Source organism: Bacteroidota bacterium (genome assembly GCA_019637975.1).
In the GTDB taxonomy this organism is placed as follows: Bacteria; Bacteroidota; Ignavibacteria; order UBA10030; family UBA6906; genus CAADGV01.
Map to the genome: position 1 here is coordinate 1 of JAHBUR010000010.1, position 57,671 is coordinate 57,671.

Below are 57,671 nucleotides of genomic sequence, written 5' to 3' on the forward strand. Positions count from 1 at the left end.
CGGACGAAACTCTGATTGTGCTGCTGCCTGCTGAGTAGACGGGTCAACAGTTGCCGGTGCAACCTGAGCTATTGCAGCGGAAGTATCCGAGGGTAGATCTCCCTGTTGGGACGTCGTATGTGAGGGGAACCTTCCGAATACGACAAAGCAAAGAATCACGGCAACGGCTATTGAGCCGATTGCAAGCCCCTTGCCCTTTACTTTGTTCAGCTTCACGTCGTAGAATGCAATTATTCCAAGCACAAGAGAGACCAGTAAGAACATGATGGCGCCGACTGCGGTGTTTGTATCCATCGGATCGCCGGAGATGAGGAAGAGAAAGACAAAGAGACTGAGTACCAGTCCTATACTTGCTTTGACGCTGATACCCTTCGGAGCAGGAACGGGCGGGAAAGGTTGTGGGGAAGAAGGCTGGGGACTTGACTTCTTTTTCGATTTTCTGCCCAACGCTTTTTCAAGGAGCTTCACCAATTGTTCGGAATCATACTCCCAACGCGTATCGGAAATTTCATGCGCCTGACGGCGGGCCAGCGGCTTCAGATCATCCGGCAGTTGATCGCTGGAAGGAATTTCTGCGCCGCCTACCAGCACCGGAATCACACGAATATTCCGCTGCAACGCGGCTGCAATCTCCAGATGAATGAAATCCTCCGGATTGTCAAGACGCCGGCGCCCGGTTTGATCCGTAACGGAGAGCCACCGCGGCCCGATGACGGCCAACAACACCTGGCACGAGCCGACTGCCTTGTTGATCGACTCGACGAAATCAACCCCGGCTTCGATCGCCTCGATGTCCATGAAGATCTGATCTTCACCAAAATTCTCCTTCAATGAATCTGTCAGACGGCCGACCCAACCGGCGCTATCCTGCCGACGGTAACTGATGAAGATTCCGGACATGGTGTACCTCTTCCTAAATGCAAAGAACGTTAAACTGCTTAGTAGATGATCCCTTCGGGCAACCCCCATCGGACGTGAAATGCCGTGCGGATGATACCCGGCTCCTTTCCCCTTTTTTCGAAGCCCGCCGAGAATTCCAGCCAAAAACTGCTGATCGGAGTGATCTCACCGCCGATATTGAACAGATACAGGGCGGGCGAATTGTCCAGCGCGGTTATTTGTCCTTCTCCGTATACCTTGATCGAATTCGAGCCGAAGTAGAAACGGGAATTCATGGCGATGCTGGTCGAGTCCATGACGAAACTCTGAGCCCGCTCCACCGAGCCGGTGAGGTTGAAGACAAACTGCCCCCACTCTGATGCGCCAAAGGATGCCGCAATCCAAAGCTGGTATTTGTCGGCAACAGCATTCTTTGCGAGCGAATCCCTCGAACTGAATCTGACGGCTGCGGCTATTTCGGCAATGTTGGCATTCCAGCTTTCATCGCGTTGCTGCGCCCGCAACCGGCTGACTTCCGCCTCCAATGCCTCAAGATCCGGCGATTGAGTTGTAACAACTCCGCTTTCCGTAGGCGGCGCCACCTGAACACTTCTGGAAAGAGTCTGGTTGATGCTCATCGCCATTTTCGACATATCCTGAATGAAGTTCCGGTTAATGCGGGGATCCGCGTCGTCCATCAACGTCATACGAACACCGAGACTCGCCTGAATGCGTCCGGTATTGTCATCGAACGAACGGCTGGCAATAGAGATGCGCGTTCTGTACCAGAACGGATTTGCATTGTATTCGCGGATCGACAACGTGCTTCCTCCCGCGAGCAACCCGGGGGAAAACTCCGCGGCAAACGCTTTCGGCAGTACGCTGCCACCGCGAATGAAATCGGCAACCGCAAGCCCGATTTCCCTCACGGTAGTCGGTCGGATGATCACCGAAGGGGTATAATTAAGGATGGCAAACGCGGGGGCATCGGGCACGGAGAAATTCAACCGCGCATCGGAAGCCCGCAACTCACCGGGGGCCAACTCCTGGGCTGCGAGCGGAATTGTGTACAACAGCAAGAGACTTGCAAAGACAAAAGTTTTCATGGGGAGATCCTGTGTTATGATGCGCTGAGTTGTGCAGCAAGCCTGATTGAAACGGATTTCGTCGAAATCGTTCCTTCATACGATTCACGTCCGCATTCCTCACCATTCTGGAGAACAATCATGTCGACGCGATAGCGGCTCCCTTCATCCGGGTTCGGGCTGATGATGGTAGCAAGGCAGTCGAGGATTTTCCCGACATTGTTCTTTACCGGCTTGGGCAAATCGAACTCATCAGGAACGTTATCTGTGTTTATTCCCTCTCCGAGTTTCTTGTTGCTATTGCCTGTTTTGTTCCACAGCAGCAGTGTGTACGCGCCGACTTGCGCATAACCGAATGATATTTCAACAGTTACCGTTCCCCCTTTTTCATTGATTGGAATCTTGTTCAATGACATATCAACCTCACGTGTTGTTTAACAGAAAAGAAGCGGATTTCCGGGTCAGACACCGCCTTATCCTCGTTTCAGCATTCTATCATCGCCATCAATCAATTTGTGCGTGACACTCCAAGCTCCGGTAAGTCCCACGCGCTTGTCGCGTTCATAGTACTCGTGCCACCATTTTGCCGCCTGCCAGATTGCCTCGGGACAGCTTGCACGACTGGGCAAACCCGGGGTCAACTCATAGCCGAGGGAGCTTATCACAACTTCAATCATCGCCGCGGACGGAATGCCGTTGCCGTCAAGCAATGGATTCCCCGATCTTCCGACGCCCCACGCGAAGGCAAGCCACATCAGCAACAGCTCCACTCCATCCAGCACAGCTCGCTGATTGCGATACCTTCGTAACGCCTCTTTCATGTCCGACAGGTTCACGGGAACATTGATGACGGCTATGTTGGGAAATTCTTCGGGGTCGGCATATGCCTTGAGTTTACCCTGCTGCTCGGCATTCGTCGGCACGGGGTAGTTGAATCCATCCGGCGGATAAAGGGAGATTTCATGAATGGTTGTTGTTTCGAGATTCTTCGATGGCTTAGCAAGAAGTACTGCATGTGACCAACTGCTGGGAGTCAGGTCACTCCGCACATGCGCCTGGGCAAGTCGAAGTCTGAAGTCAATAGGGTTCTTTCCCCCCAACAAGACAAGGGGAACGCTTTCCCCTTCATCAGAAAGATTCCGCTCAAGCCACGCGATGTTATCCTCATTTGCTTTGCGGGGAACTTTGACAAAATCCGGATTCGGAGTTTTGACGTCTGACTGCAAGATGTTAAGCATCGGATATTCTCCACACTATGTGAATGGATGCCGCTACTTCGGACCTAACCTCGGAATGTTGACTTCCGCCGGCGTTTGATACTGTAACTCAGGGTGAATCGGAAAGTAGGTGACGCGAGTATCCAGCCCGAAGCCGACCCGGCGAAACGAGAGTATCGCCACGTGATTTCCTTTCTGGCCATGATACTTTACGCAACCGTATTTCGTACCCAACACTTGGCGCGCAAGAAAGTCCGGTACGTTGTCGGGATCGGCATGACGGGGCCAGGGATCTTTCTTGCCGAACAGACCTTTGATAAACGACGCGATCTTAGAAAATTGATCGGCACCGACGGTTGTGACGAGAGAGGTCGGAGAGGAGATGACTTCGTAGATTTTCCTTCGCGAGTCAGTGCGATTCATCGCTTCGGCAACGCGGCCCCAATGCACATCTCCCGTAATCAGAATAACCTCGCGGCCTGCCTCGGCGAGCCTGTCCAGCGTCTGAACGAGCGGGGCAAATTCATTGTAGTTCGCAAGAGCATAGTCTGCGAATTTTCCTTCGAGATCACTTGCGGGCTTGTCCAGCAGGGATTGCCCCGTTACTAATATGCCGAAACGGCCCCGAGCCGCCACATCGTTCGCCCAATCGACGATTTGTTGAATGCCGCCGGGACGCAGCATATTCATGTTATCCGGATCGCGCAGCGATCGTGTATCGGCTACAAAGATCGAGAGAGGCGGAATCTCCACAACAAGATGATCGCCGATTGCGCCGGGCGCAGAGAGTTGAAATCCGTCATACATCATGCGGCCGGCTTGCGTCCATCGATCTCTTCCTGCTTTTGACCACGAGTTGCCAATCCACAAGCTCATGTGAGGGAAGTTATTCCAGTATTCATGATCGTCGGGGGTTGAAACGGCGGGAGCTGCAGCGAGAAGTTTTGCGAAGCCGTTGGGGCCGCGCCAGTTGCAGACGTAATCGCGCTCAAACTTCCGCGCCAGCCAGCCAACATCGTCCTTGAAATCCTGGAGTGTGGGAAGATCGAGATATACCTGGTCGCCCATGAGCAAAGTCATATGCGGTCGCAGCGGAAGCGGAATCCGTGAGACAACCTCGCCCGCCAACCCCTGCCGGTCCTCGGGCTGATAGAAGCAGGAGATCAACATGATGTTGAACCATTCCCCCATCCTGTCCGTCACAGCATCAGGAAGTGTGTACACGCTCAACGAGGCGGACTCGCCACCTCCCCGTACTTCAATTGTGTAACGTGTGTTCGGCTGCAGGTTGTTGAACTGAAACACGCCGGAGAACACTCGGGGTTCGCTGTATCCGACGAGGTCAAGAGGCCGGATGTTGGTGAATGGCCGGATGATTTGCGGAAACATCAGTTGCCCGTCGAGAAGCCATTGGAGCGTGGGCGTGGTAGTCCGCTCGAACAATCCGAGCCATACCTGAACGCAATTGTCCGGATGGTTTGTAAGTCGTGGGTGAAGAACGAGGGACATGGGGAATTCGAATCAATCTGATAGTGATTCTTTCGCTTGCTGCCTCAGCCAAAACCAGAACGCAATAATCATCACGCCCGCCACCATATCAAACCCTGCAGCTGCAAGCGCCATTGGTGAGAAGATGGCATCCTGAACTGCAAGTCCGACTGTCGACGCGGTTACTACTTTCTGAATTCCCACCCACAGAACAGCGACGTGTTGCGGTTCTGCGGTGATAAGCGCATGAGCCAACAACGCGCCGAACGCCGCCGTCAGAACTCCCGTGATTCTCAGGAAATGCTCGCTCGCTGCTGTGACCTCCGGTGAGAGGGCTTGCAGGAGCAACCGCGGCACGGTACACTGCATGATGCCACTGGCTACCGTTATGACACCGATTGCAAAGAGCGTCCACCAAAATCGATCACGAACCAATGATCTGTCACGATGTGCCGACCCGGGGCTTCCATTCTCACTACGGATGCAAACCTCTTCAAAATGCTGATAAAGAACAATAACACAAAGAAACACAGACAGGTAACGCACTGCCAAATTACCCGACGCGTGAGTGAAAGTCAAGCAGTATTTTCAAATGTCTCAAACACTTGCATGCTATTCAACAATCTCAACCTTGGTTACGAAGTACTCACTCTCCCCGAAAACCCTGCTCGGAATACCGACGTGTTGCTCGTAGTGCAGCTTTACCCGTTTTCCGAGAGACGCATTGATCAACGCGGCAACCTCGTCACTCGGGACGGTAAAATGGAAAATTTCGGGCAACGTTCCGGGTATCGAAACCATGGCAAGCTCGCCCTCCCACGTTTTGGCGATAAAGCCTTTCTTTGAGAGTTTCTGAACATACCCGGCTCGTTCACCCGACGAATAGCTCCAGTTGATGACGAACCACGTGTACGCGACAAAAACCACAACCGGAACAAACAGGATCATGAAAAGCCAGAGTTTCCAGCGAAATCTCCTTTTTTTCGGTATCTGCTCGGAGGGAGACGAGGGAGTGTTCAAGTTGGTCTTTTCCATGGTGTTTTGTAAATAGTTGGACTGCTTCTGCGGCGTAAATCTACTCAACAAGCCGAGGAGAAGCAACCGGGGAGCGAGGCGAAGTTTAATTTGGAAAATCCTTGACTTTCCAGATAGCGGATTTTATATTTCAGATTAATAAGTCTGAATACATTTTATGGGTCTCATCTTCAGCAGGCAATGGAGTACGCACTACACGCTGTGATATGCCTTGCACTCAAGGAACGAGGAGAGATGGTCTCAATAAAAGGAACTGGCACGACGCTGCTGCAGAGGCAGAGAAACGGATTCTTGTTGGCCATATTTCAGATAGTGTTATCGTGATTCACGAATATCGGGTTACATTGATGATTGAGAATGTGAAATCGGAAAGAGAAATATCGAACTTCTATGATGCACTCGCGTCGGGGTACGATACAATGACGGGTTTCGAGAAACGCTTCATTACCGAACGCCCTTTCTTTCGTTTGATAAAGGAACGATACGGCATCAAGACTGCGGTTGATGCCGGTTGCGGTACTGGCTTTCATTCCTTGGTGCTTGCCCAACTGGGGGTGAACGTCACGGCTGTTGACATTTCAGCCGCCATGTTGCAACAACTCGCCGAACATTCCCTTCGGCTCAATCTTCCTGTGCAGGCAGTCCGGGCTGAATTTGAAAGACTTTCGCAATTTCTTGATGGCAGCTTCGATGCAGTCCTCTGTCTCGGCAATTCGCTCGCACATGTGCTCTCGGACGAACACTTACACACGACGTTAGGCAACTTCTACTCTCTACTTAGTCCGGGAGGCAATCTTTTCGTCCAGATCCTGAACTACGACCGGATTCTCGCACAGGGTGAGAGAGTGCAGAACGTGAAGGAAATCGGCGATACGACATTCATTCGCTTCTATGATTATGAGGATCGGTTCGTGCGCTTCAACATTTTGAAACTACAGAAGAAGAACGATGTCATCGAACAATCGTTGAACACAATAACGTTGAGTCCAATCCGAAGAGCTGAACTGGAAACAACTCTGCGCAACGTCGGTTTCGATGAAACATCATTCTTTGGCGGCATTTCGCTCGAACCGTATGTTCCCGAGAAATCAAAGGACCTGGTTGCAGTTGCCCGAAAACCAAAATCCTGAATCTTCCTGCATCTGGATTGACCATGGCAAAGAGGTTCCGCATACAAATCCCCGATATTGAATTCTGGAAGAACCTCGTCCCCTGCCAAATGGGATGCCCGATCCACACCGATGCAGGTCGCTACGTTCAACTCATCGCCGAACAGAACAGCAATCCCGCTCACCCTCACAAATAATGATGATGAAGAGACAAGATATTTAAGGGGGGGGGCGTCTCCAAGGGCAACCAGCGTCAGGCAGTGTGCCTTTGCATCTTCTCGGTTACAACCGCCTGCGTTTCTTCCAGCATCATCCTGCTCGTTTTGAGAATGGAAATCACCTCATCGGTTTTCCAATTCACAAAATCGGAATCCGACAAGCCATTTAGGTTGATGCGAACATTGAGCGCGGCGGCTTCGCATCCTGCGTGAAGCATCAAGGCACTCACTCCCGCATCGCTGACGGAATTCTTGTTTCCGTTCGCCGCAACCTTTTGCGCCAAAGCAAGGCCATCGATGCAATGCTTCATCACTTCGAGAGGAACCATCGTTGCTTCCTTTGTCGCCGCGGTAACCGCCGCATCACGCAGGGCTTTCTGCGCGTCGTTTTCCTTCGGCAAACCGAATGCTTCCATTACTTTGTTGAACGCTTCGGTGTCTTTGTCGATGAGTGTCGTGAATTGGGCGCGCAGGGCTTCAGCATCTTTCAGAATCCTTTTCATCTCCCCCTCCACTTCAACGTACTTCTTCTTGCCAATGGTGAGATTGCAGACCATCGATGTCAGTGCGGCACCAAGCGCACCGGCAAGCGCTGCAACACTTCCTCCGCCGGGAGCAGGCGAGGAAGAGGCGAGGTCATCCAAGAATCCGGTTAGCATTTTCTTTGAAGGCATGTCGTTCGTTCCAATTACAGTTGATATTCAATGATTTTCTTTGCCGGATCGAATCTATCGAGCTGGCTTAATCCTAATTTCTCCTCGGCAATTGCGAGCAGTTCCTTTTCATCCGGTGTGCCAGACGAATAAAATCTACCTGCAATCAGCATCGCTTCGAGCGGCGACAAGCCGACAAGCTCGCTTCCCGTTACTTCAACACCGAGTGTCGCGGCTTGCTTCTTCACTTCTTCAAAGGCAACATGCGGCGGCGTGATGTTGAAGTTGGTGAGATTAATCGAGACTTGCGCGATGTTGTGGGCTTCCAGCAGAACACCCATCGCCTTGACAGCCTTCAGGCTTCCCGGAATGCTCACCTTCTTGCCGTTGGCATCAAGCACGGGATTTCCCTTGTCATCCTTCTTGATTCTTCCACTTTCGCGAATCCTAAGCGCTATTTCGTTGGCGATCTTTGTGTCGTTCGTGTTGAGATTGACATTGTATGCGATAAGAAAGACTCGTGCACCCGTAACTGTCCCGCCCGATCTTGCATTGAACTCTGCCGGGCCGTAGTCAGGTTTCCAATCCGGGTCTTTCAACTTCTCCGCAAGGCCCTCATACTCTCCCTTTCTGATCGTTGAGAGATTGCGCCGCTCCGGGCGTGTTGCTGCCTCTTCATAGAGGTAGACGGGAATGCGCAACTCATCCCCCGCCCGTTTGCCAAACTCGTGCGCGAGCGCGACACAATCCTGCATCGTCACACCCTGCAGCGGGACGAACGGCACAACATCCGTAGCACCTAAACGCGGATGTTCGCCCTTATGCTGCGTCATATCAATCAACTCCGCCGCCTTCTTCGTTGCCTGAAACGCTGCTTCGACTGCAGAAGCGGGTTCACCGATGAATGTCACAACAGTCCTGTTGTAATCCTTGTCCGGCTCGGCGCTGATGAATTTCACATTCGGCACCTCAGTGATGGTTCCGGCAATCGCATTGATGATCTTCATGTTGTGCCCTTCGCTGAAGTTCGGGACACATTCTACCAATCGAGCCATCTATTTTCCTTTTTGTTGAAGAACAATTCTGCCACGAAGAGATAAAGGCTCAAGGGTTTCACAAAGTGTTTTCTTCGTGAACCCTTTGAGTTCTTCAAGCCTTGCGGCAATTCGTTGTCAGAGTTCGAGGATTGTGCCATTCTTGATCGTGGTGACAATATGATTCGTGCCGAAATGATACGCAAGATATTTCCAGTCCGGCACATCTGCAATTATCACGTCAGCGTTCTTCCCTACTTCAATACTGCCGACAGTCGACGACATGTTCAGTGCCGCGGCAGCATTGAGTGTTGAAGCGACCAGCGTTTCTTCCGGCGTCATCTTCATCTGCGTGCAGGCAATCGTCATCATCATGGGCATGGAGTAGGACATGCACGAGCCGGGATTGAAGTCCGATGCAATTGCTACCGCGACACCGCCGTCAATCAGCTTGCGGGCAGGTGCGAAGCCGTGATTCAAGAAGAATGAAACGCCCGGCAGTAATGTACCCACAACTCCCGCTTCACGCAACGCCGTAATTCCTTCATCTGTAACATGTTCCAGATGATCGGCGGAAACGGCTCCAACGCGAGCAGCTAGCACGGCCCCGCCAAGGGGATTCAGCTCTTCGGCATGAACTTTCGGCAACATCCCCCATTTTTTCCCCTCATTCAGAATCCGCTCGGAGTCCTCAATCTCAAAATATCCTCTCTCGCAGAACACGTCGCAAAACATCGCAAGCTTCTTCTTGCCGACGTAGGGAATCATCTTCTCAAGAATAACGTCAGCGTAAGCGCGTTTGTCCTGTTTGTACTCCGGCGGATAGGCGTGTGCTCCGATAAACGTCGACACAACCGTCATCATCTCTTCGTCTTTTAACTCGTTAATGGCTTCGAGCATCTTCACTTCGGAATCGAAGTCGAGGCCGTACCCGGATTTAATCTCGACGGTCGTCGTCCCGTGTTTCATCATGGCGTTCATGTAGGGCAAGGTATGCTTCTTCAACTCTTTCTTCGTTGCAGCACGAACGTGTGTAATAGTATTGAGAATGCCGCCACCTGCCTCCGCAATTTGCTGGTACGTCGCCCCTTGCGAGCGGAGTGCAAACTCGTGAGCACGATTTCCCGCAAACATCATGTGCGTGTGTGAATCCACAAATCCCGGCAGCACGACTTTTCCGCTTGCGTTAATCTCAGCAAAGCCGTCAGGCAACATTCGATTCCAATCCCTCATCTCTCCCACCCAGGAGATTTTCCCACTCTCACAAAGAACGCCTGAGTTATTCAGAATTCCAAGCTCTCGCATCTCCGCACCAGCCTTCGTTCGAGCGCCGCGTGCAGCAACGGTAACAAGCTGGGAGATGTTTTTGATGAAGAGATTCAATGAGTTCTTGCGATTCTGCACAAGGTTGGATTCGATGCCATCTCAAGATATGAAAAGGGCAAAGTACCTGCAAGAATTGAGAATTGGAGTGCTTTGGTATAGAAGGGAGAGCTATCGTTTCTGCTGAAGCTGACGGGAAATTGACGCAGAAAGCCTTGGCAGGTTGTCATCCCGCTCCGCAAGCTGAATGTAGTTCAGATAAAACGCATCCGCTCCATTGGCAACGGTCGCCGTCAACGCGGCCCGCCCGAGCTTCTGGTCAATCGTGCGGGCGATGAACATGCCGGTGATGGCACCATAACTTTGCCAGTATTCGGATGTATTGGATGTGCTGATGAGGTAATGCGCCCGTTGCGGTGAGATGCGGGAAGAGAGCAACTCCTCCGCACTTCTATTGAACTCGGCAAATGAAGCCGCAATCTTCTGATCCCAGTCCTGAGGGAGATACCCTCCGCTGCGCTGCTCGAACGTGAGGTAATGCGCAATCCCCTCGTTGTGTGTCAGGTCGAGGAGGCGGTCAAGGTAGGTTCGCCGGGCTGAGTAATATTCCTGCCACACAGGCGAAGCATCCTTGTACACGCCGAATGCCGCATGGAACACCTCGTGCGCCACAACACTCAACACACCAATGAATCTCTCGTCTGCATTTCTCCCGTACTTGACGCCTTTGGCAAGATTGATAACAATCGTCAACTCCCCTTCTCCCTCACCGACAAAGCGCGGCACATCGCCCTCCCACACAACACGACGAACGTACGCATCAATGTTGTTGTGGCCGAAGGCAACGACAAACATCGGAATTGTTGTACTGACTTTTGCATTTGCCGGAAAGAGTTGTTCAACCGTTGCAGCAACGCGTTGGCTGAAATTACGCCGCTTGATAGTGGTAAGAAGTTCTTTGATGGAGGCAACATTTTCCTTCGCTTCTTTCAGGCGAAAGACGTCGTCCGCTTCGGTCTGTCCGAACTTAATGCCGTCGAGACTCGCTTCAAGCCGTTCGGAGGAAAGGCGCCGTCTCGCAAGATCAGCAGTCGTGGCAAGCGCAATTTGACTCCCCCGAAGCGGGACAATCTCACGTCCGCTTCCCGACAATCCCTCATACAGACCGATACATTTGTCGGCTGATTCGTAATTGATGTTGAGCCTGACGTTGAAATGCGGATTGGTTTGGGCAAACGCAGAAAATGGCAAGAAGAAAACTGAAACGAGAACAATGAATGCGGGCCATGATACAATCCTCCATCTCATCCAATACCCACACACTTCCAAAAACCCTCCAACTCTTTGAACTCTCAACTCGACACCACCTTCACGACAACCATCGTCATGTCATCATGCTGCGCGACGGGACCGGTATGCTGTTCGATGGCAGATTTGATATAATCAAGGATTTGTTGAGACGAGAGGCGTGGTGTATCCATGTTGCGAAGAGTTTTCTCCATACGTTCCGTCCCGAATTGTTCGCCGGGAGCGTTCATTGCTTCCGTAAAACCATCGGTCATAAGAAGAAGCAGATCGCCGGAATTCAATTGCAGTGTTCTCTCGTTGTACTCAGTTTCGGCAACCATGCCGAGCGGGAACTTCACACCGGCAGAATCGAGCCATTCCACCGACCCGTTTGACTTGAGCAGCGGCTTTGTTTGTCCGGCATTGGCAAACGTAACAGTTCGCTTGCTTACATCCATCATGGCAAGAAGGAACGCGACAAAATGTCCACGCTTGCTGTGCGTGTACACGGCTTTGTTGAGGTTGGTAAGAATTCCGGCGGGTGACTCCGTTTGTTTCACCTCGCTGGCAAATGCGCCGCTGGTAAACACCGCGCTCATCGCCGCCTGCATTCCCTTCCCGGAAACATCAAACACGCTGACGCAGAACTGCGACGAGTCTTCGTTCATGCACGCATAGTCAAAATGATCACCGCCGACTTCCTGGGCCGGAATCGAAAGTCCCGCAATATCAAAGCCCTCCACCTTCGGGTGTTCCTTCGGCATCAACGCTACCTGCACGTCGTGCGCAAGTTTGAGCTCTGTTTTGAGAGATTCCTTCTCACCGCGTTCACGCGACATCACCCACGCGAGCAGATTCACCGCGCCAAGAATCAGCGAACCGCACAGAATCAACCCGACAAGTCCCTGCCCGATGCCGAAGAATATTGCCCCGATACTAATGGCAATGAGCGTATAGGAAATAACAACAAGGCGACGCATATCAAGTGGAATGTCCTGATAAATCTCATCACTCCACAATAAAGAAAAAACCAACGCATCGAACAGCTTCGTCGTGTCAACGGGTGCTTCCATTTTGCGACGGTATTCTTCTTTCTTCTGCGCGATGGCCCGCTTGATCCGATCCCACATGAGATAGACGACACCGGCTATAAAGCAATCTGTCCCGAGTCTGCTCCAGTTTTGTGTGTTTGCTCCTTCGGCGATCGCGCCAAGAAATTCAAACACAATCAACAACTTGATAACGACGATGAGGAATTTCTTGAACTTGACGGGATTGATGCCGGACGGCTCGTTGATGCGGCGGGGAACATCCTTGATGGAGCCGTTTCTGAACGAATCCCTCACGGATGTAGCGGTTTCACGCAACGTGGAGCCTATGTCGTTGGCTTCCTTGCGGGCTGCTTCCAGAACGTTATCAATTTCCTGACGAACCATCTGCTGAGAATATTACTTGTGTTCAGTTTGTACGTAGCCGCTGCACTTCAATACCGGCAACCGGGGGTACTTCGGAAATTGCGGATTGGTACGCGAGAGACTGCAACGATAGAACAGGCTGCCCTTGCTGCTTTCGATGATATCGACGTGCGCGCAACTCGCGCACAGACCAATACGGCTAAACGGGTTGTTTGTTTCTTTCGATGTCACAAGCAGGCGATAGTCGCAGCACACTACGCTTTGGGGGCAGATTGCCACAACGCAAGCCGGCAGCCATCAGGGGTTTCGAATACACCATACCATCCCATACCCTCCACCTCCGTCTTCTTTTCTACGATCTTACCTTTCGCCTTCTTGATCTCCTTCAGTTTTGCGGCAACATCGTCCACTTCGATGTAGACGATTGTCTGGGGGCGTTTTGGCATTTTCTTGACTAACTCGAATCCGCCGTTTGGGTGGCCTCCGGTGTGAAAGAGTGTGTACTTCAGTTCGGGATGATCGGTGAACGTCCAGCCGAAGACAGTGCCGAAGAACTTCTTCGCTTTCTTGATGTTGGTGGTCGGAATTTCTACGTGACCGAAACGATGCATGGGGAGCCTCCTGTTGATTAGAATATCTGAACTAATTCAAGCTTATCGGATTCAACCTATTCCATCATGGGCACTTTCACACCAAACTTCTTTGCATTATCCAGCGCCCGTTCATATCCTGCGTCCGCATGGCGCACGATACCCATACCGGGATCGTACGTCAATACGCGTTGCAGCCGCGCTTCCGCTTCCTTCGTCCCGTCGGCAACGACAACCATTCCTGCATGAATCGAAAGTCCCATCCCCACACCGCCGCCGTGATGCACGCTCACCCAGCTTGCACCGCCGGTTGCGTTGAGCAGCGCGTTAAGAACCGGCCAATCAGCAATGGCGTCACTGCCATCTTTCATCTTCTCTGTTTCCCGGTTGGGAGAAGCAACGGAGCCGCAATCAAGATGGTCGCGGCCTATCACGATCGGCGCCTTTACTTCGCCGCGGGCAACAAGATCATTGAAGATTTTTCCCATCTTCGCTCGCTCGCCGTACCCAAGCCAGCATATGCGGGAGGGAAGGCCTTGGAAGTGAACCTGCTTTTGCGCCTTCTCAATCCACCGACACAGCGGCTTATTGTCGGGAAAGGTTTCCATGACTGCCCTATCGGTTCGGTGGATATCTTCGGGGTCGCCGGACAAAGCCGCCCACCGGAACGGCCCTTTGCCATCGCAAAAAAGGGGACGAATGTACTCCGGCACGAAGCCGGGAATGTCAAACGCATTCTTGAGTCCGTTGGCAAACGCTTCACCGCGGATATTGTTGCCGTAGTCGAACGTTACAGCGCCGCGCTTCTGCAAACCAAGCATCGCTTCAACATGCTCGACAATCGATTGTTGCGCGAGCTTCACGTAGCGTTGCGGATTTGATTTTCTGAGATCGAGAGCTTCTTCATACCTCATATGGGCGGGAACGTAGCCGTTCAGCGTGTCATGCGCTGAAGTCTGATCCGTCAAGACATCGATGTCGATTTTTCGTTCATACAACTCACGAAGCACTTCGGCCGCATTGCCTAGCAGCGCGACGGATTTTGCCTGCTTCAGAGCTTTTGCCGTTTGCAGTGTCAGAAGCGCCTCGTCCAGCGATTCCGACATCTCATCAACATACCCCGTCTTGAGACGTTTCTCGATGCGTGAGCGGTCGACTTCGATGGCCAGACACGCTGCGCCGTTCATTGTCGCCGCAAGTGGCTGAGCGCCGCCCATTCCGCCGAGACCCGCTGTCACAAGAAGCTTTCCGGCAAGCGTTCCGTCGAAATACTTGTCCGCACACGCGGCAAACGTTTCGTACGTTCCCTGCAAAATCCCCTGCGTGCCGATGTAAATCCAGCTTCCGGCAGTCATTTGCCCGTACATTGTAAGCCCGAGCGCCTCAAGGCGACGGAACTCATCCCACGTAGCCCATTGGGGAACGAGCATGGAATTGGAGATGAGAACACGCGGCGCATTCTCATGCGTGCGGAAAACGCCAACGGGCTTTCCGGATTGAATGAGCAGCGTTTCGTCATTTTCCAAACTCTTCAGGCTCTTTACGATTGCATCAAAACAATCCCAGTTGCGCGCGGCCTTGCCGACGCCGCCGTACACAATGAGTTGTTCAGGTCTCTCAGCAACGTCGGGATCAAGATTGTTCATCAGCATCCGCAGGGCGGCTTCTTGAATCCAGCCTTTACAGGAAAGCGTAGTGCCACGCGGTGCTCGGATTGTTCTTTTGCTTTCAGTGACGTGTTCTACTTCTGTCATCATAGTATCCACATAGTCATCATTAGTAATAGAAAGATCCATGAATATCAATTGACTGAAATCTTCATCAATACCAATAATCCCTTCTACAACTTGTATCCGATCTTCCTCAGCAGTTCTTTCCTTTTCACGATATCTTCATCCGTCTCAATACCCTTTGTCTTCACGCCATCAATCACGCCGAGAATTCCTCTCCCTTCTTGTGTTTCAGCGATAATAACTTGAGTGGGATTTGCTGTAGCACAATAGATACGGCAGACTTCATGCACGTTCTTGATGGTGTTGAGAATGTTGATAGGAAACCCGCTTTCCAGCATGATGATGAAGGTATGTCCGGCAGCAAGGTTCATTGCGTTCTTCTGCGCAAGCTCGATCAGTTTTTGATCATTCCCTGCAAAACGAACAAGCGCCGGTCCCGACGCTTCACAAAAGGCAATACCGAACTTCATAGCCGGATTTGTTTGCACAATCGCCTCGTAGAGATCTTCCACGGTTTTGATAAAATGGGAATGACCGAGGATGAAATTCATATCCTCCGGTTTTTCCACAGCTACAATGGTCAGTTCCATGGCACATCAGAGAGCAAAGTTTAACAACTTGACAACTTCCGGTGTCACCAGCCAACGCAATTGCCCCTCTCCCGTCAATTGCAGATGAACACATGCAATGGCTGCTGTTTCCATCGCCACGGTGGCTGCTTGGTTCGGCGACACAAGATAGGAGATGAACATACTGACGTCGGGCTGATGCCCGATGAGAACGATACCTGCAGTCCCCGACATCGGTGCGATCTCTTCATACAATGATCGCGGACTGAACCCCGGCTCAAGGTTTGGCGATGTTGCCGCTTCGCGTTTCAGTTCACGCCCGAAGATCTCGCCTGTTTCCACTGCGCGCACGAGGGGGCTTGTTAGTACTGCCTGAATATCAATATCAAGATGCGCGAGCATGCGTGCCATCATCGTGGCGTCGGACCGGCCACGCTCGCTCAGCGTCCGGTCAAAATCGCTGCGAATATCCCCCCCGACCGACACTGCGTCCGCATGGCGTACAATGTAGAGTTTCACGGCGTTCCCCTGTTGAGTGGATTGACGTTACTGAGAAAGAACGATTCAGGCCTTCTTGCGCGTAGCAGATTTGCGCGCCTTCGCGTATCCCGGCTTGATAACATCGTAGATGATCCGGATACGACGATTGTACGGAATGAATGCGCTTTTCATTGAGTTGATCGTAATCTTTTCCAGTTCATTCAGTCCGAGTTTGAACACGCGATGGGCAATACCAAGTTCCTTCGACATCGTGGTGTCACTCATCAGCCGGTCGTCGGTGTTGAGCGTAACACGAAACTTATAGCGGTAGAGTATGCCGAACGGATGCTCTTCAAGTGATTTGACCGCCCCGGTATCAACATTGCTTGTCAGGCAGATTTCCAACGGAATACGCTTGTCGAGAATATATTGTGCAAGATATCCCATCTTGACGATTTTGGTCGGATCCTTCTTGTCGAGTCCGATATCCTCGATAAGCCGTGTTGCGTGCCCGATACGGTGCGCGCCGCACCATTGAATTGCCTGCCAGATGCTTTCCTTGCCGAACGCTTCTCCCGCATGAATTGTAATGTTGAAATTCTCACGCTGGATGTAATGGAAAGCATCGACATGCTTCTTCGGCGGAAATCCGCCTTCTTCGCCGGCGAGATCGAATGCAACAACGCCGCGTTCCCTGTAATCAACCGCAAGCTCCGCCATTTCCTGGGAGAGATGCATGTTTCGCATCGCGCAGATGATCAATCCATATTCCACCCCAAAATCCCTTTTCCCCCGCTCCAAACCCTTGAGTACTGCGTTGACGACTTCGTCCCAATGCAGGCCATTGTCCGTGTGAAACACGGGGGCAAAGCGGGTTTCAACGTACACAACGCCGTCGTCACGCATATCTTCCATCATTTCGTACGCAACGCGCTCAAGCGCCTCTTCCGTTTGCATTACGCCGCAGGTGTGTGCAAAGCCCTCAAGGTACAACGGTAAACTGCCGCGTTGTGCGCCGCGATGAAACCATTGCGCCAAATCGCCGGCGTTCTTTGTGGGCAGTTTAGTGTAACCCGAGTCGTTGGCAAGCTCGATGATTGTTTGAGGACGAACTCCTCCATCAAGATGGTCGTGGAGCAAAACCTTGGGCAGCGTGCGTATGAATTTATCAGAGAGTTTCATGGTGTTGTGATGTCGAAAACGGATTGGACTTTAGATCAAGGTAACGAGATGAGGGCTGAAAATCAACGAGGCGAAAATGCGGAGCAGCGAATGAGGAAACCGGAATAACGAATTTACTTCAACTCCTCCACGCCCCACTGCTTCATTCGCTCAAGCAGAATGTGGTCGGTAAGCTCGTACTTCACCGGTGTAACGGAAACGTAATTTTCCCGAATGGCAATTTGATCGGAATCGGGGTCGGTATCAATCACATTCATGTTGCCTGTCAACCAGAAATACTCGCGGTTGGCGGGATCGCGACGGACATCAAACCGATCCTCCCAGGTGGAAATTCCCTGCCTGGTGATCTTCACTCCCTTGATTTCCTCCTCGGAAACAGCCGGAACATTGACATTGAGAAGAGTTTTTGGGGGAAGGCCCTGCTCAGCGACGAGCAAAGCAAGACGTGTCGCGAACTTCGCGGCATAGGAAAAATCCTGACTCTGATAGGATGTGAGTGAAACAGCTACGGACGGGATACCAAGGATCGTTCCCTCTGTTGCAGCGGACACGGTTCCGGAGTAGATAATGTTGATGGCAGTATTCGAACCATGATTGATTCCGGAGATCACCATGTCCGGCCTTTGCTTGAGCAGAAACTTCACGCCCAATTTCACACAATCGGCTGGCGTACCTTCAACAGCATGTCCGAAGAAGTCGTTATTCTTGTGAAACGGAAACACACGCAACGGATAGTTCACTGTGATGGCATGACCCACGGCGCTTTGTTGCGAAGCGGGCGCTACAACCGTAACATCGGCAATTGCTTTGAGGCCGTGAACAAGGGCGAAAATCCCCTCAGCATGAATTCCATCATCGTTGGAAACAAGAATGTTGAGTTTCTTCATGGGAGAGATCAGTAGCTTTCCTCTTTCGACGGGAAATCATCCGATTTCACGTCGCGTATGTATTGGCGAAATGCGCCCCGCATCATCTCGGCCAGCTCGGCATACCGTCGCACGAATCGCGGCTTGAATTCCTCCGTCAGGCCGAGCATATCGTACACCACCAGAACCTGTCCGTCACAATGCCGCCCTGCGCCAATCCCGATTGTAGGAATAGGAATCGATTCTGTCACTTTCCGTGCGAGCTTGCCCGGTATTTTTTCGAGAACAAGCGCAAAGGCTCCGGCGTCAGCCAGAACTTTCGCATCGCGCAGCAACTGATCGGCTTCGTTCTTTTCCGTTGCACGCACTTCATATGTCCCGTACTTGTTGATGGCCTGCGGCATCAAGCCGAGATGCCCCATCACTGGAATGCCAATCTTGACGAGATGCTGTACGGTTTCTGCAATATACTCGCCACCTTCAAGTTTCACAGCCCCTACGCCAACCTCCTTCATGATGCGGCCGGCATTTCTAACGGCTTCTTCCTTGTTGTTTTGATATGTCATGAACGGCATATCGACAACAATCAGCGCATTCTTGACAGCACGCTTGACTGCGTTCGCGTGATAAATCATATCGTCCAGCGTAACGGGCAGCGTTGTGACGTTCCCCTGAACAACATTCGAAAGCGAATCGCCGACAAGTATGATTTCTATTCCCACCTGATCGAGCAATTGTGCCACAAGAAAATCGTACGCCGTCAACATCGTGATCTTCTCTCCGGTCCGCTTCATGTCCATCACCGTCTTGGTGGTTACGACACGCGGTTTTGATTGCGGGGTTGATTTAGGCACAGGCGGACTCGAATTCTTGTAGTAGGTTGTCCGGCTGGACGAATTTCACATTCCACTCACGTTGAAACCCTTGTTGCAGGCACTCTGCAAGTTCGTTTACTGATATTTCGGCGTTCCGGATTTCGGCAAGCTCGACCGTTTTCTCCCGTAATTCCTGAGCAAGTGATTCTCTCACTGGTTCACCGGGCAGAAGAAGGTATTTCATGAGACCGCGGTGTGCAGGACCAATCAGGATGGAACCGTGCTGCAACACGACTTCGGCTCCTGTTTCGTGATGCCGGAAACGACGCTGAGCGCTGCCGACGAGCTTTCTGCCATGCCATTCGATTTCGTAACGGGCAGAAGCAGTGAAACAGGGAATTGAAGACGGATTCTTATAGTGTTCACGGAAGTCCGGCTGCGAACGGCTGAGAGTTGCATCAACTCCGAACAGACGAAGGCCATGCACCAGCGCTTGACTGATATGATTGTAGATTTCCAGGACGCTTCTTCCTTCCGAGAACATGGCAACGCTGTAGGTCAATTCTTCAGCATGAAACACGGCTCGACCGCCGGTCGGGCGACGAACAACATCGATGTTGTCGGCCGTACACCGATCATGATCGATCTTCTCAACATCCTGATTGAATCCAAGCGAAATGGCCCACGGCTTCCATTGAAAGAGTCGAACCGTCGGGACGCCGGTACCGGAGAGAAGGGAACGCGCAAGCAATTCATCGAACTGCATGTTGTAAGAACCGGTGTTCACCCCCGTGTCTATAAACCGCCAATCGGCACTCATTCTTCGGCAATCCTCAAGAAACAATTTCCCCGTTTAATGCAGGTCACGATGACGGGTGATGATTCCGCGCTTGCTCTGTGCTATGAAATCAAGAACTTTCTGCACTTCGGGAACCTTCATCAGGCTCGCATCTTCCTTTACTTTCGCCACGGCTTGGGACACATTAAGCCCCGAGTTGTAGATGATGGAGTATGTTCTATCGAGGGCCTCAATCGCTTCACGGGAAAATCCGCGGCGACGGAGTCCCACGGAATTCAATCCTGCAAACACAAGCGGCTCGCCCGCGGCACGGACAAACGGCGGAACGTCCTTCGGCACACGCAGTCCCCCGCCAATCATCACATGCGCGCCGATACGCACGAACTGATGCACCGGCGTTATGCCTCCGATAATCGCAAAATCATCAACGTGAACGTGGCCGGCAAGCATTGCGGCATTCGACATGATAATGTTGTTGCCAAGCACGCAATCGTGCGCAATATGGACGTATCCCATCAACAAATTATCACTCCCGATTACCGTCTTCCCCGTTTCCACGGTACCGCGATGCAGGGTTGCATACTCGCGAATGACATTCCTGTCGCCTACCTCGCACGTTGTGGGTTCGTCTTTGTACTTCAGGTCTTGCGGAACATGCCCGACAATTGCGCCATGATGAATCCGGCAGTCCTTGCCAATCCGGGCGCCTCGTCCGATAAGCGCATTGGACGCAATGGAAGTTCCCTCACCAATAACAGCCCCCGCTTCAATAACGGCAAACGGGCCAACTGTCACATCATGTCCGAGTTCCGCTTTTGGATTGACATCCGACCGCGGATCAATATGTGTTGCCATACATTCCTGGATGGTTCAAGAATAGTTGGAGCAGATGAAGGAAGTTTTCTATCAGTTCACGTTGCGTCCGGCGGGAATTGTGCTGCCTTCCTTGCTTCCGTTGCTGGAGTTGTTCTTTTCTTGCCGGTCGACAATTGATGCCATCATATCCGCCTCGGCAACAAGGTTGCCATCGACGTAGGCTCTTCCCGCCATTTGACAAATACGACTCTTGCGGCTTGTCATGGTCAACTCGAACACCAGTTGATCACCAGGCGTGACTGGTTTTCTGAACTTCGCATTGTTGATCGCCATGAAGAACACGAGTTTGTCTCCCGGGTTCTCGACGCCGTTCAGAAGAAGAATGCCGCCGCATTGCGCCATAGCTTCAATGATCAGCACGCCGGGCATCACCGGTTGGCCGGGAAAATGACCTTCAAAAAACGGCTCGTTGATTGTCACATTCTTGACGCCGACAATCCGTTCATCGATTGTAAAATCAACGATCTTATCAATCAACAGGAACGGATAGCGATGAGGGAGGATTTTCTTGATGGCATTGATATCGAAGACGACGCCCTCTTTTCGTTCGTACTGGAATTTCTTTACCAGCTTCTTCTGCTGGTAGAGTTTGCGGATGATCTTTGCAAACTCGATGTTGCTCGCATGTCCGGGGCGCGCCGCGAGAATCTGCGCTTTGAACGGAACGCCGATGAGCGCCAAATCGCCCATCATATCCAGTAACTTGTGCCGTGCAGGTTCGTTCTTGAAATGCAGAGGCCTGTTGTTCAATACGCCGCTTGTTCCGAGAATGACGGAATCTTTTATTCCAAGCTTTTCAGAAATGCGCTTGATCTCGCCGTCGCCCAACTCACGATCTACAATAACAATCGCGTTGTCGAGATTGCCGCCTTTGATGAGGCCCTGACTGTGCAGCATTTCTACTTCATGCAAGAAACAAAACGTACGGCACGGGGCAAAATCAGTCACGAATTCTTTTTCCAGATTGAAGAGCCCGCTGTGCTGGCTGCCGAGGGCGGGATTGTGATAGTCGACCATCACGGTGATTCGGTAGTCATCTGTTGGCAGAGCGACAATGTCGACACCCTTTTCTTCGTTGCGATATTCGACCGGCTGATCAATAATGAGGTAATCTTTCGGAGCATCCTGCCGTTCAAAGCCTGCTTTCAGAAGAAGATCAACATACGGCTTTGCACTGCCGTCGCCGATCGGCGGTTCGTTGGCGTCGAGTTCAATCAGGCAATTGTCAACCTGCATCCCGACCAGCGCCGCAAGAACATGCTCGACTGTATGAACCCGGGCTTCGCCGATGGCAATGGTTGTTCCGCGGGCAATATCAACAACGTGATCAACAAGAGCGGGCACTTCGGGAGAGCCGCCCAAATCAATCCGCTTGAAGCGAATGCCGGAATTCTCGGGCGCGGGTCTGAACGTCATCGAACAGATGCTTCCGGTGTGCAGCCCGACGCCGCTCATCGTTACCGGTTGTTTGATGGTCCGTTGTTGAACTAGCATAGTGTCTCCGACAGAGAAATTCTTGGGATGAAAGGCCGCGGCCGCTTATGATTCTTGCTGAAGTTGCTTGATGATCTCTTCAAGATGCGCAACGCGTTTCTGTAACTCGCGTACAGTCACAATCAGATCGGGAAGTTGCGTCGCGGCACCCTGGATGCGGAATGCCTCTCGCTGCGGATATGCAGGATATCCGAAGATGGTCGTGTTTGGTTTTTCGACTGAACGGTGAACACCGGATTGCGCGCCAATCTTCGTACCGTCGGCAATCGTGAGATGTCCCGTGAGGCCGACCTGTCCGCCGAGCATGCAGTTCTTGCCGACTTTCGTGCTGCCGGAAATCCCTGCCTGTGCAGCACTTACGGTATTCTCCCCGATCACGACATTGTGTGCAACCTGGATGAGGTTATCAAGCTTGACACCGCTCTTGATACGTGTTTCGCCGAGCGTTGCCCGATCGACAGCACAGTTTGCCCCGATCTCCACATCATCCTCAATCACAACAATTCCACGTTGCGGAATTTTCTCGTATGTGCCGTCGGGCTTCGGCGCAAATCCGAATCCATCGCTGCCGATTGTCGTGCCCGAATGAATGATCACGCGTGCACCGATGACACAGCCGTAATACACGGTCACATTCGGGTAGAGAATCGTATTGTCTCCAATCCGTGCATCGTCGCCAATCACAACGTTGTGCGAGAGTATGACGCCATCGCCAACATGAACACGCTCGCCAAGGACAACATGCGCCCCTATTCGAACGTCAGCGCCCAGTGTTGCACTGTTTGCAATAACTGCAGCGGGATGAATACCGGGAGGCAACACGTCGTGCGGCGGCCTGAAATGTTGCAGAACCTTGAGAAACGAAACGTACGGGTCCTTGACGCGCACAAGGGCCGGCTTCGTGCCCGCCCCTGCCTGCAGATCATGTGCAACAATAACCGCCGATGCCTTCGTTGTTTCAACGAACTTCTGGTACTTGGGATTGGCCAGAAAGGTAATGTCTCCCTCACCGGCTTCTTCAATTTTTGCTACCCGCCGGATGTCGATGTCGTCATTACCGTCAATCTCCGCGTTCACCATCACTGCAATATCACGGAGCTTCATTCTCGTCACTGTAATGTTACTTGCCGAAGGATTGCATACGCCGCAACACGGTCTCGGTCAGATCGTACTTGCTTGTCGCGTACAGCAACAGAATGTCGCCGCTCTTGTCGAAGATGTAGTCGAAGTTGTCATCCTTCGCAATATCCTCGAGAACTTTGAAGATTTTGTTCTGGATCGGCTTCATCACATCATTCTGCTTCTGGAACAATTCGCCGTTCTGTCCGAATTTTCTGTTCCGGTAGTCGGAAATTGACTGGTCGAGTTCACGAAGCTCGCGTTCTTCTTTTGCGCGTGATTGTTCCGTGAGAATGAGCTTGCGCTTGTCGTACTCGTCGTATTTCTTTTTCCAATCGGCCTGCATCTTCTGCAATTCGGCCTCCCAGTTTGCCACCAATGCATCCAACGTTCTCTGGGCATCGACGGCTTCCGGCAGGTTCTGCATGATTGCTTCGGAGTTGATGTGGCCGATCTTCATTTGTGCGAAGCCTGCGCTTGCCGCATACAGGAGGACGAGCGCCGCAACGAGGTGTTTCATCATCACATCTCCCTTCAATTCGGAAAGTTACTTACCCGTCTTCAATCTGTCGATTACTTTGAACGTCAGGTCCGAGGCAGGCTCGCCGTAGAGCAATACACGTACGTTGTCCGTCTGGTCAAACACAAACGAGTATTTTAAATCCTTGGCAACGCGTTCAATCGCTTTGAGAATCTTCTCCTTGACGGGATTGAGGATCTTTTCCTGCTGTTTTGCCAATTCGCCGTCGTTGCCAAGCTTGTCCAATTTGTACTCGCGGAGTTGTTGATCCATGTCGTAGATCTCCTGCTGAGCGGTTCTCTTTGCGGCATCGTTCATCACGGCTTCTTTTTTCTTGTATTCATCGAGCTTGTCCTGAATGACTTTTTCTCGCTTCTCGATTTCGTCCTGAATCGGCTTCGCGGCCGCTTCAAGTTTACGCTGAGCTTCCTTCGCTTCCGGAATTTCCTGGAAAATCTTCGTTGAGTTCACGAAGCCGATTTTCTGCTGCGCAAATGCGGACGAACCGGCAGCCAACGCGAGCGACACACATAATGAGAGAAAGAATTTGTTCACGATTACCTCTGACTGATTATGGATGTGATGAGATTATATACGATGGTGAATCCCTTAGAATCCCCGTCCGAATACAAAGTGGAATTTCCAACCGTCCGGCTGGCCATCCAAGGGCAAAACGTCATCAAAACCGAAACCGTAGTCGAAGCCGATCAACCCGATAGGGTTGATTTGCAATCGGGCTCCGAAACCGGCCGACCGTTTCAGGTTGGCAAAATCCGCCTTCTGCCATCTCTCCCACACATTGCCGCCCTCAACAAAGCCGAGAATGTAGATAGGAATCGGATTGATGGCGAGGGCGAGCCGAAGTTCCGCAGTCTGCCTCGTCATGGCGCGGCCGCCGAAGATGCGTCCCAACTGGTCGCGAGGCCCGATAGACTGATCTTCATATCCGCGCAACGCTGTGGTTGAAATGTATCCGAGGCCTGTGCCGCCCATGTAGAATCGATCGTTGAACGGAAGTCCGGCCGACTGCCCGAACTCACCGACATAGCCGAATTCGGAACTCAGATACAACGCCACCCGGCTGCTGTTGAACAGGGGCACGTACCACTCCGAGTTCAAAATCCATTTGTGGAAATCCACGTTGCCCGGAAGCAGCGGCCCGCCGGACATTTGAATGGAGAGCGAGAAGTTCGAACCGTAGGTCGGGAACACGGGATTGTCGATACTGTTCCGCGAAATGATTTGCGTAATGCTCACCTGCGTGTATTTGCTCAAGCCCACGTCAATGAGCGGATAGTCTTCTGCAACACGCTGTCCCGTCAAAATCCAGTCGCCGCGGAAGTAATCATCCGGCCAGCGGAAACGGCGCCCGATACGCAACGATCCGCCTGTACGCTCCGAGTTATACGTGTACCTGATTTTTGTGCTGTACAGGCTGACGCCAAACGTGGTGGGCGAGTCAAACAACCACGGCTCGGTGAACCCGACGGTGAATGTTCTGTATTGCGACTCGGTGCCGAACTGCCATTCGAAATTCAAAATCTGCCCGGCGCCTCCCGAAAGCGGCTCGGCAATCGAAAAATTGTTGATGGTAAATCCGAGAGCGCCCGTTACGCCGAATGCTCCGCTGTACCCGATCGAGGCATTGATGTTATCACTCGATTTCTCTTCGACGGAATACGTCAAATCAACGATGTTATCTTCCGGATGAATGTACGTGTCGGGATTGATCTTCTCCGGGTTGAAGTAATTCAGCACCGACAACTGTCGGATGCTGCGGATGATGGCGGCACGATTGAAGAAGTCGCCGGGGCGTGAATACAGTTCACGCCGTATGACCTTGTCATGGGTTTTTGTGTTGCCTTTGATATCGACCCGCCCGATGACGAATTTGTTTCGTTCGTACACTTTAATGCGGATATCAACACTATCCTCGGCAACGCGGGTCTCTTCAGGTTCGAGATTGAAGGCGAGATAGCCGTTGTTCAGATACAGAGAGGCAACGTCTGTTTGTGATTCGTTGCCGCGCAGATTCTGCTCGAATTTCTCCTGATTGTACACATCGCCCGGCTTCATACCGAGCTGTTCGTTGAGAATTTCGTCAGAATAGACTGTGTTACCTTCCCACGCGATGTTCCGGATTTTGTATTGCGCCCCTTCATGAACATCAATGCGGATGTTCATATTCTTCTTATCTTCACTATACCAAATCGAATCACCAATCACCGACGCATCGCGGTAGCCGTTTTTCTGATAGAACTTCACAATAAGTTTCTTATCGTCCTCATACTTCTTCCTGTCGAATTTGTGTGACGAGAAGATTTTCCACCAACGGGCCTCGGCGATTTCCTTCATTGCCCCCTTCAAGTCTCCGCTATCGAATGCTTCGTTTCCGGAAAAATAAATGTTGCGGACTTTGACGTACGGTCCTTCATCGATATCCACCAACAGGTTGACGCGGTTTTTGCTGGTATCCAGTTGTTGCGTTGAGACCTTCACGTCGGCAAGCATGTGCCCTTCTTCCTCATACATCTTCAGAATATCTTTCTGAATTCTTGTGAGGTCGTGCGGAGCAATCACTTGCCCGCGAACAAGCGCCATTTTCTTTTCGAGTTTGTCGGTGCTGATTTCGTCGCTTCCGGATATAACCGTCTCCTCGTAGCGGGGAAGCTCTGTGACGCGGATTGCAAGAAATACTCCTTCTCCAACCCTGCGGTCGATAACAATCTGAACATCCGAAAATATTTTCAATTGCCACAATTTTCTGACGGACTGCCCGATTTTATCGCCGGGAAGAGTAAACTCATCGCCTACCCGTAAACCTGAATTGGCAATAATCGCTGAAGGCTCCGCGAGGGAATTGCCTTCCACCGAAATGCCGAGAATCTTCAGTACTTCCTGGGTTTGGGGTAAACGTTGTGCGAAAAGGTGGGTAGAAGAAATGACCATGACAATCCCCGCTGCCGCCAACGCCAACACTCTCTGCTTCATGCTTTACGGTCCTGTTACACTCTTGATAAGTCTGTTGAAGTAGCCGTCGCGGTTCAACTGTTCACTGACCATGCCGAAGCGCCGCTCGCGCTTCTGGTAGCTGCGGATTGCTTCGTAGAGTTCCTCGCGGCGAAAACCCGGCCACAGTTTGGCGGTGATGAACATTTCGGAATAGGCAAGCTGCCACAACAGGAAATTACTAATACGAAATTCTCCGCTCGTTCTTATCAACAAATCGGGGTCGGGAACGTTCCCAGTAGAGAGATACGACCCGATCAGTTCCTCGGAAATCTGCCCTTCGGCGAACTTGCCCGAATTCAGATCGGCAACAATTCGCTTTACGGCCTCTGTAATATCCCACCGGCCGCTATAACTCAAGGCGAGAATCAGCGTGAGGCCCGTATTGTTTTTCGTCTTTGCGATGTCGTCGATCAACTCGTTCTGGACTTCCGCGGGGAGCTTCGCAATATCGCCGATTGCCTGGATGCGGACGTTGTTCGTATGAAGCCGGTCCGTTTCGTCTTTCAGCGCCCGTAAAAGGAGCCGCATCAGCAGCGATACTTCTTCCTCCGGACGTTTCCAATTTTCGGTTGAAAAGGCGTACAAAGTAAGGTACTTCACGCCCAACTGGCCGCAGGCTTCAACGGTATCGCGGACGGATTCGACGCCTTCGTTGTGTCCGGCGATGCGCGGCATACCGCGTTTCTTGGCCCATCGGCCATTTCCGTCCATGATGATTGCTATGTGCCCCGGAATTTCGCCAGAACGTTTCAGCGCTTCCTGCAACTTCAAATCTTCGCCGGTCGCCTGCTGAGGTCCTTGAGACAAAGGTTGGAATCTCCCGTTGGAATAAAAATGAATCGCCGATTTATGCAAATCGGCACAAAAATCTAACCTTATTCTGAAAGAAAGTCAAGGTAATGAAAATGGCACAACCGTTGCAAGAATGCAAGATTCTCTCGCTTCGATCAGCCACTTTGTCCGATTCACATTACGCCGATGGGCGGAATTTGCTCTTTTTCTTCCGTTGCAGCATTTCCCCGAAGCTGCGTTTGTCCCAAATGCGCTTTTTCTCTTTGGAAGGCTGTTGCGACTGGAAGTTTGGTCGCTTGTACTTGCGCTGCGGGTACATTTGCCTTGACGTGTTGGTCACATTCGCCTGACTGAATGTGTCATCCCGGGATTCGTCAGTCTGACGTTCAACCTTTCGTCCTGAGACAGTCAGGCCCGACTCCTCAAGATTCTTAGATCGAGATGCGTGATTTCTTTGAGAAGTGAATTCCGACGCCCGTACGCGCCGCTGTTTGACGTTCGATACGCCGTAGGCATGCCTGCTCGTTGACGAGCGCTCAGCCTTTTCGTGCTGCGGCACATCCTCGATCTTTACTTTCACATACCCGATATCGTTGGCGCCTTTGAGTACAATACTCCCCTTGTAAGTGAACAGTACCCGCTGAAAGAACCCGCGTTCTTCGCCTGTGGCAACGAGCGAAATGGCCTCACCCTTTTCACCGGCACGCGCCGTCCGCCCGATGCGGTGCGTGTACGTTTCAACATCGCGAGGAATTTCGTAATTGTAGACATGCGTAATATCGTCAATATGAAGCCCTCGCGCCGCCACATCGGTTGCAACAAGTACATTGAATTTCTTCTGGCGGAATTCCGCTGTCACCCGTTCACGCTGGCCTTGGGTCATATCGCCGTTCAGACATCGTGCGTGAACGCCTTCACGCGAAAGCTGTTTTGCAATCTTTGCCGTAATGTGCTTCCGGTTGCAGAAAACAAGAGCAAGATCGCGCTCGAATTTGAGGAGGTGAATGAGAAGATGAAGCTTCTGATCGGGAGTCGTTTGATAATACGTCTGACGCAAAAATTCCGGTTTCACGGAGGAAGCCATCTGTACGTGCTTCGGGTCTTTGAGATACTTCCTGCTCAGCGTGACAATTTCCTTCGCAAGAGTTGCGCTGAACATGAGCGTCTGGCGCTCCTTCGAAACCTTGTGCATGATGGTTTCGATATCCTTGATGAAGCCCATGTCGAGCATTCTATCCGCTTCATCCAGAACAAGCGTGGTAATCTTGTCGAGTTGCAGCATTCCTCTGTTCAGCAAGTCGATCAGGCGGCCCGGGGTTCCGACAATGATATTGGTTCGGGTGAGTTTCCGGGCTTGTTCTCTGATGGACATTCCGCCGTAGATGGGCGTTATGCCGAGATGTTTGCCGTGCGAGAATTTCACAAATTCCTGGGCTATCTGAACAGCAAGCTCACGCGTCGGACACACGACGAGCGTGTGCAATCCATCGCGCCGGTTAGTCCGTTCAATAATTGGAATTGCAAAACTTAATGTTTTGCCCGAACCTGTTTCGGATTGTGCAATCACATCCCTGCCTTCAACAATAGCGGGGATGATTTCTTTTTGAATCGGTGTCGGCTCGGTGATGCCGCGTTGGTTTAGCAACGCAACCATCTCTTTGCTCAACTTCAATGATTCTGATTTCATGTAGTACTTTCTTGAAAATTGCCACGTAGACACAAAGACATTCAGTTGTAGGCTGATCCGCCGAAGGCGGAAAAGGAGTGCGCAAAAGAGAAGCTTGGTTAAGGATGGATGACCTTACAATAGAACCTTGATGTCCCGGTGCCTTTGTGGCGAGCTTTTCTGCGCGGTCAAAAAGAAAATCCCGGTCTGCGGTTAAACAGACCGGGACTTCTGTTCAGCGAGTGTGGACTTGCTGTTAGATTTTGCTGACGTTTGACGCCTGAAGGCCTTTCGGGCCTTTCTCGACATCGAACTCAACCTGGTCACCTTCATTCAGGTTCTTGTAGCCGTCGCCGGCAATTGCCTTGTAGTGAACAAACACATCTTCACCACCGGCACGCTGAATGAAACCGAAGCCTTTTGCTCCGTTGAACCATTTTACTGTCCCTTTTTCCATTGGAAAAGGTTCCTTCTGTTGTGTGAAACAAATCCGCTGTCAGCGGACACGATACGATACAGCCAGCTTTGTGTGCCTTTTCCCGAAGGGATGCCCGTAGGCAAAACAGAAAATCGCAGCCGTCGTTACGTCACGGTTGCGATTGCTGCTTTGTTTCTGAAAGCGAAACCTGTTCTGATGGAATCGAACAGTAAAAGCTCAACAACGATGTACTGTTTTTGACGCACACATGATAGCGTAAACGCGGGCCAATAGCAACAACTATTTTGTGAATTGTGATTAACAATACGAGAAAGACGCGTACTGCGTCGATTTCGCCAAGTCTATCCCAGAATCGCCAGCAAAATTCCCGCTGCAATCGCTGTCCCGACAACGCCCGCCACGTTCGGTCCCATCGCGTGCATCAGCAAATAGTTCTGCGGATTATACTCCTGCCCGACATTATGTGAGACACGGGCCGCCATCGGCACGGCGGAAACGCCGGCTGACCCGATCAGCGGATTCACTTTCCCTCCGGTCACTTTGTACATCAGCTTGCCAACCAACAGTCCGCCGATCGTGGAAAAACTGAATGCGACCACGCCGAGTGAGAGAATCTTCAAGGTATCCCATCGTAGAAACACATCAGCCGCCATGGTCATACCGACGCAGGTTCCAAGAAAGAACGTGACAATGTTAATCAACTCATTCTGCGCCATGTTTGTGAGGCGTTCGACTACGCCACTCTCTTTCAACAAATTTCCTCCCATCAACATGGCAAGCAACGGGGCTGCAGGCGGAACAATGAACACCCCGACAACCGTCACGGCGAGCGGAAAGATGATTTTGATTTTCTTGGAGACGGGTTTGGGCGTTTCCATCACCACAAGTCTTTCCTTCTCATTCGTGATCCATCGCATGAGAGGAGGCTGAATCAGCGGAACAAGCGCCATGTAGGAATAGGCAGAAACCGCAATGGGCCCGAGCAAATGCGGGGCAAGCTTGAGTGAGAGATAAATCGCCGTCGGCCCGTCCGCTCCGCCGATGATGCCAATTGCTGCCGCCTCTTTCAGACTGAATCCGAGAGCAACAGCAGTGAACAACGCCGTAAACACGCCAAACTGTGCCGCCGCCCCAAGCAGAAATGTTTTGGGATTCGCGAGCAGAGGGCCAAAATCCGTCATTGCTCCGATGCCGAGGAAAATCAGCGGGGGGAAAATCTCCAGCTCAATTCCTTTAGAGATATAATAGTACAACCCGCCAATCTCCTCACCGTGCGGCGCGGCAAGGAGTCCGCTTCCGGGCAAGTTGGCAAGAAATGCGCCGAAGCCGATAGGCAGCAGCAATAATGGTTCAAAGCCATGACGAATCGCGAGATAAATGAGTAGCGATGCAATGGCAAGCATCGCCATCTGGCCTCCTGTCAACTGCCAGAAGCCCATGCCGAGAACGAATTTTTCCAGATGGTCTAACATCGAGGTCCCGGGCTATTCAAAGGTCAGCAATACACGCCCGGCTTCAATCGTGTCGTTCACTTTTACTTTTATGGATTTGATTTTTCCTGTTTGCGGCGAAGCAATGTTGGTTTTCATCTTCATCGCTTCAAGAACAAAAAGAACATCGTTCACTTTCACGCTCTGTCCTTCCTTCACAGGAATTTCGAGGACAACGCCGTTGATGGGTGAAGTAAGCGATTTCTTATCACCGGCACTCGGCTTTGTCTTTGCCGGCAGTGGCGTCGTCACTGGAGTGACATAGCTGTCCATCGTTCGGACAGGAGGGCGAAACGGCGGCTGAGCCTGAATCACATCGTCATCCTGCACAACTTCCACGTCAACTTCATAACGCTTGCCGTTTACGGTGATCAGGAGTTTTTTCATGATTTATGATTTCCTTTTTGAAATTGCGTGTGATGCCATCACATTCAGTCTTCCGGTTACAGCCCATGAGGCACCGGCAGTTTTCTGATTGAGGAACTGGACTTTCTTCACAACAACACTTTTGTGAAGCGCCGTCGCGGCAGCGGCCGAAAGCAGGGCGATCAACTCGTCGTTGATCTCATCCTCCACCTGATGCGACTCCACCTTTTCCGCATATCTTCTGATTTTCCACTTGTTCAACTTTTCATCCGCCCAGCGAAAAAACCAGATCATCCCTGCAAGAAACACGAGAGACGTGAATACGCCCGTCATTCCGACAAGCATGACGAGAAGGCTTTCGAGTATTTTTTCCATTCTTAGCTGTGAGAGAGATCTACAAGGGAATCAACCCGTGTTTCTTCTGCGGGCGCAAATCACGCTTGCTGCGCAACGATTCGAGCGCAACGGCGAGATATGCCCGCGTTTTCTTCGGCTCGATTACTGCGTCAACCAGCCCTTTGCCTGCGGCCATGTACGGCGTCGAGAATTCTTCTTGATATTTTTCTATCAGTTCGCGGCGTTTTGCCTTCGGGTCGGGGGCGTTCTTGATCTCATTTCTAAACAGAACACTCACAGCGCCCTCGGCTCCCATCACCGCAATCTCCGCCGTCGGCCACGCGGCAACGCGGTCGGCACCGAGACTCTTTGCACACATGGCGAGATATGCCCCGCCGTATGCCTTGCGGACGACAATCGAGATTTTGGGAACGGTTGCCGCAGAGAAGGAGAATAACATCTTTGCGCCGTGACGGATGATGCCGCCGAACTCCTGTTCGACACCCGGCAGAAATCCCGGCACATCCACAACACTGATGAGCGGAATGTTGAATGCGTTGCAGAAACGGATGAACCGCGAGGCTTTGTCCGATGCATCAATGTCTATTGCGCCGAATTTTTCAATCGGCTGATTTGCGACGATGCCGACAACCCGTCCGTTCATTCGCGCAAACGCCACGATGATGTTCTTCGCGTAGTGGCCGTGAACCTCGAAGATCGTGTGCGGGTCAAAGACGCGATGCAGAATGTCGAACATATTGTAGGGGTCGCGGGGATCGTCGGGAACAATCCTGTTCAACTCTTCGTCCTCAATCATCAGCAGTTCGCCGCTGCTGTGCGATGGAGGATCCTCCGTATTGTTGGCGGGAAGATAACTGAGCAAGGTTTGGGCAATTTCGATTGCGTCGGCATCGTCGCGGGCAATAAAATGAACGTTGCCGCTTGTCGCCGCCTGCACCAACGCGCCGCCAAGTTCCTCGGCAGTAATTTCTTCGCCGGTTGCCTGCTTGATCACTTCCGGTCCGGCGATGAACATTTGGCCGGTATCTTTCACCATAATGATGAAATCCATCAACGCCGGTGAATATGCCGCGCCGCCTGCGCATGGCCCTGCAATAATAGAAATCTGCGGAACAACGCCGGAGAGAAGTGTATTGTAGTAGAAGATGCGTCCGTAGCCGCGTAACGAGTCAACTCCCTCCTGAATACGTGCCCCGCCACTATCATTGATGGCTATGTACGGAGCGCCGGCCTTAAGAGCCATGTCCATAATTTCACAGATCTTCTTCGCGTGTACGCCGCCGACACTTCCCCCCATCACCGTAAAATCCTGGGATGAGGCGTACACAAGTCTGCCGCCGATTGCGCCGAGCCCTGTCACGACGCCGTCTGCGGGGATATCTTTTCCCGCCATCCCGAACGACGTGGCATTGTGTCGCGCAAAACGGAATAACTCATCGTAAAAGCCGTTGTCGTATAACAAATGCATCCGTTCATGCGCCGTCATCTTGTTCAACTTGTGCTGCGTCTCGATTTTGTCGAGGCCGCCGCCGAGATTGACTTGCGCGTTTTTCTTTTTGAGAAGTTCAAGTTTTTCAGCTACAGTCAACATATCAATTCCGATTCATGGTTTTTCGCACAATTCCGTCAGCACGCCGCCGGTGGATTTCGGATGGAGAAAGGCAATATGCAATCCCTCCGCCCCTTTGCGCGGCTGCTTGTCGATCAGTTGAACCCCCTTGGATTCAATTTCGTTCAATGCCTGTTGAAGTCCGTTCACCGCGAATGCAATGTGATGAATACCCTCTCCCTTTTTCTCGATGAATTTCCCGATCGGGCCTTCGGGGTCGGTGGTTTCCAGCAGTTCAATTTTCGTTTCGCCGACCATAAAGAACGCCGTCTTCACTTTCTGATCTTTCACTTCTTCAATTGCGTAGCATTTCAGGCCGAGCACTTCTTCATAGTATTTGATGGCGGCATCCAGGTTTTTTACTGCAATGCCGATATGTTCGATGTGAGTAGGTTTCATTTTCATGCCTTCCGGGTCAGACCACGCGGGATTCTCATCATAATGTGAGATGGTGTTGAAAAGTTCAGCGCTTAGTACAGGCTTTCTCCCTCGTCAATCTCAACATTCATACCAAGCCTGTTTCCTCGATTCGGGAAGATGCTACAAGATAGCATTCTCAGGGATGAGAAAGAAGCAGATGAAATGGGAAACTGCAACACCCGCAGGGTCAGAACCGTTGCGTGAACGTCACCGAGCCGACGTATTCGTTGAACTTAAGATTGGAAAGCGAGCCGCCGTTGAAGTTCGTCATCCCGAAACTGAGTCCGACCACCGATGATTGTGTCAACTGGTAGTTTGATGCGATCGTGTTGCGAATTGATGTGCTTGACTTCACAAACGAGGCACTGGATGCGAGAGTGGTAATGAGCTTGTTTTCGATTGCGCGGTTCTGGACGGCAAGCCCGTATGTTTGCGTTGTCTGACTGCCGAATGAACCAAGATTGTAATGTACAACGCCCGCAGTAGGCGAGACTGTGAACGATATTCCAAGCGGGATCACCGTACCTAACGTTGCCGAATGCGTCGTTGATTTCATCCCTGCACGCAACGGAGAATCATCGCCCGATTGTTGGTAGATGTAGGCGAAGGTCACAGCCTGCAGAAAGGAACCCGGCGTAAACACGAAAATCTGATTCGTGCCGAGTGTCAAACTGGAGAAAGCAACACGCGTCGTGTCGTTCGGCGAGCCGTTGTCCATATTCAAATAGTTGGCAAGAATGTTGGAAGTCCAAAGCGACGCGGGGCGGAACGTCACATTCGACGTGTACATGTTTCTGACCGTTGTAAACGTTTTTTGGTTCAGAAGATTATCGTTTTGGCGCGTGTAGCTGACCGCCACCGACCAATCAGCAATTCTGAAAGAAGGAGCAATCAGAAACTCTTGCTGATCATTCAACAGATATGCCGTTCCGAGCGAGTTGTATCCCGACCCGATGTATTTGTATCCCCCTTTCACATTCACATTCCCGACATCGACAATCATCTCGGATGTTACCGCAACATCAATATTCGATGTGACGTTTGCGCGATACAGCTTGTTGATCGGGCTGGGAATTTTCAGCGTCGTATCGGCGGTAACACGCATATCCCGCGTGAACAATCCGACCGTTGCATCCGTTTTCCATTGAATCGTGTTCTCGAAGAGTTTGAGATTTGCCAGAATGCCGGCGACGAGGTTCTCCTGCGGCGTGACTTCGAATCTCCGCGGAGGAGTGAGAGATGGATTGGATGAGTCGATAGCAACCGTTTGACTGCTTGCAGGAAGTGATGAAATCTCATCCCTTACGCGGAGAAACAGAAGATCAACATATCCGCCCGCTTCGGTTCCTATACCGATTTTGCCGCCGTAAAGGTAGCGGTCGAATGCGCCGTTGTCGGCACCTCCGCCAACCGCCCGCTTCGTGAATCCTCCGATGGCAGATAGTCTGAAAATTCCGGGATTGATATTGAACGCACCGCCGCGAATCATAATGCCGTTCAATGTATAATCCGAATACGTTTCGCTAAAATCTCCAACGTGGGCATTCCCCCACTTCCACGTGGGATGAAGTCCAAGTTGGTTGATGTTCTGCCGTGCCGCCGTTCCTTCGGTGGAGAGGAGAATGTCAAAGTTGAGAGAAAGAGCGTCAAAGAAGGTCAACGTCGGGCGGATAAACAGCCGCCCTGTTGTTGACGGACGGCGGCGATCCTGTCCGTTGATGCTGTACCATTCGCCGTACGTGCCGATTTCGCCTCCTAACTTCACCGCCCGTTCGAGAAATGTTGAGGAGTCCGGCGGTGATTGCGTGTGGGCAGTTGACGTGATCAATGCAAGCACGAGTGTGACTGCAATTCCCCCCGCTATTCGATATTGAGCCATGACGTCCTTTCCTCGCGGTGGAATTTATCGTGTGCTGTACACCGATACCTGGGCGCGTTCACTGATACGTGACTGCGCGCCGTTATCGGCAACAACCTGGACACCGTACACGTATGCGCCATCGCCGAGAAGTTCAGCGTCCGTGAAGGTCTGTTGTCCTGCCGGAACGGCTTTGAACTGACTGAACGGAGAGCCCTTTGCCGAACGATAGATCAGAAAATGAAACTTTTCCTCTTTCCTCTCGGCGTACGACCAAGTAACTACTACCTTGTTCTGAACCGGATCAAACCGGGCGCTGAGGCCGGTAACAGGTGGGCGCACACCGGTGTCGTACGGACGGCCTTGCACGGAAAGCAGCGCCATTGCACGCAAGCCGCTGCTATCAACCGCCTCTATCTGATATTCGTACATTACGCTTTGCTTCACGGCTTTGTCGGTATACTCGGAAGCCGTGCGTGAAAGTACCGCAAGTCTCGCCCAACTCGCCGAATCGGCAGGACGACGGTAAAGAACATGCGACTGTACATCTTCACTTGTGCTGGCGGCCCATTTCAACATCACAGCCGAGTCGCTGACTTGCACATCGGTGAACACCGGTGCATCCGGCGGAACACGGTCGGGCCTGCGCAACGCAAGAATGGGCGACAGTTCGGAATGATTGTAGCGATTGTTGACAGCCGCAATTCTGTAATAGATGTACCGCGTGAGTGTGTTGACTTCAACCGTATCGGTGAATGTCGTATCACGCCACACATCGCCGGTAAGCTGGGCAAACTCATGGTCGGCGGCATTTGCGCGAAGCACACGATAGCCGAAGATGTTGCGTTCAGAATTCTTATTCCACTTCAAACGAACAACGCCATTTGTGTCGATCACGCCAGAAAGACCGCGCGGAATTGCCGGCGGGGTCGAATCAATTACAAATCCCATCACCGGAAATGCCGCCGCCGTATTTCCCGCCGTGTCTATTGATGAAACAAGGTAGTAGGGCTCGGCATCGTCAGGACGCTCGTCGATGAACGTGCGCGCCGACGGCGGCAGCGGCCTCGGCGTAATTGGCCGGAAGTTGCTGTCGGATAATGCACTGCGGGAGACGATAAATCCCGCAAGATCCGCATCGACTTGGATGACATCCCACGTCAAACGGATTCTGTTCCTCTCGATCTGTTCGGGATTCTTGACGATGGGCGGAGCGGGCGGCGTGAGGTCGCGTCCCATCGCCTCGACTTCCGCGTGCGGACCCAACTCGCCGAAGGCGTTGATTCCCCGAACACGATATTTGTACGGCCTGTAGTTGACGATTGTGCTGTCGGTGTACACGCCGACTCCGCGCTGCACGGTATCCGTTCGCGTGACCATCACAATCGGTGTCGAGTTGAGCTTGTTGAATGTTCGACCGCCATCTTCCGAACGGTAGATGTTGTATCCGGTGTGGGGGTTTGTCTGCAATTCATCCCAACGGATTTCTATTCTGCCGTCGAGTCCGCGGGCTGTGAGGTTTGCAGGCTGGGGGTTCGGCTCCGCCGGGCGGACGACCACGGTAATTTCCCCGGCGTCGATCCTGTAATCCCACGGCTCGTTCAGCCTTATCCGGTACGTGTATGTTTCTCCGGCTCGCACACTTCTGTCAACATATCGCAATCCCAATGCCGTTGCGATAAAGGGATCGTTGTCGGCGGCAAAGAGTGCATAGCTATAGAGATTCATGCTGAGTTCCGCCATTGCCCCCACGGTATCGCCGCCGGTCGGAATCAATTCCAGCAGCACGGAATCTCCCCACACTGCCTGCAACGCAAGCGGTAGAAGCGCGTTCTCGCGGTTTGCTTCGATGGCGTCAATGAACAGTTCCGGGAGCCAGGGATGAAGCGTGTCGGGGGTGAGGCGCACAAACTGTCCGGCACCCGTGCGACGCTCGATAACATAGCCCGTCCGGTTTGCGATGTACCAACCGTGCGGTGTGTTCGGCGCCCAACGCAAAACGACGGAGTCGTTGCTCGTTCTTGCCAACACTTTGATTTGCGCGAAACCGGGATCGCGAGGAACCTGTGATTGCGGTGTTGAAGGATCTTGCTGCGAGAACGCCATCCCCCCTATCGCGAACAGAACCGCCGCCCCCGCGCCGAGGAAAAATCGTGTTCTCATATTCTGCACTCCGTTCCTTTGCTAAACTGGAATGTACAATGGCCTTTCACCAGGCCGCCGAGAATACTGTAGTTCCCTTTGATCGTACCTTTGACCCAAAGAGGATTCGGGCCGCCTGCTTCAAGCAACGCCGCCGCACTAACACCAAGAATTTCGTAGTTGCCGCGGTACCCGACATAACTTGCCTTGCACCACTTGCATATCTTGCAATACCACGGCCCGCACGGCTTGTATGTCCAGAATCCGATATCAACATAAAGACCGATGGATGCGTTCACCCACGCATACAGTTGTCCCTGAGCCTGCCAGCCGTTGACGCCTGTACAGCGTGTCTGTTTCAGCATGGCGATATCAAAACCGCCGCCGGCACTGACTTGACCGTAAAAAATGGAGAACGTTTGTCTGCCGGTATCAAAGGAGATGGATGCGCCGAACGCAAAGCCGTTCCCTGCAGCAATGCGTGTATCCCGATTCGACGACGGACTCCCGATCACATTCCGAACCTGCGGCGGAGGCGGGGGAGGCGGAGGCAATCCTTTCCCCATCATCAGGTACGCTTGCGCACTCGGCATCCACGATGCGAGCGAGACGCTTATTCTGCTGCTCGGTTCCCCGATCTTCACATACCATGTCGATTGCTCGACGTGTATCACCATTGTTCCGTTGCCCCGTACAGGCGTGGCGTTGATGTTCACGTTAAAGACGCCATGCAGAGTTTTTGTGGGGAAGTTGTATGTGATGTCGCAGAACATCGTAACCTTTGCATTTTGCCGTGCAGTCACTTCCGCCATCATGTAGCCGTTGCCTTGCAACGAAATGCGGCCCATAGAAACAGTACCGGCTGAGGCGTTGCGCTGCAATTCGATTTCCAGAATCACATCACAATTGAATGCAACGGATGAAGGATATGTTCCGAGAACGATCATCGCCTTGAAGCCGAACGTACCGTTGTTGGGCACAAACCGGAATCCCGACGCTGTAGCGCCCGGTGTCGGGCCGGCTACGCCCGATGAAGTCGGCACAGGAGGATTGGCCGGACCCTCGCGCCGCATGTTGTACCAGAAGCCACCGCCGAGTCCGTAGAAACCGACACCGGTGGTTCCGAACGCTATGCCCGGATTGAATATCCCTTTCGCATCGACGTAGAAATACCGGAAGCCGCTTACCTGCCCGAATTGTACCGTCGAGGTAACAGTGATGCGCTGGATAATATCCGCCTTGATTGCCCCTCTGAATCCGGAGCCGTAGATCGGATCATCACGATAAAGTTTGATGTAGCCGAGGATTTTTACCGGCCCTAAGTCGGCATTCACGCCGACAGAATCGAGCTCGATACTATGGAACGCGAACTTCTGCCCCGGCCCCGTCAGGTTCAACTCGCCCCATATTTTCAACGTCGTGCCGCCGCTGATGGCATTCGAGCCCGGAGCAACATTCACGCTGATGGTGAATTTGACACCCGACAGGTCTTTGCCTTGCCGCGTCGTATTCTCCAAATCGATATTGGAGATGGAGACAGGAAACCCTGCCAGCCCTTTTTGCGGGCTTGCAAAGCTGAACGTCCCCTTCGTGAAGTAGGGCTTCACGGATTGCAACTTCATGTTCTGGAAGCCGACGCCCGGAAGTTTGACGTCGGGGATTCCGCCGATGTTTCCCGCAATCGACACACTGCCGTTGAGCACCGCCGAGGCGATCATTTTCCTCTGCGGATTATTATTGGTGATAGTGATGTTGGATGTCGGCTGGAGTTTGATCTTCGCCTTCCAAATATCGGCCGCGAATGAATCGCCCGGGGTAATCACAAATGCGTACGTGAGTGTCTTTACGGTGTCGGATGATCCAGGCCTCGACAACGTCGCGGAATACAGCATCGGGCTTTCCGAAATCGGCATCTTGATCTTCCCCTTCATCCATCCCGAACGGAGCGAACTGCTCACAACTTCGACGGCAAGCGTATCCAGACTTCCGCCCCAATCTCCAAAATTGCCGTTCGGATACATGAAGACGTTCTCCGCACGGAAACTGCCCGTGATCCCCACCTTCGTAATCAACAAATTCTGAACGGCAAGCTGCGGCGGCTGAGTTGTGTTGAACGTTCGCAACTGCGGCGGCAGAGAAATGCTCGCCCGCTTGATGTAGAATCCCGTCCACGTATTGTCCGTGATGCCGACATACCCGGCCGGGAAAACAATGCCCGTCGGATTCTCCTCCACCGACTTGTCGAACACCATTTCCTGCACTTCCAGCACGAACCCGGGCGCGCTGGTGATCTCGCATCTGTCGAGATTTGCAGAAGCGATGAAGTTGCCGCCGCGGGAAATGTGTGTGAGGAACTTCGCCTTCACTTTCGAAACGCCATCATCCGTCGGGAAGGGACGCAGCCACGAACGAGGAAAATCGACATGCACCGCAAGCCGCAAATCCTTGAAGCCCTTGCAGTCAAGCGTCACGACACAGCCCGAATCGGCGGCAGAGGAAGCAAGGAATCGGAACCCCCACGAATCGCCGGATGTGTAGCCGAGATCATTCGGCAGATACAATTGAATGTTCCCGTCACCGCCGATACCTGTCGGCGAGAAGCAGATGTTGCGCGCGCCGAGGCTCAGCGCAATGTCAGCTCCCCAATCAGGCATCGGGTACGACATTGCCATGTTCATGTACGCGGCAGTCGGCTTGAACACCATGCCGATAATGCCGACAACGTAGCGCTGACCCGCAATTTCTTTATCCAATCCAATCGGCAACGTCAGCGGGGCAACGCCCCCAAGAGCGCTGACGAGTCGCGTCGCATCGCTGGCAATCGCATGAATCGTTGAGATCTTTTGTGGCGTGAGACCCAACGCGGAGCCGAGTCCGTTGGCTTCTGCTTCGGTGAGCGGGGAGTTTTCCGTCTGCTCGGCCGTGACTTCGCCGTCGAACACTTCTTTCAAACTGTTAACTTTAAGTCCCGTAAACTTGACTTTCAAGTTCGCCTTGAACATCGGGATCTTGATCTCTCCCTTGCCGGAGAGATTGGCCGCCCCGCCTGAAACCTCTGTAAGCATCAGGTTGAACTTGCCGATCTTTACGGTATCGCCCTGAACAAATGGTATTGAAGCGGGAGTCGTGTTCGTCGGAGCCGGCGCGCTGCACACATCGCGACACTCGCCGCCTCCGGCAACGGTACCCGGAGCGTACTTGAATTTGTACGCTGGTGTTGTCGACGTATCGACTGTACACTGCACGCCGTCTTTGCGGACGAGATTCCTGTCGTACTTCAAATCGAATTTCCAGACGTACCAATTGCCCGCTTCCGGCGTGAAGGAGAATTGCGGGTCGCTTCCGCTCATCTTCACTTCAAGACGCGAGTTCATCGAATCGATTTCCGTCAAACCCAACGTTGTCGCGGAGACATTGAAACCGAGCAGGAATGTCGGCGTCCGTCCCATCACCGTCGTCATCACTTCGCTGGAATCATTCATCTTCCATACGCGCAAACGTCCCTGCGTCAGCCGGTTGAAGTTGAGGGCCGGACTCGCGTTCACGACAAACTTCGGCTTCTCGCTGCTTGTGAGTACAACGCCCGCCTCCGGCGTATGCACTACCATGCGAATGCATTCACTCGGCGGAATGGGCGGCGGCGGGGGAGGTGGCGGCGGAATCTGCGTTCCTTTGTACACGAATGTGAAAATCTGGCTTCTGCCGTTGTTCGTTGTTGCGGGGTAGTCATTCTGGTCAAGAACTTGTATTTGCCACGCGTAGCGTTTCCCCTGAACCAACGCTTGTGCGGCAATCGGATACACGAGACTCGTTATTGCGAGGTTCAAATCTTCATAGTGGGGATTGTTGGACGCCAACGCTTGCGCGGGGACCTGTCCCTGCAGCACTTCCACTATTCTGAGTTGGTATCGAAGCGTGAATGTCGGCGGAACGGTGACGGGAGTCCAGGAAAAAATCGGATACTGCGGCGCGACGGAATCCTGATTGGCGGGTGAAATCAGTTGCGGCGGGTCGGGATAGACGATGGTGAACACCTGCGAGCAGATGTTTTGGAGAATCATCCCTCCACTCGCGTTTCGTATATCCACGCATGCAATGTACTCTCCTTCCGGCAACCTGCCGCTCCGAATGGCCTGCTGACGAATCGACGCGTCGTACGTGACATTCTGAAGAGAAAGGAATTGCGTGTTGTTAAGGATGGTCGAAGGACCGGGCATGAGTGTCTGCGGACTGCTTGTGCCGGTGATAATCGGCGCCCCACCCGCACGGCGGGTAATCCGCAAGTCGATGGTCACTTGCTGCCCGCCGAGATTGGTAAGCGTCAGGAATCCTATCGAAGGATTTGTTTGCCATTCGCCGGGATAAGGGGAAGGGAAAGGTTGAACGAAGAGTGTTGCGCCGGGTATCGTCTGCGCGCTTGCGGCAAAAGGAATCGTGCAACAACACAGAACTGCCAGCAGAATTGAAAGAGTTCTTGACCGGAACTTCATCTCAACCTCCTATGTGATGGATGCCCAAAGAACTGAAACCCCCGTGTCGTCTTTGTCAATATCGCCGGGCGGCCCCACAGGTAGGCCGGGCGACAAGGAGCTTGGCCCGCACAAATGCAGGCGGGTACCAAGCTATGAAGTTAATCCGTATGAAGCCTTCTCACGAAACCAGTCCGGGGAGTGTGGCGGACTCAATGCTGTGTTGTTACGAAATGAATTGCCGGGAACGTAATGCGGCAATATATATGAGACCAGTACCGGGGGATATATAACGAAATCTCAAGGACTTAAGCAAGATACAGAGATGGGAAACTTCCGGGATTGAAGCGGATGCTCACTTCCCCTTCTTCTTCAGAAAAGCCCTGTTGTTCTCCTTCAACAACGCCGCCAACACTTTCGTGTCAACATCTGCAAGCTTCTTGAAACGGACGCAACTTCTGCCGATACTCGCCTTCGGCAGTTTTGCTTTGTACGATTCGGCGATGTAGCCGTTGTTGGTGGACATACAAGCATAGAGTGAGATGTAGTTCTTCTGGCTTGCAAGCGCAATCGAAACCCAATCCCCTTCCCTGCCTGAAGGATATTTGTAATGGAACTTCCCGTACCCGATCATGCCGTAAAAGATCATCGGCTTGAGGCCGGTGGTTTTCTGAATCAACTTGTTCAGCTCGGCAAGCTCGGATTTTCTCGGCTCTGCCAGCCCGTTGATATACTCGCGGGGAGTTTTGGCTTTGGAATTTCCTTTCATAAAGATCTCCTTTGGATTGATCAAAAACTCGTTGTCAAGAGACAAGCAGAGAGCCGAACAGGTGAGCCGTATTTTTCACCTCAACCACGCCATCACCGTCATGACAATCCCCGCAAAGTACAATGTACCGAAAATGGTTTTGTTGTACCGGGCGAGCCATTCCGGTAAATAAATGTCAAAGTTGTCGCGCCGATCATCTGTATGCCGTGCGGCAACGGCAGTCAGCGGACAGGCCCATGAGTTGAAGACGATCACCATCACCTCGACAAAAACAATCCCGATCAACGCAAAAGCAACGGTGAGTTTGCCGGCGTACGCTGCAATCGGAATTGTGACGATGCAGGCGGCAAAAAAAGCCCAAATGACTGTATGCAGCATCTTGATGGCGTGCAGAGAATCGAGTTTGATCATTGAGTTCTTTATGAAGGTGAACTTCATGAGCGGCCAGCCGCACGGGAGAACCGGATACTGCCTGTACCGGCCCTGCGCCGGGGAAATCTCCATTACGAATGGCGGAAGAAATAATCGGAAAAAAGCAAATGGCAAGCAAGAAATGCTAAAAACTTTCGCGGGAGACTGTGAGACGAATGCAAAATCTTGTATCTTGTACCGTTCAAGGTTCACACAATTCAACGATTCATCCGACACGCATGAAAATCGCATATCTCGATACCATCGCGGGCATTGCCGGCGACATGACGCTTGCGGCATTCGTTAACGCGGGAATGCCGCTCGACGAACTCTCCTCCGAACTGAAGAAGCTTCCTCTCAACGGCTTCGAGCTGATCGGCAGGCATGTGATGCGCAACTCCATCAGTGCCGTGCATATCGACGTTGCCATCTCTCACACACCGCATTATCACCGCCATCTCAAAGACATCAATGCCATCATTGATGGCAGCACGTTATCGCAACGAGTAAAGGAAGATGCGAAATCGATCTTTCACGTCATAGGCGAAGCGGAGGCAAAGGTTCACAACACAACGTTGGAAAAGATTCATTTCCATGAAGTTGGCGCGCTGGATTCAATAGTCGATATCGTCGGCGTTGCGATATGCCTCGAGAAATTCGGAATCGAGAGAGTCTATACATCACCTGTCCGGCTCGGCAGCGGCGGGTTGGTCAAAACGCAGCATGGCGTTATGCCGACACCGGCTCCGGCGACGATGGAAATACTGAGAAACTATCCGACGGTCTTAACCGACATCCCGGAAGAGTTGACTACGCCGACCGGCGCAGGAATCGTGAAGGCGCTGTCGGCGGGAGTGCTGGATGATGAAGAGATTCATGCAGAAACGATCGGCTACGGGTCGGGCACAAAAGAATTCGCGCAAATTCCCAACCTGCTCCGCATCGTTATTGGCGAGCTTGAATCACACACCGGGCACGAGCAGATTGTCACCGTCGAAACCAATATCGACGATATGAACCCGCAAGTCTATCCCTATCTTATCGACAAGCTCATCGAAGCCGGCGCGCATGACGCTTATCTAATTCCGATAATTATGAAGAAGGGACGTCCCGGTATTCTGCTTTCTGTGATGACGGGGAAATCGCGTCTCGAAACAATCACGCACATCATCTATAAGGAAACGTCCACTATCGGGCTGCGGATTCAGGAGATCGGGAGAAGAAGATTGCCGCGTGAGCATGTGGAAGTTCAGACACAATTCGGGCCCGTGAAAGCAAAAGCCGTCACGCGTAACGGATCTGTCACCCTCTCGCCGGAGTTTGAGGAATGCCGTCGGATTGCCGGCGAGCGCGGAATACCGCTTCTCCGGGTTCAGGAGGAACTGCTGAGGGAATTTTCTTCGCGAAAATCCTGACAAGCGCTTGCCTCTGGCTTTCCCCGCGCGTATCTTTGTAAGGCAAAGCCCGTAGCGTTGCTGTGTGCGGTGGTCGGCAGTGCCCGGTATACTCCCGCCGAAGCATCAAAACCTGCGTTCGAAATCCAACACATTTCCATCACATTACGTAAGGAGACACCATGAACATTGTCAAACAATTGCGGAGGAGTGCAGCCGTTGCGATAGCGGGAGCTCTGGTCGTTGCAACGACGCTTTCTCTGACGGTGGAGAATATTTCGCTCGAACGCATGACGCAGGAATCGCATACGGTTGTGTACGGAACCGTACTTTCGTCCCGTTCGCAATGGGAGGGAAACAACATCTACACATACACAACTCTGCGGGTGAAGGAATCGTTGAAGGGCGAAAAGGGCTCGACACTCACCGTGAAGCAACTCGGCGGAACAGTCGGAGAAATTTCCCAGGAAATCAGCGGCTCGCCGACTCTTCGCGGAAACGAGGATGTTGTGCTGTTTCTCGTCCGGTGGCAAAATGAGTATTGGATTCATTCGATTGTTCTTGGAAAATTCAGCGTGGTCAGCAAAGAGAACAGGCTCGTCGCCTACAACGATCTGAACAACATCGGCCTTATCGATCCTGTCACGAAACAGGAGATTACCCGTCCGAACGAAAAAGCAAATCACATCCCGCTGCAGAATTTTCTTGCGGAAGTCAGTTCATTCATCGCCAAACAATCACGCTGAGGAGAATGAACATGATACTCATCAAGAGAATGCTCCGTCGATTTGCAACAGCATCATTCCTGACAAGCGTAGGTGTTGTACTTGCAGGTTTCTGCATCATCACTAACACGGCAGGGAATCATCGCATCTATTTCAACAGCTCAATTCCGCTGACGATCCGGTTGAACTCCTCCACGCCCGCGAACTATCTGCCTCCCATCGAAGCGGCGGCACAGACATGGAAGAACGTGCAAGGGTCGTTCTTCGAATTCACCTTCGGCCCGACGACAACAACATCGGGACCGGGACAGGACGGCATCAATCTGCTGTTCTTTGATTTGCAGGGAGTGAATTTCCCGCCGCCGACCAGCGTCATCGCATTCTCTCAAACATTCACGACCACATCGGGCGGTTACCGCGCTATTGAATCCGATCTGGTTTGGAATGCCCGCGACTTCCCGCCCAGCCCAACCGGGGCGCCGGGAGCCCAGGATTTGCAAAGCGTTGTGACGCATGAATTCGGGCACCACCTCGGTCTCGACCATACCGGATTGCCGGGCGGAGCAAGCTCGGGGTGCGGGCCGCAAGTACAAGCCGCGGCAATGTGGTGGTCTTCTTCGAGCGGCGATACATCGAAGCGCAGACTTCATGTTGAAGATATTATGGGGGTGAGCGTGTTGTATCCGTCGTGGCGGCTGCAAGGAACTGTCACGCTCGGCCCTACGCCGGTGAACGGATACCCGTTGTGGTTCCGCGGGACAAAGGCCTCCTGGGTCGGGCCGGTTGAAAATCCTATCGGCTCACGTTTCAACAGAAGCGGATATGTGGTTGACACGCTGTACACCGACATTGCGGGACAGTATGCGAGCTACATCATCGACCAATCGTTTGATCTGATTGCCGACGGATTCGGATACGAGCGGGATTCCACGCGCATTCAGTTCGACCCGCCGGGCGGAATCGGCGTTACGCAGACGCTTGTTCGTAACGTTCAACTTCAGCAAACGCCCATCGCTGCCCTCTCGGGAACAGTCAGGGATGCCGCAACGCAAGCGCCCGTGCAGGCGTGGGTTCGCTTTTACGGCGTGGGGGATCCGAACGGGCTGACGGCATCCATTCTCACTCCGGCCAACGGAAGTTTCTCGGCAAACATGCCATCGAAAGAATTCTACCGTGTTGTCGTTTCCCCTGTTGCCCCGTATGTTGACAATGTTGAGATTCAGAATTTCTATCTCGATCCGGCAGGCAGCTCATTGAATGTTGATGTGCAGAAAGCAGAAGTCCTGATTGTGGATGACGATGCCGGAGCCTCTTATCAAACTACGTACAAAGCGACAATGGAACGATTGGGAATGCCGAGCCGGACATTCAGCATTGCCGACAGCGGCGCGACACCGGCGGCAGTTCTGGCGGCGTTTCCGCAAAAGCCTCTGTTAATTTGGTTCACCGGAAATGACACGCAGAATTCCCTGACGCAGGCCGAGCGCCTCGTGATTGTTGACCATCTGGCCGGAGGCGGAAGAGCCATCATCACCGGACAGAATATTGCAGAATACTCGCAGGCGGGCGATACGTTGCTTGCCCGTTACTTGGGCATTCAGTTCAACGGAAACTCGACAGCCCTCTTCCTGCGAGGGTTTGCCGGCGACGTCATAGGCGACGGAGTAAACTACTTGATGACCGGAGGGCCCGGGCCGCAAAATTCGAAAGACATTATCTCCATTGTTCCGGGAAGCATCGGTACGCCAACTCCGACACTCTACTATTCGGTCGGAAGCGACAGTTCACTCTATGCCGGCGTGCGTGTTGTCGGGCCGAACAATGCCTGGGGCGCGACGTATTTTTCGTTCGGACTTGAAGGAATGAGCCCTGCACGGCAGGATACGTTCATCCTCCGAAGCATCCGTTACTTCAATGATTTTGTGACGGGCGTGCAGACTTCTCCGAACCCGACCATTCCGGAGGAATTTGTTCTCGGCCAGAATTATCCCAATCCCTTCAATCCAACAACACAAATCACGTACGGATTGCCGGAGCGGAGTTCCGTACGCATCACCATCTACAATTCTCTCGGTCAGCAAATTGTGAGACTTGTTGATGATGTAAAACCGGCCGGCTATTATACGATTGTGTGGAATGGAAGGAACACTGCCGGCGCGAATGTATCGAGCGGCGTGTACTTATACACAATGGAAGTAGAAAAGGGATCCCGGTTCATTCAAACCCGAAAGCTCGTTCTCATCAGGTAAAACATCTGGCGGTAAGGATATCAGGCGTTAGAATGCCGGGCGAACAAGCAGTTACAGGCCGAGGCAGGGGTTCATCAGAGCCCCTGCCTTTTTCATTCCCACCTTCTTGCACCTTATAAAAAGAAGCCTTAATCTAAAGAGAATTGTTTCTCCCCCCTGTAAGGATTTCGAGGTTATCCAGAAAATTCATTCACGAAAGGCTACCATGAAGCACGTTTCCACAGCAGCACTGTTTCTGATCCTCCCGATTCTCGCATTCGGCCAAATAGCGCAAGGCCCTGCAGCGGGATCCATTTCTTCCGGCGCTATTGTCAGCACAGACAATTTTGAGAATATCGACAGTCCGTTTGAAGGCGGACAAGCCACCCACATCCATCCCGAATTCATTCTGCATCCGCCGAAGACCCCGATGCCTGCGCCGACAGGACCCGAGGGCTCCAATCTGATCAACGATCCGTCGGTGATGCCCAACTCGCGGATACTCGGTCCGCCGCCCATCACGCTTTCCAGCTTCATGGGCAACAACCAGTTCGGCGGATTTCCTCCCGACCCGATCATTGCCGCCGGCCCGAATCACCTGATGCATCTTGTGAACAGCTCGTTCCGCATCAGCGACAAAGCCGGCAACACCCTCAAAACCATCAGCGCGGATGCCTGGTACTCCAGCGTCCTGCCTAATCCCGGCGCGTTCGATCCGAAAGTGTTTTACGATTTCCATGCAAACCGCTGGGTGATGGTGTGGGATAATCAGAACAGCACAACGCAAACATCCTTCTTCCTCGTTTCCGTTTCCGACGATGACAATCCGCTGGGCGTCTGGTTCAACTGGGCGATTCCTTCCAACGTGTACGGCTCTTCCAACAGCGGCACATGGCAGGATTACCAGTCTGCAGGATTTGACAAAGATGCATACTACATTACCGGGCGGCATTTCGGCTTCATCAGCGGATATTTCGGGAATGCGGTTCGTGTTCTGCCGAAGGCGCAGTTTCTTGGAGCAAATCCCGGCGCGATCACGTGGTATGATTTCTGGGCATTGAGGGATTTGTTTGGAAATGATGTTGACGGCATCCGCCCGACATTCGTGTATTCGGCCCCCAACGAATACTATCTCGGCGGGCCACCCAGCGTGACGAACGGAACCTACATGGTTGTGTATAGAATCACAAATCCGCTGGGCGTGCCGGCAATTTCGGCAACACATATCCCGGTGGTTGCGTGGTCGAATGCGCCTAATGCCGGACAGCAAGGAGGTGGAACCGCAATCGAAGCAGGCGGCTCACGCGTACGGCATGAACTGATCTATCGCGACAGCTCACTCTGGATAGCACATTCCATTGCCGCCAACGGCGGATATTCGGCCGTACGCTATCTGCGCATCAACATCCCGACAAATACCGCTGTGGAGGACGGAGCCCTCGGGGCACCGGGCTTCTGGCATTTCTATCCGGCTCTTGCCGTTGATAAAGACGACAACATCGGCATTACCTTTTCACGCTCGGGCGAGAACGAATACGCAGGAGCTTTCTATACGTGGAGATTCGGCACGGATCCCGTCAATGTGTTGCGACCAACGGAACTCATCCGGCCCGGAGTTGCAAACTACCAGCGGCTCGGCAGCGGGCGCAACCGCTGGGGAGATTACATGGGCGCGGCTCTCGATCCTGCGGACAAGAACGCATTGTGGTTCCTGACGGAGTATGTCTCATCCGCCAATAACTACAATGTGTGGGTGCATGGAATTCGCCTGGCTCCGTATTCGAATGCCACAATCACATCAAGCGTAACCACGAAGGATTTCGGACGGATCGAGGCGACATTCCGGAGCGACACACTTGAGGTTTTGCTGAACAACATCGGCTCACCGAATCTCGTTATCTCCAACATCTCAAAAAGCAACCCGGCATACAATCTCCTCAATCTTCCTTCATTCCCTGCAAACCTCGCAACCTACGACTCGCTGAAGTTCAGAGTCTACTTCCAACCGCCTGCGCACGGAGTTGTCAACGACACAATCAACATTGCAAGCAACGACCCGGCAGTTCCCGTCCTGAAGATTGCAGTGACGGGCAAGGGCGTTGTCATCGGCAGGGCGATGGCGGGAGTGATGTATGGAGCCTCCGGCCCTCCGGCAACAAGTTCGTTACACACGATCAATCTGACAACCGGGGCCGCAACCACAATCGGCGAGACAGGACTGTTTGATGTACAGGGACTCGCCATTCATCCGACAACGAGCGAGATTTATGCAGCGGTTACCGTTCCTACATCTACTCAATTGTACCGGCTCAGCGCGCAATACGGCGATGCTATTCCGGCAAAGTCGCTGCTCGTCGGCAACGCCCGCGCTCTTATTTTCGACAGCGACGGATCTCTGTACGCCGGAACGAATACGGGCGTTTTGTATCGCGTGAACATTGCCACCGGCGATACCACACGCATCGGCAGCACAAGCGGCGTTGTGTACTCGGGACTTGCCCGAAACCCTGTGAACGGATCACTGTGGGGATCGGTACGCCCCCCGATTGTCGGGCGTGACAACATTTACAAAATCAACACGACAACCGGAGTAGCCACATTGGTGGGCACAACCGGTGGCGGGAACATCACTCCTGATATTGCGTTTGATCCGATAGGAAGGCTCTTCGGGATCAAGGGCACATCAACCCAAATCGATACGTTGATTCAGATCGATACAACGACGGCATTCGGCACACGTCTCGGCTCGATGGGTATTGCGGGTATTCAGACGATGGCAATGCGCATCGATTCGACGACCAACGTGAGGGAAATACCCGCAACCACGCCGAACCGGTTCGTGCTTCAACAAAACTATCCGAATCCTTTCAACCCGGCTACCACGATCAAATTCCAGATTCCCGCCGGTAGCTTCGTAACGCTGAAGGTGTTTGATGTGTTGGGGAGGGAAGTTGTGACGCTTGTGCAGCAGAACCTCAACACGGGAGCGTACGAAGCCACATTCAATGCAACAGACTTTTCAAGTGGAATCTACTTCTACCGGCTGCAGGCAGGCGAGTCTGTTGACACGAAGAAGATGATACTGACGAAGTAACGGTGATCCAAAAAACAAAGTCCCGCTTCGGCGGGGCTTTGTTTGAATTCCTGAACCGCTGTTCCCATCGACCTCTGAGCTGCAATTGCTTCTCCTCCCCACCCTTCCTATCTTTAGTTATCAGAACTCACCAATTGATACGCAATCACGAAAGGCGACACATGAAACTCTTCCCCATCGTACCGCTTGTGGCGTGTACGTTCACGCTTATCATCGGATGTTCAAAACCTCAGGAAACCAGCATGGAATCACCCCTCGCAGCAAAACTCAACCGCTTCGCCTCAACGGAAATCACCGCCGATGTCTCGCAACTTTCTGCCGGTGATCGCCAGGCACTGAATAAGCTCATCGAGGCTTCGCGGTTGATGGATGAGATATACCTGCGTCAGGTCTGGAACGGAAATGTTGACTTGAAGAAGAGGCTCGCCGCCGATACTTCCGCCGAAGGCAAACTCCGATACAGGATGTTCATGTTGAATAAGGGGCCGTGGTCCGGACTCGATCATGATTCCGCATTTGTGGAAGGCGTCCCCTATCCGAAACCGGCAGGGGCGAATTTCTACCCTGAAGACATCACGAAAGAAGAGTTTGAGCAATGGGTCGGAACATTGTCGAAAACCGATCAAGAGAAGGCTCGCGGTTTCTTCTACACGATCCGTCGCGATGAAAACGGAAAACTCACGCTCGTCCCCTACAGCGACGAGTACCGGCAATGGCTTGAACCCGCGGCAGGTTTACTGCGCGAAGCGGCGGCGTTGACCGGCAATACGTCGTTGAAGAGTTTTCTGACAAAACGTGCAGACTCCTTCTTGAGCAACGATTATTTTGCAAGCGATGTTGCGTGGATGGAGCTTGATGCCCCCATCGAACCGACAATCGGGCCGTATGAAGTCTATATGGATGAGTTGTTCAATTACAAGGCCGCATTCGAGGCATTCATCACGCTCCGCAACGACGAAGAGACAAGCAAGCTCTCGAAGTTCTCGAACGAACTGCAGGACTTGGAAAACAATCTCCCCATCGACAAAAAGTACCGTAATCCGAAACTTGGTGCGCTTGCCCCTATCCGTGTCGTTGATGTTGTTGTGAACGGCGGCGAGGCAAACAAGGGCGTGCAAACAGCGGCCTTCAATCTGCCCAACGACGAGAAGGTAACAAAGGAGAAAGGAAGCAAACGGGTGATGTTGAAGAATGTGCAGGAAGCGAAATTCAAGAACATCCTCATTCCTATCTCGAATACGGTTATTGCCCCGGAGGAACGACACTTCATTGCTTTCGAGCCGTTCTTCACACACATTTTAGCCCACGAGTTGATGCACGGACTCGGCCCGCACAGCATTGCGGTTGACGGCACACAAACAACCGTCCGTCAAGCAATGAAAGAACTCTCCTCGGCGTTTGAGGAAGCAAAAGCCGACATCAGTGGTTTGTGGGCGCTGCAATATCTGATTGACAAGGGGGTTGTGGAGAAGTCGTTCGAGCGGCAGATGTATGTGACATTTCTTGCCAGCGCGTTCCGTTCCGTGCGGTTCGGGTTGAATGAAGCGCACGGCAAAGGCATTGCGTTGCAGTTCAATTACCTGATGGATGAAGGCGCATTTGTGCACGACGCTGCAAGCGGCACGTTCAGCGTCAACTTTGACAAGATCAAACAGGCAGTCACAAAACTCACTTCCGAAATCATGACGATTCAGGCCGAAGGGAGTTACGGCAAAGCCAAGGCAATGCTCGACACGTACGGTGTGATGCGTCCCGAAATGAAAGCAGCACTCGACAAAATGACGACTATTCCCACAGACATTGCACCGCGCTATCCTCTGGCAGAAGGAGTCAATTAGTGGAGTCGCTTACAGGAAAGGTTGTGTGCATTACCGGAGCTTCGGCCGGAATCGGCGCGGCGTGTGCTGAAGAATTCGCCAGGCTGGGCTGCAATCTGTTGCTTGTTGCAAGGAGGAAGGATCGTATTGATGAGATTGCTGCGAGGCTCGGCGAATCGTATTCCATCAAGACTCACACGCTGCAGATTGATGTCAGGAATTGGCAGCACGTGGAGACTGCCATCTCCTCGCTTGACGATGAATGGAGATCACTTGACATCCTTGTGAACAATGCCGGACTTGCCCGCGGACTCGCCAAGCTGCATGAGGGGAATGTTGAAGATTGGGACGAGATGATTGATACGAACATCAAAGGCGTGCTGTATTTTACTCGCGCTGTGCTTCCTTTGATGGTTGAGAGAAACAGCGGCCACATCATCAACATCGGCTCGATTGCGGGACACCAGACGTATCCGATGGGCAACGTGTACAGCGCCACGAAATTCGCCGTCGCCGGGCTGACTCGCGGTCTGCGGATGGATATACTCGGTACGGCAATTCGAGTTACGAGCGTTGACCCCGGATTGGTTGAAACGGAATTCAGCCAGGTACGGTTTCACGGCGACAAAGAGCGGGCTTCAAAAACGTATCTCGGGATGACGCCGTTGACGCCGCGTGATGTTGCCGAGGCGGTAGTGTTCTGCGCGACACGCCCCCTGCATGTCAACATCGGTGAATTGCAACTGACGCCGACCGACCAGGCAACAGTGACAATGGTGCATCGAAGAAACTCTTGAGCGAAGGTGGATGGTGGACGATCTTCATTTGTTCAGGGACGAGAACATTCTTGAGCAGCTCAAGACTGCGCCGTTCACGCTCGGCTACTACACGTTGAAGTTCTATACAGAGAACGGAAAACCCGTGAACAGGGTTACGGACTCGATCTCTGAATTCTATCTTTATCCATCCGGCGGCACGTTGAGAGACAGCAGTTTCAATATTGTGTTCTATGACTCGCGGTTCGATACATACCGCGGATTCAAGCCGCCGCATTTGGAGCGTCAACAGGAATGATGAAACGGCGAAGCAAACGCGCAACAGGAACGGAACCGGTAAAGGACACGCCACCGGTTCCGTCAACGCCCGATGTGATTCTGGATTTCATCTTTGAAGAAGGGCTTTTCTTTGTAGAAATCAGAAACATCGGAATTGGCGCAGCAGTGAATGTAAAAACCAAATTCAGCAAGCGGTTCACAGGACTGGGTGGAGAATGCGAAATGCCACGCCTTTCCATGTTCCGCAATATTGCTTTTCTTGCGCCCGGACGAAGTGTCAGAACATTCCTCGACAGCAGCGACTCCTACTTTCGCCGCAAGCAGCCGACGCAAATTGATGCAACGCTGTCGTGGCTCGATATGAACGGTAAGCGGTTCAATGTCACAATCCACCACGATCTTGCGATATACGCCGACATCATCATCCTGCACCGGAATCCAAAAACATCAATTTCCAAGGAGTAGACACCATGGCGAAACAATCGGCAGCGGCTATCCAACGCAACGATCCCTACGGCAACTTCAACTATCTTGTGAATCTCGGAACGAATGACCCGCAGTCCGTGCAGGCGGGCTTTGCCGAGGTTGTTCTGCCGGATATTTCGATTGATGTAATCGAATACAGAAACGGCAACGAGCGTGTTTCTGAAACGCGAAAACTCCCCGGCCGCGCTCATTATGGCAGCGTGACCCTCAAACGCGGTGTTATCGGCTCGCTGGATTTGTATCAATGGATTGATCAAGTGCGCAACGGCAACAGCAATGCGTTCCGCAACGTCACGATTTCCTTGCAGAACGAAGATCGAACCAACATCGTGATGACGTGGAAATTCAGAAAGGCGTGGCCCGTCCGCTATTCGTTCTCGGCGTTGCAGGCAAAAGGCAAAGAAGTACTTGTGGAGAGCCTTGAGCTTGCATTTGACAGGATGGAGATGGAATAAGGTATTGTAGCGTCACGAACCACTCCGTAACGCCACAACAAATCCGCCGGGGTTGTCACTTCTTCACGGCAAGTATCTCAATCATCGGCGGCGAGCAGAAGAAGGCGTTGGGGTCGTTGGCCCGGTTCTGCCAATCGTGAACGAGAGCCGCGTGTTCATCCGCGGTCAGCCTTCCCTCTTCGACAAGTTTCGGAGCGTAGGTTTCAATGAAGATGGTCGGCCATGTCCAGAGTTGCGACTTCGGCCTCGCAATGCGATGGAGCGGACGAATGTCCACCGGCGAAAGTCCATGCTTCGCCAGCAACCCGGGCAGCCGCATCCCGACTTTTGTGTCTCCGCCTCTGCCGTTCCATGCATCCGCAACCGCCATCATAAACCGCTCGAATGCCGCGCTGCGCGGCGCAAGCAGGATGCCTTCGTAGTTCATATACTCCTGAATGGCAAACACGCCTCCGGGTTTCAAGGCACGTGCAACGCCTTCGATCACCGCCTCCGGGTCTTTCACAAAACAGAGAACCCAGCGCTGGTACGCAATATCCACCGTTGCGTCGGGAATATCAAGCCGCTGTACGTCACCTACTTGTGCTTCGACCGAAACGTTCCCCTCCTCTTCCAGTCTGCTGCGCAAGAACTCGATGAAGCGTGCTGATTCATCCAGGGCGATAACCTTGCCGCGGTGAGTTACCAACGCCGCCAAATCAAGACTCGTGTATCCCGGGCCGCAACCGATGTCGAGAACTGTTTTCCCGGGAGAGATCCCGGCACGCTCCCATATCGCGAATGCGGATTCACTCCAGAGTTTGTGTTGAAGACCAAGCCTTGTTACTTCGGCATCGTGCGTGCCGAGCGCGTATTCTTTCTGAGCGTTCATATAGGAAGAATGATTTGAGTTAAGCGAACATCTGCTTCGGGATGGCACCTTCAAGTTCAAGCAGCCACCGCTTGCGCCACAAGCCGCCACCGTAACCGTGCAGGTTCCCGTCGCCATCAATCACACGATGGCAAGGAATAATTATCGGAATGTAATTCATGCCGTTTGCGCGACCCACTGCCCGCGCCGCGCCCGGTTTGCCCAAGTGAACCGCCAGTTCTCCATAGGATCGGGTTTCTCCGTACGGTATCTTCATCAATTCGTTCCATACATTCTTCTCGAACACGGTTCCCTTCTGATCAATCGGGAGAGTGAAATCCTTCCGCGTGCCGTCGAAATATTCGCATGCTTGGGATTCAAGTTCTTCAAGCAGGCTGCTTGTTCCCTCTCTCATCTCCACTCCGTACCGTTTTGTCATCCGCGCTGTAATACGTTCAAGTCCTCCCCGGTCGAAGAACTCAAAAAGGCATACACCTCTCGACGTCACGCCGCCGATCATTTCGCCGACGGGCGTGGTGATGATTTTGTAGAGAATACCTTCAGCGTCCATTGATTCTCCCCGGCGGGTGGCCGTACTGTTTGATGAATGCGTCGCGGAAACCGCTGGATGATTCGAAGCCTGTTTCGTACGCCGCTGTCAGGTAGTCCGAGCCGTTTCGCATGAGTGAGTGTGCGTATTCGAGCCGTACCCGCCGGTGCATTGCCATAGGCGTTGTGTTCATATACGATTTGAAGTAGCGGCGAATAGTCGAGATATCCACTCCGCCGGTTGTAGCGAGCAGTTGCTCGTCGAGTTTGCGGGTCGTATTCTGTTTGATAGTCGCCAAAACCGAATCGAGCCACGGCGGCTGTGTGTTTGGATAAAACTCGGAGCGGCACCGTTTGCATCCGCGGAACCCTGCAGCAATGGCCTCTTCCCGTGTCTCGACAAACACGACATTCTTCATCATCGGCAGTTTCGCTTTGCAGGAGGGCAGACAATAAATCTTCGTGGTCTTCACGCAAACGAAGAATTTGCCGTCGTACGAGGCATCGTCGTTCTGCATTGCGGCTATCATTTCTTCTTGTGTGAATTTCATGGTCATCAATCTAACGCAAAGAATTCTCCGACGCTACCGATTTTCGTGCAGGGAACAATGGGAATTCAGATTGGGGATTTTTGATTGCGGATTACGCTGTATCTGTCAATCTTAGGTCGGTTTCCGCCCTCAAGTAATACACATTCTCCTTCTTCACAATCCTGTCAAAAATCTCCTCGTTGTGTGAGATCAGCAGGATGCCTTTGCCGGCATTCTGCTTTCGTTGAAGCATTGCAATCACCTTTCCCGCACTTTCGAAGTCGAGGCCGTTCAGCGGTTCATCTAAAATCAGTATATCAGTATCAAGCGCAAAGCCACGCAGCAGATTCAGCCGTTGTTTCTGTCCGCCGCTGAGGTGTTTGACCTTCTTGGTCAGGAAACTTGCATCGAGAGCTGAGTCGAACAATTCTCTGAGGATGGTAATGACCTGAGCATCCGTTGGCCGCTTCAATGCAGGCAGGCCTTCGAATGTTCCCTTCACCGTCGATTCCGGGTTCAATGCTTCGTCGGCATGTTGAAACACCATCGTCATCTTCCGTCCCCAAATATTCTTGTGCCAGAACGAGCGCGGCGTCTTCTCATTCATCTCCAATCCACCCAACCGGGCCGCAAGATGCCCTGCCTGCAACAATCCCATTGCAAGCTTCACAAGCGTCGTCTTCCCCACTCCGCTTGCGGCCTTCAAATACACAATGTCGCCCGCATGCAACTGAAGAGAGCATTCGTTCTTTCTCTCCTTGTCACTTGAGATACGCAATGTACGGTCAAACACCCGGGCGCCGCTTTCGATGGTAAGTAATGTCGTGCGGGCACTCTCTGTACGGCTTTCGCCGGAAGGATGTTGCGTATGCAGCCATTCGAGGTACGCATCGGTATCAAAA

General features: G+C 52.5%; 52 protein-coding genes and 1 pseudogene (1 of these 53 running past the window's edge). 11 read left to right on the top strand and 42 right to left on the bottom strand.

What is annotated here, in order from left to right; genetic code table 11:
* From KF749_07030 to KF749_07060, 7 genes are all read right to left on the bottom strand, one after another.
* Positions 1-900, bottom strand: a 900-nt coding sequence (locus tag KF749_07030) for a toll/interleukin-1 receptor domain-containing protein (GenBank protein ID MBX2990906.1), incomplete at its 3' end; no start/stop codon positions are given.
* A 38-nt stretch (positions 901-938) separates the two neighbouring features.
* Positions 939-1,985 carry a hypothetical protein gene (locus KF749_07035; protein MBX2990907.1) on the bottom strand — a complete coding sequence of 349 codons (1,047 nt, stop codon included), beginning with the start codon at positions 1,983-1,985 and terminating at the stop codon, positions 939-941.
* Between the two features lie 14 nt (positions 1,986-1,999).
* On the bottom strand, positions 2,000-2,380 hold the full coding sequence (locus tag KF749_07040) for a hypothetical protein (GenBank protein ID MBX2990908.1): 381 nt from the start codon (positions 2,378-2,380) through the stop codon (positions 2,000-2,002).
* A 57-nt stretch (positions 2,381-2,437) separates the two neighbouring features.
* Positions 2,438-3,202: a hypothetical protein gene (locus tag KF749_07045; GenBank protein ID MBX2990909.1), complete on the bottom strand. Its 765-nt coding sequence runs from the start codon at positions 3,200-3,202 to the stop codon at positions 2,438-2,440.
* A 33-nt stretch (positions 3,203-3,235) separates the two neighbouring features.
* Positions 3,236-4,690 (bottom strand): hypothetical protein, encoded by a 1,455-nt coding sequence (locus tag KF749_07050; GenBank protein MBX2990910.1) that lies wholly within the window; start codon positions 4,688-4,690, stop codon positions 3,236-3,238.
* 12 nt (positions 4,691-4,702) lie between these two features.
* Positions 4,703-5,026 carry a hypothetical protein gene (locus tag KF749_07055; protein MBX2990911.1) on the bottom strand — a complete coding sequence of 108 codons (324 nt, stop codon included), beginning with the start codon at positions 5,024-5,026 and terminating at the stop codon, positions 4,703-4,705.
* 255 nt (positions 5,027-5,281) lie between these two features.
* Positions 5,282-5,617 (bottom strand): hypothetical protein, encoded by a 336-nt coding sequence (locus tag KF749_07060; GenBank protein MBX2990912.1) that lies wholly within the window; start codon positions 5,615-5,617, stop codon positions 5,282-5,284.
* A 293-nt stretch (positions 5,618-5,910) separates the two neighbouring features.
* On the opposite strand from KF749_07060, the gene KF749_07065 reads away from it, so the two are divergent.
* On the top strand, positions 5,911-6,834 hold the full coding sequence (locus KF749_07065; GenBank protein ID MBX2990913.1) for a class I SAM-dependent methyltransferase: 924 nt from the start codon (positions 5,911-5,913) through the stop codon (positions 6,832-6,834).
* 23 nt (positions 6,835-6,857) lie between these two features.
* Complete coding sequence (locus KF749_07070) at positions 6,858-7,010, top strand: hypothetical protein (GenBank protein ID MBX2990914.1); 153 nt, start codon at positions 6,858-6,860, stop codon at positions 7,008-7,010.
* A gap of 56 nt (positions 7,011-7,066) precedes the next feature.
* Here KF749_07070 and ftcD read toward each other — a convergent pair.
* The 31 genes and pseudogenes from ftcD to KF749_07225 form a co-directional block, all read right to left on the bottom strand.
* Positions 7,067-8,739 (bottom strand): annotated as a pseudogene (gene ftcD / locus KF749_07075) (glutamate formimidoyltransferase).
* Between the two features lie 117 nt (positions 8,740-8,856).
* On the bottom strand, positions 8,857-10,101 hold the full coding sequence (hutI, locus tag KF749_07080; protein MBX2990915.1) for an imidazolonepropionase: 1,245 nt from the start codon (positions 10,099-10,101) through the stop codon (positions 8,857-8,859).
* 111 nt (positions 10,102-10,212) lie between these two features.
* Entirely contained in the window at positions 10,213-11,292 is a 1,080-nt protein-coding gene (locus KF749_07085; GenBank protein ID MBX2990916.1) for a hypothetical protein, read from the bottom strand.
* A gap of 101 nt (positions 11,293-11,393) precedes the next feature.
* Positions 11,394-12,764: a PP2C family protein-serine/threonine phosphatase gene (locus KF749_07090; protein ID MBX2990917.1), complete on the bottom strand. Its 1,371-nt coding sequence runs from the start codon at positions 12,762-12,764 to the stop codon at positions 11,394-11,396.
* Positions 12,765-12,997: 233 nt separating this feature from the next.
* The gene (locus tag KF749_07095) at positions 12,998-13,354 is read right to left on the bottom strand and encodes a VOC family protein (protein MBX2990918.1); all 357 of its coding nucleotides are present in this window, start codon (positions 13,352-13,354) and stop codon (positions 12,998-13,000) included.
* Positions 13,355-13,410: 56 nt separating this feature from the next.
* Positions 13,411-15,087 (bottom strand): urocanate hydratase, encoded by a 1,677-nt coding sequence (gene hutU, locus KF749_07100; protein MBX2990919.1) that lies wholly within the window; start codon positions 15,085-15,087, stop codon positions 13,411-13,413.
* An 86-nt stretch (positions 15,088-15,173) separates the two neighbouring features.
* On the bottom strand, positions 15,174-15,656 hold the full coding sequence (locus KF749_07105; protein ID MBX2990920.1) for an adenosine-specific kinase: 483 nt from the start codon (positions 15,654-15,656) through the stop codon (positions 15,174-15,176).
* A 6-nt stretch (positions 15,657-15,662) separates the two neighbouring features.
* Positions 15,663-16,154 carry a phosphohistidine phosphatase SixA gene (gene sixA / locus KF749_07110; GenBank protein ID MBX2990921.1) on the bottom strand — a complete coding sequence of 164 codons (492 nt, stop codon included), beginning with the start codon at positions 16,152-16,154 and terminating at the stop codon, positions 15,663-15,665.
* Positions 16,155-16,199: 45 nt separating this feature from the next.
* A complete protein-coding gene (locus KF749_07115) occupies positions 16,200-17,297 on the bottom strand; it encodes an adenosine deaminase (GenBank protein ID MBX2990922.1) in 1,098 nt (365 codons plus the stop codon).
* Positions 17,298-17,410: 113 nt separating this feature from the next.
* On the bottom strand, positions 17,411-18,184 hold the full coding sequence (surE, locus tag KF749_07120) for a 5'/3'-nucleotidase SurE (GenBank protein ID MBX2990923.1): 774 nt from the start codon (positions 18,182-18,184) through the stop codon (positions 17,411-17,413).
* An 8-nt stretch (positions 18,185-18,192) separates the two neighbouring features.
* A complete protein-coding gene (panB, locus tag KF749_07125) occupies positions 18,193-18,963 on the bottom strand; it encodes a 3-methyl-2-oxobutanoate hydroxymethyltransferase (GenBank protein ID MBX2990924.1) in 771 nt (256 codons plus the stop codon).
* A 46-nt stretch (positions 18,964-19,009) separates the two neighbouring features.
* On the bottom strand, positions 19,010-19,798 hold the full coding sequence (locus tag KF749_07130; GenBank protein MBX2990925.1) for a lipoate--protein ligase family protein: 789 nt from the start codon (positions 19,796-19,798) through the stop codon (positions 19,010-19,012).
* A gap of 33 nt (positions 19,799-19,831) precedes the next feature.
* Entirely contained in the window at positions 19,832-20,632 is an 801-nt protein-coding gene (gene lpxA / locus KF749_07135; protein MBX2990926.1) for an acyl-ACP--UDP-N-acetylglucosamine O-acyltransferase, read from the bottom strand.
* Positions 20,633-20,683: 51 nt separating this feature from the next.
* Complete coding sequence (locus KF749_07140) at positions 20,684-22,147, bottom strand: bifunctional UDP-3-O-[3-hydroxymyristoyl] N-acetylglucosamine deacetylase/3-hydroxyacyl-ACP dehydratase (protein MBX2990927.1); 1,464 nt, start codon at positions 22,145-22,147, stop codon at positions 20,684-20,686.
* A gap of 45 nt (positions 22,148-22,192) precedes the next feature.
* Positions 22,193-23,251: a UDP-3-O-(3-hydroxymyristoyl)glucosamine N-acyltransferase gene (lpxD, locus tag KF749_07145; GenBank protein MBX2990928.1), complete on the bottom strand. Its 1,059-nt coding sequence runs from the start codon at positions 23,249-23,251 to the stop codon at positions 22,193-22,195.
* Between the two features lie 16 nt (positions 23,252-23,267).
* On the bottom strand, positions 23,268-23,786 hold the full coding sequence (locus KF749_07150; protein ID MBX2990929.1) for an OmpH family outer membrane protein: 519 nt from the start codon (positions 23,784-23,786) through the stop codon (positions 23,268-23,270).
* 27 nt (positions 23,787-23,813) lie between these two features.
* Entirely contained in the window at positions 23,814-24,341 is a 528-nt protein-coding gene (locus tag KF749_07155) for an OmpH family outer membrane protein (GenBank protein MBX2990930.1), read from the bottom strand.
* A gap of 54 nt (positions 24,342-24,395) precedes the next feature.
* Positions 24,396-26,777 carry an outer membrane protein assembly factor BamA gene (gene bamA, locus KF749_07160; GenBank protein ID MBX2990931.1) on the bottom strand — a complete coding sequence of 794 codons (2,382 nt, stop codon included), beginning with the start codon at positions 26,775-26,777 and terminating at the stop codon, positions 24,396-24,398.
* Between the two features lie 3 nt (positions 26,778-26,780).
* Positions 26,781-27,509, bottom strand: a complete 729-nt coding sequence (locus KF749_07165) for an isoprenyl transferase (protein ID MBX2990932.1) — start codon at positions 27,507-27,509, stop codon at positions 26,781-26,783.
* A gap of 259 nt (positions 27,510-27,768) precedes the next feature.
* Complete coding sequence (locus tag KF749_07170) at positions 27,769-29,277, bottom strand: DEAD/DEAH box helicase (protein ID MBX2990933.1); 1,509 nt, start codon at positions 29,275-29,277, stop codon at positions 27,769-27,771.
* A gap of 235 nt (positions 29,278-29,512) precedes the next feature.
* Complete coding sequence (locus KF749_07175; GenBank protein ID MBX2990934.1) at positions 29,513-29,713, bottom strand: cold-shock protein; 201 nt, start codon at positions 29,711-29,713, stop codon at positions 29,513-29,515.
* A gap of 323 nt (positions 29,714-30,036) precedes the next feature.
* Positions 30,037-31,167 (bottom strand): sodium ion-translocating decarboxylase subunit beta, encoded by a 1,131-nt coding sequence (locus KF749_07180; protein ID MBX2990935.1) that lies wholly within the window; start codon positions 31,165-31,167, stop codon positions 30,037-30,039.
* 12 nt (positions 31,168-31,179) lie between these two features.
* Positions 31,180-31,572, bottom strand: coding sequence for a biotin/lipoyl-binding protein (locus tag KF749_07185; GenBank protein MBX2990936.1), 393 nt, complete (start codon positions 31,570-31,572; stop codon positions 31,180-31,182).
* 3 nt (positions 31,573-31,575) lie between these two features.
* The gene (locus tag KF749_07190; GenBank protein MBX2990937.1) at positions 31,576-31,926 is read right to left on the bottom strand and encodes an OadG family protein; all 351 of its coding nucleotides are present in this window, start codon (positions 31,924-31,926) and stop codon (positions 31,576-31,578) included.
* Between the two features lie 19 nt (positions 31,927-31,945).
* The gene (locus tag KF749_07195; protein MBX2990938.1) at positions 31,946-33,499 is read right to left on the bottom strand and encodes an acyl-CoA carboxylase subunit beta; all 1,554 of its coding nucleotides are present in this window, start codon (positions 33,497-33,499) and stop codon (positions 31,946-31,948) included.
* A 12-nt stretch (positions 33,500-33,511) separates the two neighbouring features.
* A complete protein-coding gene (gene mce / locus KF749_07200; GenBank protein ID MBX2990939.1) occupies positions 33,512-33,916 on the bottom strand; it encodes a methylmalonyl-CoA epimerase in 405 nt (134 codons plus the stop codon).
* A 208-nt stretch (positions 33,917-34,124) separates the two neighbouring features.
* Positions 34,125-35,816: a hypothetical protein gene (locus KF749_07205; protein MBX2990940.1), complete on the bottom strand. Its 1,692-nt coding sequence runs from the start codon at positions 35,814-35,816 to the stop codon at positions 34,125-34,127.
* A 24-nt stretch (positions 35,817-35,840) separates the two neighbouring features.
* Positions 35,841-37,958, bottom strand: coding sequence for a hypothetical protein (locus KF749_07210; protein ID MBX2990941.1), 2,118 nt, complete (start codon positions 37,956-37,958; stop codon positions 35,841-35,843).
* The gene (locus KF749_07215) at positions 37,955-42,427 is read right to left on the bottom strand and encodes a hypothetical protein (GenBank protein ID MBX2990942.1); all 4,473 of its coding nucleotides are present in this window, start codon (positions 42,425-42,427) and stop codon (positions 37,955-37,957) included. The genes KF749_07210 and KF749_07215 overlap by 4 nt, the downstream gene beginning before the upstream one ends.
* Before the next feature lie 334 nt (positions 42,428-42,761).
* Positions 42,762-43,175 carry a DUF1801 domain-containing protein gene (locus KF749_07220; GenBank protein MBX2990943.1) on the bottom strand — a complete coding sequence of 138 codons (414 nt, stop codon included), beginning with the start codon at positions 43,173-43,175 and terminating at the stop codon, positions 42,762-42,764.
* A gap of 75 nt (positions 43,176-43,250) precedes the next feature.
* Positions 43,251-43,613: a hypothetical protein gene (locus tag KF749_07225; GenBank protein ID MBX2990944.1), complete on the bottom strand. Its 363-nt coding sequence runs from the start codon at positions 43,611-43,613 to the stop codon at positions 43,251-43,253.
* A 212-nt stretch (positions 43,614-43,825) separates the two neighbouring features.
* Between KF749_07225 and larC the strand changes: the two genes are divergently transcribed.
* From larC to KF749_07270, 9 genes are all read left to right on the top strand, one after another.
* Positions 43,826-45,001, top strand: coding sequence for a nickel pincer cofactor biosynthesis protein LarC (gene larC, locus KF749_07230; GenBank protein MBX2990945.1), 1,176 nt, complete (start codon positions 43,826-43,828; stop codon positions 44,999-45,001).
* A 161-nt stretch (positions 45,002-45,162) separates the two neighbouring features.
* Positions 45,163-45,726 (top strand): hypothetical protein, encoded by a 564-nt coding sequence (locus KF749_07235; GenBank protein MBX2990946.1) that lies wholly within the window; start codon positions 45,163-45,165, stop codon positions 45,724-45,726.
* 11 nt (positions 45,727-45,737) lie between these two features.
* Positions 45,738-47,954, top strand: a complete 2,217-nt coding sequence (locus KF749_07240; GenBank protein ID MBX2990947.1) for a T9SS type A sorting domain-containing protein — start codon at positions 45,738-45,740, stop codon at positions 47,952-47,954.
* A gap of 1,645 nt (positions 47,955-49,599) precedes the next feature.
* Positions 49,600-51,027, top strand: coding sequence for a T9SS type A sorting domain-containing protein (locus KF749_07245; GenBank protein MBX2990948.1), 1,428 nt, complete (start codon positions 49,600-49,602; stop codon positions 51,025-51,027).
* A 161-nt stretch (positions 51,028-51,188) separates the two neighbouring features.
* Positions 51,189-52,865, top strand: coding sequence for a hypothetical protein (locus KF749_07250; GenBank protein ID MBX2990949.1), 1,677 nt, complete (start codon positions 51,189-51,191; stop codon positions 52,863-52,865).
* Positions 52,865-53,641 carry an SDR family NAD(P)-dependent oxidoreductase gene (locus tag KF749_07255; GenBank protein MBX2990950.1) on the top strand — a complete coding sequence of 259 codons (777 nt, stop codon included), beginning with the start codon at positions 52,865-52,867 and terminating at the stop codon, positions 53,639-53,641. The genes KF749_07250 and KF749_07255 overlap by 1 nt, the downstream gene beginning before the upstream one ends.
* 10 nt (positions 53,642-53,651) lie before the next feature.
* Entirely contained in the window at positions 53,652-53,918 is a 267-nt protein-coding gene (locus KF749_07260; GenBank protein ID MBX2990951.1) for a hypothetical protein, read from the top strand.
* Positions 53,915-54,364, top strand: coding sequence for a hypothetical protein (locus KF749_07265; GenBank protein ID MBX2990952.1), 450 nt, complete (start codon positions 53,915-53,917; stop codon positions 54,362-54,364). Before KF749_07260 ends, KF749_07265 begins: the two co-directional genes overlap by 4 nt.
* Positions 54,365-54,369: 5 nt before the next feature.
* Positions 54,370-54,840 (top strand): phage tail protein, encoded by a 471-nt coding sequence (locus KF749_07270; protein ID MBX2990953.1) that lies wholly within the window; start codon positions 54,370-54,372, stop codon positions 54,838-54,840.
* 55 nt (positions 54,841-54,895) lie between these two features.
* On the opposite strand, the gene KF749_07275 is transcribed toward KF749_07270, so the two are convergent.
* From KF749_07275 to KF749_07290, 4 genes are all read right to left on the bottom strand, one after another.
* Positions 54,896-55,711 (bottom strand): methyltransferase domain-containing protein, encoded by an 816-nt coding sequence (locus tag KF749_07275; GenBank protein ID MBX2990954.1) that lies wholly within the window; start codon positions 55,709-55,711, stop codon positions 54,896-54,898.
* A gap of 19 nt (positions 55,712-55,730) precedes the next feature.
* Positions 55,731-56,210 carry a methylated-DNA--[protein]-cysteine S-methyltransferase gene (locus KF749_07280; protein MBX2990955.1) on the bottom strand — a complete coding sequence of 160 codons (480 nt, stop codon included), beginning with the start codon at positions 56,208-56,210 and terminating at the stop codon, positions 55,731-55,733.
* A gap of 40 nt (positions 56,211-56,250) precedes the next feature.
* Entirely contained in the window at positions 56,251-56,790 is a 540-nt protein-coding gene (locus KF749_07285) for a methylphosphotriester-DNA--protein-cysteine methyltransferase family protein (GenBank protein ID MBX2990956.1), read from the bottom strand.
* Positions 56,791-56,881: 91 nt separating this feature from the next.
* Positions 56,882-57,671, bottom strand: partial view of an ATP-binding cassette domain-containing protein gene (locus KF749_07290; GenBank protein MBX2990957.1) — the 3' portion only. 737 nt of this gene lie beyond the right edge of the window; 790 of the gene's 1,527 nt are visible here — the last part of the coding sequence; its start codon lies beyond the right edge, outside the window; the stop codon is at positions 56,882-56,884.

Bases quoted from the DNA above. Each gene is read 5' to 3' on its own strand.
- KF749_07035 (MBX2990907.1), bottom strand. From the start codon at position 1,985: ATGAAAACTTTTGTCTTTGCAAGTCTCTTGCTGTTGTACACAATTCCG.
- KF749_07040 (MBX2990908.1), bottom strand. From the start codon at position 2,380: ATGTCATTGAACAAGATTCCAATCAATGAAAAAGGGGGAACGGTAACT.
- KF749_07045 (MBX2990909.1), bottom strand. From the start codon at position 3,202: ATGCTTAACATCTTGCAGTCAGACGTCAAAACTCCGAATCCGGATTTT.
- KF749_07050 (MBX2990910.1), bottom strand. From the start codon at position 4,690: ATGTCCCTCGTTCTTCACCCACGACTTACAAACCATCCGGACAATTGC.
- KF749_07060 (MBX2990912.1), bottom strand. From the start codon at position 5,617: ATGATCCTGTTTGTTCCGGTTGTGGTTTTTGTCGCGTACACGTGGTTC.
- KF749_07065 (MBX2990913.1), top strand. From the start codon at position 5,911: ATGCCTTGCACTCAAGGAACGAGGAGAGATGGTCTCAATAAAAGGAAC.
- KF749_07070 (MBX2990914.1), top strand. From the start codon at position 6,858: ATGGCAAAGAGGTTCCGCATACAAATCCCCGATATTGAATTCTGGAAG.
- KF749_07090 (MBX2990917.1), bottom strand. From the start codon at position 12,764: ATGGTTCGTCAGGAAATTGATAACGTTCTGGAAGCAGCCCGCAAGGAA.
- KF749_07095 (MBX2990918.1), bottom strand. From the start codon at position 13,354: ATGCATCGTTTCGGTCACGTAGAAATTCCGACCACCAACATCAAGAAA.
- hutU (MBX2990919.1), bottom strand. From the start codon at position 15,087: ATGACAGAAGTAGAACACGTCACTGAAAGCAAAAGAACAATCCGAGCA.
- KF749_07105 (MBX2990920.1), bottom strand. From the start codon at position 15,656: ATGGAACTGACCATTGTAGCTGTGGAAAAACCGGAGGATATGAATTTC.
- KF749_07115 (MBX2990922.1), bottom strand. From the start codon at position 17,297: ATGAAACTCTCTGATAAATTCATACGCACGCTGCCCAAGGTTTTGCTC.
- surE (MBX2990923.1), bottom strand. From the start codon at position 18,184: ATGAAGAAACTCAACATTCTTGTTTCCAACGATGATGGAATTCATGCT.
- panB (MBX2990924.1), bottom strand. From the start codon at position 18,963: ATGGACATGAAGCGGACCGGAGAGAAGATCACGATGTTGACGGCGTAC.
- KF749_07130 (MBX2990925.1), bottom strand. From the start codon at position 19,798: ATGAGTGCCGATTGGCGGTTTATAGACACGGGGGTGAACACCGGTTCT.
- lpxA (MBX2990926.1), bottom strand. From the start codon at position 20,632: ATGGCAACACATATTGATCCGCGGTCGGATGTCAATCCAAAAGCGGAA.
- KF749_07140 (MBX2990927.1), bottom strand. From the start codon at position 22,147: ATGCTAGTTCAACAACGGACCATCAAACAACCGGTAACGATGAGCGGC.
- lpxD (MBX2990928.1), bottom strand. From the start codon at position 23,251: ATGAAGCTCCGTGATATTGCAGTGATGGTGAACGCGGAGATTGACGGT.
- KF749_07150 (MBX2990929.1), bottom strand. From the start codon at position 23,786: ATGAAACACCTCGTTGCGGCGCTCGTCCTCCTGTATGCGGCAAGCGCA.
- bamA (MBX2990931.1), bottom strand. From the start codon at position 26,777: ATGAAGCAGAGAGTGTTGGCGTTGGCGGCAGCGGGGATTGTCATGGTC.
- KF749_07165 (MBX2990932.1), bottom strand. From the start codon at position 27,509: ATGGACGGAAATGGCCGATGGGCCAAGAAACGCGGTATGCCGCGCATC.
- KF749_07170 (MBX2990933.1), bottom strand. From the start codon at position 29,277: ATGAAATCAGAATCATTGAAGTTGAGCAAAGAGATGGTTGCGTTGCTA.
- KF749_07175 (MBX2990934.1), bottom strand. From the start codon at position 29,713: ATGGAAAAAGGGACAGTAAAATGGTTCAACGGAGCAAAAGGCTTCGGT.
- KF749_07180 (MBX2990935.1), bottom strand. From the start codon at position 31,167: ATGTTAGACCATCTGGAAAAATTCGTTCTCGGCATGGGCTTCTGGCAG.
- KF749_07185 (MBX2990936.1), bottom strand. From the start codon at position 31,572: ATGAAAAAACTCCTGATCACCGTAAACGGCAAGCGTTATGAAGTTGAC.
- KF749_07190 (MBX2990937.1), bottom strand. From the start codon at position 31,926: ATGGAAAAAATACTCGAAAGCCTTCTCGTCATGCTTGTCGGAATGACG.
- KF749_07195 (MBX2990938.1), bottom strand. From the start codon at position 33,499: ATGTTGACTGTAGCTGAAAAACTTGAACTTCTCAAAAAGAAAAACGCG.
- mce (MBX2990939.1), bottom strand. From the start codon at position 33,916: ATGAAACCTACTCACATCGAACATATCGGCATTGCAGTAAAAAACCTG.
- KF749_07205 (MBX2990940.1), bottom strand. From the start codon at position 35,816: ATGGCTCAATATCGAATAGCGGGGGGAATTGCAGTCACACTCGTGCTT.
- KF749_07210 (MBX2990941.1), bottom strand. From the start codon at position 37,958: ATGAGAACACGATTTTTCCTCGGCGCGGGGGCGGCGGTTCTGTTCGCG.
- KF749_07215 (MBX2990942.1), bottom strand. From the start codon at position 42,427: ATGAAGTTCCGGTCAAGAACTCTTTCAATTCTGCTGGCAGTTCTGTGT.
- KF749_07220 (MBX2990943.1), bottom strand. From the start codon at position 43,175: ATGAAAGGAAATTCCAAAGCCAAAACTCCCCGCGAGTATATCAACGGG.
- KF749_07225 (MBX2990944.1), bottom strand. From the start codon at position 43,613: ATGAAGTTCACCTTCATAAAGAACTCAATGATCAAACTCGATTCTCTG.
- larC (MBX2990945.1), top strand. From the start codon at position 43,826: ATGAAAATCGCATATCTCGATACCATCGCGGGCATTGCCGGCGACATG.
- KF749_07235 (MBX2990946.1), top strand. From the start codon at position 45,163: ATGAACATTGTCAAACAATTGCGGAGGAGTGCAGCCGTTGCGATAGCG.
- KF749_07240 (MBX2990947.1), top strand. From the start codon at position 45,738: ATGATACTCATCAAGAGAATGCTCCGTCGATTTGCAACAGCATCATTC.
- KF749_07245 (MBX2990948.1), top strand. From the start codon at position 49,600: ATGGGCGCGGCTCTCGATCCTGCGGACAAGAACGCATTGTGGTTCCTG.
- KF749_07250 (MBX2990949.1), top strand. From the start codon at position 51,189: ATGAAACTCTTCCCCATCGTACCGCTTGTGGCGTGTACGTTCACGCTT.
- KF749_07260 (MBX2990951.1), top strand. From the start codon at position 53,652: ATGGTGGACGATCTTCATTTGTTCAGGGACGAGAACATTCTTGAGCAG.
- KF749_07265 (MBX2990952.1), top strand. From the start codon at position 53,915: ATGATGAAACGGCGAAGCAAACGCGCAACAGGAACGGAACCGGTAAAG.
- KF749_07270 (MBX2990953.1), top strand. From the start codon at position 54,370: ATGGCGAAACAATCGGCAGCGGCTATCCAACGCAACGATCCCTACGGC.
- KF749_07275 (MBX2990954.1), bottom strand. From the start codon at position 55,711: ATGAACGCTCAGAAAGAATACGCGCTCGGCACGCACGATGCCGAAGTA.
- KF749_07280 (MBX2990955.1), bottom strand. From the start codon at position 56,210: ATGATCGGCGGCGTGACGTCGAGAGGTGTATGCCTTTTTGAGTTCTTC.
- KF749_07285 (MBX2990956.1), bottom strand. From the start codon at position 56,790: ATGAAATTCACACAAGAAGAAATGATAGCCGCAATGCAGAACGACGAT.